Consider the following 57,671-nt stretch of genomic DNA (forward strand, 5'->3'; position numbering starts at 1 on the left):
AACACCATCGGCAACTTCAATAAATGCACCGTAATCTGCGATTACAACTACTTTACCTTTTACCTTGTCTCCAACCTTAAGGTTTTCGTCAAGAGCTTCCCATGGGTGTTTGCTTAATTGCTTAAGACCAAGTTGGATTCTTGTTTTAGCTTCATCAAAGTCAAGAATTACCACGTTTAGTTTTTGATCAAGTTCAACGATCTCATTTGGATGGTTGATACGAGACCAGCTAAGGTCGGTAATGTGAACAAGTCCGTCAACTCCTCCAAGGTCAACAAATACTCCGTAAGAAGTGATGTTTTTAACAGTACCTTCAAGTACCTGACCTTTTTCAAGCTGACCGATAATTTCTTTCTTCTGTTCTTCGATATCGGCTTCAATAAGCGCTTTGTGAGAAACCACAACGTTTTTGAATTCGTGGTTGATTTTCACAACTTTGAATTCCATTGTTTTTCCAACATAAGCATCGTAATCACGGATAGGCTTCACGTCTATTTGAGAACCTGGCAAGAATGCCTCAATTCCAAATACATCTACGATCATACCACCTTTAGTTCTGCACTTAACAAAACCGTTTACGATAAGACTTTCGTCGTGAGCTTTGTTCACACGATCCCAGGCCTGAATTACACGAGCTTTACGGTGAGAAAGGATTAATTGTCCTGTTGAATCTTCACGAACGTCGATCAAAACCTCAACGTCGTCTCCAACTTTAAGATCTGGATTGTAACGAAATTCGTTAAGGGAAATAACGCCTTCACTTTTTGCGTTAATGTCTATAATTGCATCACGATCTGTAATATTAATTACTTTTCCTGTTACAACTTCGTCATTTAAAGTGTCTACGAAATTCTCTGCAACTAATTTCTCAAATTCTTCTAACTTCTCATCATCAATAGGGTCAATTCCCTCTTCATAATTGTGCCAGTTAAATTCTTCAAGAAATTTCTCAGGGTTTTCCTGTTGCTCAGAAGGAGCAGGTTGCGATGAAGTAGCCATTCCAGCTACCGGTTGAACTTCAAGATTTTCGTCCTGAACGTCCTGGTTTTTTTTGTCTTCAGCCATTGCTGATAAAAAATTTGTATCCTGTATTCTTCGGAAAAATTAAGCAAATAAAACACAGAAGTAGTTATGGTTTTGATTTCCAGCCCCTTTTGAATTTCCGATTCTTCGCCAAAAAGGGCTGCAAAAATACAACTTATTTTTCTTTTCTCAAACCCTAATTAGTTTTAAAACAGAATGCTTAATCTTCAATTTTATCTTTGGCCAGTTTTAATACTTTTTCAAACTGTTCGTCCAGATTCATATCTGAATTATCAATCTCTATAGCATCTTCAGCTTTTACTAAAGGAGAGTCTTCGCGGGTGGTATCCAGGTAATCACGTTCTTTAACGTTAGCAAGTACATCTTCATATTTAACCTCATCTCCACGGCCCTTCAATTCGTCATACCTGCGTTCTGCACGTTTTTCGGTAGAAGCGGTCATAAATAACTTCAAATCGGCGTCAGGAAAAACAACGGTTCCAATATCACGGCCATCCATCACTACTGCTTTATTTTTGCCAATTTCCTGCTGAATTTTAACCAACATTTTTCTTACTTCTGGAATTGCAGCAACTTTACTTACCTGTTGGGAAACTTCCATCAACCTGATTTCCTTTTCAACATTCTCATTATTTAAATGAACTTCTCCATAACCTACCTCTTCATTAAAAACAAAACTGATATTAATAAATGGTAAATGTCTTAAGATGGCCTCCTCGTCAAAATGTGTATCACTAACCAACATTTTACGCATTAGGTATAAAGTCACTGCACGATACATCGCACCGGTATCTACATAAACATAGCCTAGCTCGGCTGCAAGTTGTTTAGCCACTGTACTTTTTCCGGTGGAAGAATACCCGTCTATAGCAATCGTTATTTTCTTACTCATAATTAATTTTCTGTATGGATGGCAAAATTAGGCAAAGCTTTACTTTCCCTGAAACTTTGGCTGTAAATTAAAAAAAGCTGTCTAAAAAGCCTTTTGTTGGACGTCATTCTGTCCCGAAGCTTCAGGATTATTTCAGAATCTAAGAAAATGAGAATTAATCTCATGTTAGAACCTGAAACCAGTTCAGGTTGACGACAACTGGACTTTCCAGACAGCTTCTATATTGATTAAAGCGTCTTGGCGTTTTTCACCTTTTGCTTGGTGATCGCAATATCTATAACCTCACTCATTTCATTTACATAATGAAAGGTAAGTCCTTTTACATAATCTGATTTTATTTCTTTTATATCACGCTCATTCTCTTTACAAAGAATAATCTCTTTGATACGAGCACGTTTAGCGGCAAGAATTTTTTCTTTGATTCCGCCAACTGGAAGCACTTTACCTCTTAAGGTAATTTCTCCAGTCATCGCGATGCTTTTCTTTACTTTGCGTTGCGTAAATAAAGAAACTAAAGAAGTAAGCATTGTAATACCCGCACTAGGACCATCCTTTGGAGTTGCACCTTCCGGCACGTGAATATGAACATTGTATTTTTCAAATATGGAAGGATCTAAACCAAGTTCTTCGGCGTTAGATTTCATATATTCCATCGCAATAGTAGCCGATTCTTTCATTACTTTTCCAAGATTCCCGGTAATATTCAGATTACCTTTTCCTTTAGAAAGTATCGATTCAATAAATAGAATATCTCCTCCAACCTGGGTCCAGGCTAAACCTGTCACCACACCGGCAACTTCATTATTTTCGTATTTATCACGCTCTAATTTAGGACTTCCTAATACTTCAATAATATCTTCATTAGTCACTTTGATATTATATTCTTCTTCCATTGCAATGTTTTTGGCCGCGTGACGCACCATTTTTGCAATTTGTTTTTCCAATCCGCGAACTCCAGATTCTCTTGTATAACCTTCAACAATTTTTTCCAATTGAGGTTTGGCTATTTTTATATGCTCTTTTGTAAGGCCGTGTTCTTTTAATTGCTTAGGAAGCAAGTGCTGCTTCGCAATCTCTACTTTCTCTTCTATGGTATAACCGGTAACGTTTATAATTTCCATACGATCCCTAAGTGCCGGCTGAATGGTACTTAAAGTATTTGCCGTAGCTACAAACATCACTTTAGAAAGGTCAAAGCCCATTTCTAAAAAGTTATCGTGGAACTCACTATTTTGCTCGGGATCCAAAACTTCCAACAATGCTGAAGAAGGATCACCGGCATGCCCCATACTCAATTTATCAATTTCATCTAAAACAAAAACCGGGTTACTAGTCCCTGCTTTTTTAAGCGATTGAATTATTCTACCGGGCATTGCACCGATATAAGTTTTCCTGTGCCCACGTATTTCTGCTTCATCGCGCAATCCCCCAAGAGAAACTCTTACGTATTCACGCCCTAAAGCTTCTGCCATAGATTTACCCAGCGAAGTCTTACCAACCCCAGGGGGTCCATAAAGACAAAGAATTGGAGACTTCATATCATTACGCAGTTTCAATACTGCTAGATATTCTATAATTCGGCGTTTTACATCGTCTAAACCATAGTGGTCACGATCTAAAATTTTCATCGCTCTTTTTAAATCGAATTTATCCTTACTAAATTCATTCCAGGGAAGATCCAGAAATAAATCCAGGTAATTTCGCTGAATAGAATATTCAGCAACCTGAGGGTTCATCCGCTGCATTTTGGAAATTTCCTTATCAAAATGTTTCTGTACTTTTTCGCCCCACTTTTTCTTCTTGGCGCGCAATTTCATTTCTTCTAATTCATCTTCATGAGAAACACCGCCAAGTTCTTCCTGGATGGTTTTCATTTGCTGATGAAGAAAATATTCACGCTGCTGCTGGCTCATATCACTCTGCACCTTACTCTGAATATCGTTTTTAAGTTCCAGTTTCTGAAACTCCATATTCATATGGCGCAAAGTAGCCAGGGCGCGATCTTTAAGATCGTTAGTTTCCAACAATTTCTGCTTGTCTTCTACCGCCAGGTTCATATTAGAAGAAACAAAATTGATAAGAAAAGAAGAGCTTTCTATATTCTTAATAGCAAAAGAAGCTTCACTGGGAATATTAGGACTTCCCTTTATAATTTGTAACGCAAGTTCTTTTATAGAATCTATAATCGCGGGAAATTCTTTATTATCCAATTCTGGTCTGGATTCCGAAACTTCCTTAATACTCGCCGTTAAGTAAGGTTCTTCCTTAACAATCTCATCTATTTCAAATCGTTTTTTCCCCTGAATAATTACTGTAGTATTTCCGTCTGGCATTTTTAGAACCCTAAGAATACGCGCAACAACTCCGGTGGAATAAATATCGTTGGCTGAAGGGTTTTCTACCTCCTCATCTTTTTGAGCAACAACACCAATTATCTTAGAATCATTGTTCGCTTCATTTATCAATTTAATAGAAGTATCTCTTCCAGCAGTAATAGGAATTACTACTCCAGGAAATAATACCGTATTTCTCAAAGGAAGTATAGGCAAAGTTTCGGGCAATTCCTCCCGGTTTATTTCTTCTTCATCTTCAGGGGTCATTAAAGGGATTAAATCGGCATCCTGGTCTATATCCTGCAATGACAAACTGTCAAAACTCGTCAATTTAGTTTTCGTCATAATTTATTTTAAGTCAAACTGTCACAAACAGCTTGAGGTTCTTAATCTTTTCTTTTTCAATAAAGCCTTAAGCCCAGTAATCTAGGCAGCTTTTTGTGCAATTTCATTTAGAAGTAGTCAATTCCTGTGCCACCATCTTTTTCAGATTTTTTTTCTGAAAAGTGTAACAAACCCAAATCAAAGCTATCTTTAGTTATAGAAACAAGATAGTTTTTTATTGACACCAACCATCACACATATTAATGATCTTGTTGCGCGTTGCCGAAAAGGCGATCAGCGTGCACAAATGGAAGTTTACGAACGCTACTATAAAGCAATGTTCAACACTTCCCTACGCATTGTGAACGATACCGCTGAAGCTGAAGACATTATGCAGGAAGCCTTTTTGAAAGCTTTTTCTAAAATAGATAGTTTTCAGGGAACTGCAACTTTTGGCGCGTGGCTAAAAAGAATTGTGGTAAACCTAAGTATTAATGCCTTTAATAAAAAAATAAAATTAAACGAAGTTGCCTATAATGATGAACTAAAAAATGAAGTTGACGAAAGCGAAGGAATTATTCTCGAAGAAGATTCTAAAAACGAAAAAATAAACAAAGTTTTAAAGGCGCTCAATTCACTCAAGGAAAATTACCGGGTTGCCCTAAACCTCCACCTAATTGAAGGTTACGATTACGAAGAGATTAGTGAAATCCTGAATATGTCTTACGCCAATTGTAGAACTACAATTTCAAGAGGTAAAGAAAGTCTAAGAAAAAATTTGCAAAAATTATGAAAAACGATAATATAGACGAGCTTTTTAAAGAGCTGGACTTTGATAATAAAGAGCCCATTGCGGGACACAAAGCCAGGTTTTTAGAAAAATTGGAAAATCAGAATAGGCAAAAGAAAAATAATGGTTTTAGTGGTTATAAAAGAAGTTTATTGGCACCAATGCTTTCGGTAGCTGCCATTCTCGCGATAGCATTTATGGTTTTTGCCGGTTTATTTAACGAGAATTCACGGGAAAACTATGGGGATTTAGCCAGCGTTTCCCCTGAAATGAAAGAAACCCAACAATTTTATACGCAATTAATAAAAACTGAACTAGCATCCCTAAAGGCTGAAGAAACCCCAGAAACCCAGGCAATTGTTGATGATGCACTCTCCCAGCTAGAAAAACTGGAAAGTGAATATGATAAATTGAAAGAAGATCTTAAAAATAGTGGGCAGGATAAAAGAGTTATTTATGCGATGATCTCTAATTTTCAGCAACGAATAGATCTCTTAAACGAAGTGCTTGCTCATATAGAAAATATTAAAACCCTAAAAAATCAAAGCGATGAAAACTATATTTAAAATACTTATTGTCACCCTACTTACCCCCGCCCTAAGTTATTGCCATGGCGATCTGGATGGTAAACATACCAAAGAGAAAAAAGTCACAAAATCTTACAATGTAAGCGCTACAGATATGCTAACTATTGATAACAGTTATGGAAATGTAGATATCTCAACCTGGGATCAAAATAAAGTTGTGATAGAGGTGAATATTAAAACCAATGGTGACGATGAGGAAAAAGTACAACAAAAACTGGACGAAATTCATATTGAATTCAATCAAACTTCTTCTGGAGTAATTGCAAAAACCCATTTTAATAAAGAAGAAAAATCCTGGTGGAGCTCCCTATTTGGAAGTTCCAATAATGTGAATATGCAAATCAACTATGTAATTAAAGCACCAGAAAAACATAGTGTAGATATTGAAAATGATTATGGCGGAGTTTATATAGACCGCCTTCTGGGCAATGCGAAAATAAGTTGCGATTACGGTAAAATTGATATTGGAGAATTACGCGGAAATTCTAACCTGCTTAATTTTGATTACACTAGAAACAGCCATATTGGTTATGTGAAGAATGCTGAAATAAATGCTGACTATAGTAGTTTTGAAATTGAAGAAGCAGAAAAAATCTATTTAAATGCAGACTATTCTGATTCGAAAATTAAAAAAGTTACCGAAATAGAATTCAACACAGATTATGGTAGCATAAACATAGAAAAAGCTAAAAAAATTGTAGGAAATGCTGATTATTTAAGTACTAAAATAGGTCGTGTTTTTGAATCCCTGGAACTTAACCTGGACTACGGTTCAGCCACTATAGATAAAATTATTAAAGGAACCCGAAATGTGAATATTACTACCGATTATGCAGGAGTGAAAATTGGCTATGACCGGGAACATGACTTTAATTTTTCAATAAAAACATCCTATGGAAATGCCAAAGGCATAGATGAATTAGAAATAAAGAAACGCCACGACCAAAATACCAGTAAGTTTTTTGAGGGTTATCATCTTAATCAAAATAGCTCAAACACTATTAATATCAATACCAGTTACGGAAATGTAACTTTTAATAAACAATAAATTATCAATCAATAAACTTTAATCATGAAAAAACTAACACTAATTATCGCTGCATTATTTATCGCTTCAGTTCCTGCACAAGCCCAGTGGTGGGGCAGTAATGAAACTGTAAAGGGAAATGGAGAAATGACTTCAGAGAATAGAAATACGGGGGATTATGACGAAATATCGCTGGTTGGGTCTATGGATGTGGAACTTGTTGCCGGCACCGAAGGCAATCTTATTATTGAAGCCGAAAGTAACCTGCAGGAATACATTACCACAGAAATTAATGGCAAGACTTTAAAAATATCAGTAGAAAAAGGTTACAATCTTAAACCTTCAAGAAATAATGGAATAAAAGTTACTGTTCCATTCAAAGAGCTGGAAGGCGTTCAGGTAACCGGTTCAGGTGATCTTTGGAATTCAGATCCAATAAAAGCCAGGAATTTCAGTACTAAAGTTACCGGGTCTGGTGATATAAAATTAAACCTTGAAGTAGAGAATCTGGAAGGTGCTGTTACAGGGTCTGGTGATACTGAATTAAGAGGAAAAGCCAGGAATTTTGACTGTAAAGTAACCGGTTCTGGCGATTTTAAAGCCTATGACCTAAGAGCTGAAAATGTAGAGGCTACAGTAATGGGCTCTGGAGATATTCAAATTTCAGCTAGTAAAAAGTTGAAAGCCCAGGTTATGGGTTCAGGAGATATAAAATATAAAGGAAATCCAGAAAACCAGGATTTCAAAACTTCGGGATCAGGTTCAATTTCTTCCAATTAAAATTCCGAAGAAATAATAGTGAAAAGGAAAAAATATTAAATCCTGTCTCTAGAGATGGGATTTTTTATGGGTACCCGCATCAATAAAATTACCCCTGCAATAAAAAAGATTACCAAAAATAAGATTGAATTTCTTACGCTTCCGGTTATTTGAGCAACAATACCATAAAGAAACATTCCTATTACAATTCCTATTTTTTCGGCTACATCGTAGAAACTAAAGTAACTCGCAGTGTCTATCGCATTTTTAGGAAGCATTTTAGAATAGGTAGAACGGGATAGTGATTGTATACCCCCCATCACCAATCCTACTGAAGCCGCCGCAACATAAAACTGCTGCGGACTAACGATAAAATAAGCATACCCACATATCGCGATCCAAATTAAGTTTATAAAAATCAAGATTTTGATATTCCCAAATTTTACGGCCAGTCTTGATGTTAATGTTGCTCCTGCAATTGCTACAAGTTGAATTAATAAAATACTTATTATTAAACCGGTAGTAGCATCCTGGTCCCCCCATTCTAATTCTTCTATACCAAAGTAAGTAGCTACCAACATTATGGTTTGCACCGCCATACTATAAACAAAAAAAGCTCCCAGGTAACGTTTTAATTGAATATTGTGCTTTAGCGTGATCCATATTCCACGAAGTTCCCTAAATCCGTTGAAAAGAACATTCCTGGTAAAAGCGGCTTTTTTATTTCCTTTCGGTAAATAAGCATAGGTATATTGGCTAAAACCAATCCACCAAACTCCGGTTAAAACAAATGATAAGCGGGTAGGAAAAGCTTCACTTTCAAAACCAAACATTTCATAATTTAAGATCATTACCAGACAAACAACCAGAAGAATTACACTCCCAATATAACCCAGTGAAAATCCCTGTGCGCTAACTTTATCCTGCTGATCTTGAAAAGCAATATCTGGAAGATAGGAATTATAAAAAACCAAACTCGCCCAAAACCCAACTAAGGCCAGGAAATAACATAATAAACCAAACCATAAATATTCAAGGTTGAACCAAAAAAGTCCGATACAAGAAATTGCACCCAGGTAACAGAAGAATTTCAGGAAATTCTTTTTATTGCCAACATAATCTGCGATTCCAGATAAAAAAGGACTCAAAACTGAAACTACCAAAAAAGCTGATGCAGTGACATAACTTATCAAAGAATCGTTATTTAACCTGAAGCCTAAAAATTCTACGGTATCATCTATAATTTTCCCATCCTCATCTTTTACAATAGTTAAGGCTCCATAAAAAATCGGGAAAATCGCTGAGGCAATTACCAGACTATAAACCGAATTGGCCCAGTCATAAAAAGCCCAGGCATGTAAAAGTTTTTTATGCCCTTTGGGAAGTTTACTCATTGATTAGGGGTATTATTCCAGAGCCCTAAAATAGGAAAAGCTGCCTTAAAAGACAGCTTTTCGATATAATTTAAAAGTTAAGCGTTTTTATTGAAAACTGGTAACTCCATATTTCTTAGCTTCTGCTTTCGCTTCAGGAGCCCATTGCTGCAAGTTATTGATCCTTGTTTGATTTGAAGGGTGAGTACTTAAAAACTCTGGTGGTGCCTGGCCATTACTGGCAGCAGCCATTCTTTCCCATAGTTTAGAAGCTTCATCTGGATCATAACCGGCAATAGCCATTAAAGTTAAGCCAATTCTATCGGCCTCTGTTTCGTGGCTTCGGCTAAATGGTAACATTACCCCCACCTGTGTACCTAATCCATAAGCCTGGGCAAAAATTTGTTGAGTTTCCTGGCTTCTACCACTTACTGCCACAGAACCTGCAACGGCCCCAAGTTGTTGCAACTGTGCAGCACTCATTCTTTGCGCGCCATGATCTGCCAATGCGTGAGCTATTTCGTGAGCCATAACTACTGCCACCCCTGTTTCGCTTTCAGCTACGGGTAAAATACCTGTAAAGAAAACTATTTTTCCACCGGGCATAGCAAAGGCGTTTATTGCTTCATCTTTTACAAGGTTATACTCCCATCTAAAATCCTCTAAAAAACCCTGGTAACCGTTGGCATTTAAATATCTTTCAGCTGCAGTTTCAATTTTATTCCCTGTACGCTGAATCATCTGTGCTTCAGCAGTACCGGTTACTACTTCATTTTGAGATAAAAACTGGTCGTATTGCTGAAAAGACGAAGGAAATAACTGGTCATTTGAAACGAAATTCAAATTCCTTTCCCCTGTAAAAGGATTGGTTTTACAACTCACAATAAGTAGTAAAACGGCAATCACACTAATTGTTTTTTTAAGTTTCATGATTATTGGTTTAGTTTTGTTAAAATTACAAAAGCCGTCAAACCCTGCTCCTTGCTTTAAGCATCATTTAACAATTAATAAGTTTTCAAAAATGATACCATAAAAAATTTTCCATTAATGAGTTTATGCTAAGATTTTCCTACAAAGCATAACACGGGAACATTAATATTGCAGAACTCTTTTTTAGCCATTACTATTTAAATATACCTGTTTAGCATTTCTTTAATTCTTAAATTGCCACTTTTTACCTCACAGAAAATGAATCAACAGCAAAAAGATCAAATCCCGGTACAACGACTTCTTGTACCTAACTATATACGCTATACCGGAAAAGTACTTTCCAAGCTTTCCCCTTTTGTGGCAAGTAGGTTCGCCGCGCAACTCTTCCTTACCCCTTTTAAGTATAAGCTTCCGGAGCGTGAGAAAAATATGGATGAGCTCTCCAAACAGTTTCGCATTAAAATTCCAAAAACCGACAGGGAAATAGTAATTTATGAATTTGGCAAAAGCGAAAAGAAAATTTTGTTGGTTCACGGTTGGAGTGGTCGGGGAACGCAATTAGCTAAAATTGCTGAAGCACTAAAAGAGAAAGGATACAGTACAGTAAGTTTTGACGCTCCTGCCCATGGAAAAGCGCCAGGAAAAAAAAGCATGATGCTTGATTTTATTGATGCTGTACAACTTTTAGATGAAAAATATGGACCATTTGAAGCCGTAATTGGGCATTCGTTAGGTGGGATGGCAACCCTGCGAGTGGTAAAAGAAGGACTAAAGGCAAAGAAACTTGTTATTATAGGCACTGCTAATAGTATTACCCATATTACTCGCGAATTTGCCCGAAACTTAAAAATGAATAGAAAGGTGGCCGATAAGATGAAAGCTCATTTCGATAAGAAATTTGATATTGATTTGGATAGCTATTCCGGGGCGGTTTCAGCCAGGGAGGTGAATATCCCCAGTCTTGTTATCCACGATGAAAATGATGTAGATGTTGAAATTTCTTCGGCATACGATATCCATGAAGCACTGGAAAACAGCGAACTCTACATTACCAAAGGTTTAGGACATCGTCGCATCTTAGGCGACCCTGAAGTAATTAACAAAATCACAACGTTCATCGCGGTATAATCTTTGTACTTTTAAAATAAAAAAGCCCTTTGTGGGTGTTAATTAATTGCATTTTATATTATATAAAATGTTCGATTGAATTCTTAAAGCTATGAAAAAGATAATACCAATTTTACTCGCAGTATTTATAATTAGCTGCCAGGGCAATGCCCAAAAAGATCAGGAAAAACAACAGAAGGATCAGGAGAAGTTTGAAGTATCCAAATCTGATGAAGAATGGAAAGCACAATTAAGCGATGCTGAATATCAGGTATTAAGAAAAGCCGCTACCGAACCTTCGTTTTCGAGCCCCCTGAATGATATTAAAGAACCAGGAACGTTTGTCTGTGCTGCCTGCGGAAATGAATTATACGAAACTGAACACAAATTTATGAGCGGTACGGGCTGGCCAAGTTTTGACCGCGCTATTGAAGGCGGGGTTGCTTATGGAAGTGACAACAAACTTGGTTATGAACGAGGCGAAGTTCACTGTGCAAAATGCGGGGGACATTTAGGTCATGTTTTTGATGACGGCCCCAGGGAAACTACTGGTAAAAGACATTGTATAAATGGCGTTGCTATGGATTTTGAACCCGAAGGAAAATAAGATTTCCGCCTTCGCGGAAATGACAAAAGATTAATTATGAAAAAATACAGTATAGAAAAACCTGAAACCGAATGGAAAGAAAAACTTTCTGAAGAGCAATTTCGGGTTTTAAGAAAGAAAGGGACTGAAGCACCACACACCGGAAAATATAATATGCATTTTGAAGATGGAGAATATTTTTGTGCCGGTTGTGGAGAGAAACTCTTTGATAGCGAAGCCAAATTTGATAGTGGCTGTGGCTGGCCAAGTTTTGATAAAGCCATAGAAGGAAAGGTAGAATATATTCAGGATAAAACCTTTGGTATGATACGAACTGAAATTCTATGTTCTAATTGCGGCGGCCATCTTGGCCACGTTTTTGATGATGGACCTACAGAAACCGGCCAACGCTATTGTGTGAATTCGGCCAGTATAAATTTTAATAAATAACAACCTAACACCTACGATTATGAAAAAATTATTTTCAATTCTATTTATGACTACTTTTTTATTCGCCGCCTGTGAAGGAGATCAAGGCCCACAAGGACCTCCTGGTCAAGATGGTCTTGACGGACTGGATGGACTGGGATATACATTAGAAGATACATTTACTTTTGAATACTTCGAGGATAATAACACCTATTCCACATTTTATACAATTCCTGATGATGTAGCTACTATCAATCCTCAAGCTGATGCTGTTCTTGTTTATCGACTTGAAATTTTAGAAGATAATCAGGGTAACGATATTGACACTTGGAGTTTAATTCCTCAAAACTTTTTCGTTGAAGAAGGAACCATCCAATATGTTTACAACCATACTGCAGCAGATGTTGAATTAATAATTGATGGTAATTTTGATTTAAGTGAGCTAGATCCTTTTTTTACAGATAATCAAACTTTCAGATTTGTAGTAGTGCCTTCAGATTTCGCGGAAACTACAGGCATCGAAGTTTCAAACTTTAACGCTGTGATGAATGCACTTGATTTAAAAGAAAGTGATGTAAAAAAAGCAAAAGCGCTTAAATAATATATCGTCTCTATTAAATTTTATTATACCTCACAGGTTTCAAAAGACTGTGAGGTCTTTTTTTGTTTTCATAAAATTCAGCATAATGTAAATTGATTCAAAATCTTTGCCTTCAATATAGCTGTCATACTCCTAACGAAAACTTTTCAGTTTAAGCTATTATTCCTTAAATTCGCAACTTCACTCGCTAAGCGAGATTTGATTTATTAAGCATAATAAAAAATTCCGAATATGAGTAAATACGATATTATTGTTTTAGGTAGTGGCCCCGGAGGTTACGTAACTGCCATTAGAGCATCGCAATTAGGGTTTAAGGTTGCTATTGTGGAAAAGGAAAGCCTTGGAGGCGTTTGTTTAAACTGGGGGTGTATTCCAACAAAAGCTCTTCTAAAAAGTGCAGAGGTTTTTGATTACCTGAAACATGCAGAAGATTACGGATTAACTCTTGAAAAAGCCGACAAAGATTTTTCAAAAGTCATTAAACGTAGTCGAGATGTGGCCGCGGGGATGAGCAAAGGAGTTCAGTTCCTAATGAAAAAGAATAAAATTGACGTAATTGAAGGCTTCGGAAAATTAAAGTCCGGTAAGAAGGTTGCGGTTACCGATAAAGACGATAAAACAAAAGAATACCAGGCAGACAATATTATTGTGGCTACCGGTGCACGTTCTCGCGAATTACCAAACCTTAAACAGGATGGTAAAAAAGTGATTGGTTACCGTGAGGCAATGACCTTAGACAAACAACCAAAATCTATGATCGTGGTTGGTTCTGGTGCTATTGGGGTTGAATTTGCTCATTTCTATAACGCGATGGGAACTGAAGTGACCGTGGTAGAATATTTACCAAACGTAGTGCCTTTAGAAGACGAAGAAATCTCTAAGCAATTCGAAAGAAGCATTAAAAAAGCCGGAATTAAGGTAATGACCAATGCTTCAGTAGAAAGTGTAGATACTTCAGGAAAGAAAGTAAAAGCCAAGGTGAAGACCAAAAAAGGTGAAGAAACCATTGAGGCAGATATCGTACTTTCAGCAGTTGGAATTAAAACCAATATTGAAAACATAGGCCTTGAAGATCTTAAAATTAAGACCGATAAAGATAAAATTGTTGTTGACGATTTTTATAAAACCAATGTAGACGGGATTTACGCAATTGGAGATGTAGTTCACGGTCCTGCCCTGGCTCACGTTGCTTCTGCGGAAGGTATCCTTTGTGTTGAAAAGATAAAAGGAATGGACGTTGAGCCATTAGATTACGGAAATATACCGGGTTGTACTTATGCAACTCCTGAAATAGCATCGGTTGGAATGACCGAAAAGCAAGCCAAGGATGCAGGATATGAATTGAAAGTTGGGAAATTCCCATTTTCAGCTTCAGGAAAGGCGAAAGCCGCAGGAAAATCTGATGGATTTGTAAAAGTAATCTTTGATGCAAAATACGGGGAATGGCTAGGTTGCCATATGATTGGTGCCGGCGTTACCGATATGATCGCTGAAGCGGTTCTAGGTCGTAAACTTGAAACCACAGGCCACGAAGTATTAAAAACTGTACATCCTCACCCAACGATGAGTGAAGCTGTTATGGAGGCCGTTGCTGCTGCTTATGATGAAGTTATTCATATTTAAAAAGCAAAAAAACATAAAATTAAAATCCCCGAAACAATTCTGCTTCGGGGATTTTTTGTTTTGAGCTTGTTCTAAGAAGTTTTAGATAACCAGGACTGTTAATTAAACCAGGCTTTTTAGGTTCTCATAAGTAAGATTTAATATAAATTATTCTTTCTTAATTGCAACCCTAAAGCATATACACAACCAATAATTACTCCTATAATTAGGGCGCGAGAAACACCTGAAATTTCTTCTACAAAAATTAGAAATAATAATACCCCTATCAATAATACCGAAATTCCAATTATAGTTACTCTTCTCATTTTCGTTTATTCATTATAAATTTCAAAACATTTTCTTCCTACAAGTTATAAAAAACTACACGAAAACCAGAGTTTTGAAAATTACTTTAATAACAAATCACAATACATAAAACTGGTATCCCAGGATTTTTGACCATCAGTAAAGCAATTATCGTCTGAATTTTCTGCAGGTTTATAAGATTTTTCTACCAGCTCTCCTTTTTTAAAGTCGATTGGTTTCTTAAAAATTGGCCCGTCAAAAACAAAAGTGTGAAATTCTCCATTCTCGCCACAGGAATCTACCTCTTCCGGGAGATCATTCAAGAAATCTTTATCTATAATTCTTCCGCAAAAAGATTTATCAAGTTTATCGGTATTTACACAAACCACAATCGCTTTGAATCCGCTTTCAATAAATTCCTTTAATAATTCCTTCGTATTTTGATTCCAAAGCGGAAAAACAGCTTTTAAACCTATTTCCTGTAGTTGTTTTTCGCGATAACTCTTCAAATCTTCTAAAAAGATATCTCCAAAAATACTATGCGTAAAACCCTGTTTTAAAAATTTATTGGTTTCCATCTCCATTATCTCGTTATAATCTTTCATGGAAACTTCGCCGTTTAATTTAATTTGATGCAGCGGTAAATCTAAATATTCCGCTTGTTTTTGAAGTAATTCGATACGTACCCCGTGCATAGAAATTCTATTAAATTCAGTGTTTACAGTAGTAACTAATTTCTCTACCGAATACTCATTAGCCTGTTGAAGCTTATACAAGGCCAAAGCTGCGTCTTTACCACTACTCCAGTTTAGATAGGCTTTTTTCATGTTTTGAATTTAACTTTGTAGTATGAGTACATCAAAGGTTTATAATCAACTTCCTGTACGTTTCCAATTTTGTTTCCAGCATCTTGCTGTTTTCATTATTTTTTATTTAAAAAACTCTGAATTGCCAGATCATATCCCATAAGTCCAAACCCAAGGATTACGCCTTTAGCATTAGGTGCGATATACGATTTATGCCTAAATTTTTCGCGGGCATGTGTATTTGAGATATGCACTTCTACTACCGGGGTTTTTATACCTTTTACGGCATCTGATAAACCAATTGAGGTATGGGTATAAGCCGCGGCATTAAGCACAACCCCGTCAAATTCCTTATCTGCTTCGTGAAGTTTATTAATAAGTTCACCTTCTATGTTACTTTGAAAATAAGAAAGCTCGGTGTTTTTAAATTGAAACTGAAGTTCAGAGAAGTAGGTTTCAAAACTTTTATTACCGTAAGTATCGGGTTCTCTTGTTCCTAACAAATTTAGGTTAGGACCGTTAATGATCATAATTTTCATTTTTCTTGCTTAGCTGGTTATCCTCGTAAATATAAAAAATTAGCTAAAGCTACCCCATAAAAAACCCTTCAGAAAAAGGAATAGCATTTAACTACTTCAATACTTCTGAAGGATTCTTTTGGTTGGTTAATTAGGATTATAATCCAAATTCTATTCCTACATTCACTGAACCGAAGCTGCCACCATCTACGCTAATTCCGGTATAAGATCCTAAAAGTCCAATTTTCCCGAAATTATATCCAACCTGCGGTCTATAATAAAAACCTCCATCGTTGCCATCGTTTAAACCTACAGCATAACCAAGATCAGTTCCAAAGAAAAAGCCTCTTGCCAAACTTATTCTTCCTGAAGCAGAAATAGGCAGAAAAGCAGGATCGTCTACCTCAAAACCATCTTCATCCATAAAAAAACGAGTATATCCAATTTTAGGACCAACATAAAGCATATCGGCTACCCCTATCATATAAGCAAGATCTGCACCAGCCTGGAAATTACTAACTTCCTCAATATCCCCTACTGGGAGACCTATATTGGCACCAATTCGTAGTCCGCTTTGGGCTTGAGCAGCAGTCACTCCAATTAATGAAAAACACATAATAAGTACTAATCGTTTCATAATTATACATTTTTGGTTACTTACATAAAGATATAATGAACTGCAAACAAACAAGCGTATAACACTGAATTACAGGATTTCAGGTATAAAAAAAGCGGAAGATATACTTCCGCTTTTTATTTTCATAGATATTAATGGGATGTTTAAAACATAAATCCAACGCCTGCCTGGATTCCATTATTTTTTATAGCATCATCATCCCAGTTGTCGCTATCAAATACATCGGTAAATCCTTGAGTATATCTCGCAGATACGAAAAATCCATTGTTGAATTTATAAGAGGCACCAATGGCTCCCCCAAATTCAAAAGTACTACCAGCTTCAGTATCAAATTCAGCATCACCAAAACTACTGTCTAGGTCATACTCTTCTTCGACAAGAAAATTAAACGATGGTCCTACTTCAATAGATAATCCTTCTATCAAATAAATTTTAGCCAAAACCGGCACCTGGATATAATCTAGTTGATATTCTCCATTTACTGATTGACCGGCAAAAGATCTATCAGCTTCAAGTCCCTGAGTAGCATAAAGCACCTCTGGTTGAAGTGAAAAACGTTCACTTAAAGGAATTTCAGAAAGTAAACCAAGATGAAATCCTGTTCTACTTTTTTCATCTTCAAATCCATCTGAAGTCATATTCGTGAAGCTCACCCCACCTTTAGCTCCAAAATAAACAAATTCCTGTGCGCTTGCTGCAGATGTAAAACCTAATACGGCTATTACTGCAATTAAAATCGACTTTTTCATTACTTCTTATTTTTGTGTTACAGGGGCAAATGTAGGAACACACTTCTTAATAAAATGTTACCTAAACCTAAAGTATTACTAAGATTAACGACTAATTGTTTATATCTTTAACGCATGAAATGGGCTTCTGCATTACAGGATTACTGCAACTATCTTCGCTTAGAACGCGGACTTTCAGAAAACTCCATCACTAATTATAGACTGGACATTCTAAAACTTATTAACTTTTTAGAAGTTAAAAAACACAAAGTCTCTCCTATTCAAATTTCCGAAGAAACTGTTCAACAATTTATCTATGAAATCGCAAAAGAAGTAAACGCACGTTCGCAATCGAGAATAATTTCTGGTTTAAGAGGATTTTTTAATTACCTGGTTTTTGAGGATTACCGAAAAAACAATCCTTTAGATCTTATAGAATCTCCCAAAATTGGCAGGAAACTGCCCGACACCATTTCTACCGAAGAAATAGACCTTCTTATAGCAAGTGTTGACCTGAGCAAAGCTGAAGGCGAACGTAACCGTGCGATTCTTGAAACTTTATATGGTTGTGGATTACGTGTAAGTGAGCTTACTGAACTAAAAATTTCTGATCTGTTTTTCCGGGAAGGTTTTATTAAAGTAACCGGAAAAGGCAATAAACAGCGTTTTGTACCCATTTCAGATTACACCCAAAAATTCATCAATATCTATAAAGATGAAGTAAGAATTCATCAAAAGATCAATAAAGAATATTCTGACACTTTATTTCTAAATCGAAGGGGAAACCAGCTAACGCGCGCAATGATCTTCACTATTATTAAGCGCCTGGCCGAAAAGGCAGGAATTAAGAAAAAAATAAGTCCGCACACCTTTCGGCATTCTTTCGCTACACATTTGTTAGAAAATGGCGCCGATTTAAGAGCTATTCAGCAAATGTTAGGTCACGAAAGCATTACCACTACTGAAGTATATATGCACGTAGACCGCAAACATCTAAGGGAAGTAATGGAGCAATTTCATCCACGACGATAATGCTATTAAATTTGGGTTAAACCTGGATAAATTGTTCTAAAAGCCCTTATTTATTAGTAATTTCAAGCTGAACATTTTTTTAGAAAAATTGCTACGGAAACCGTGTTTCCTTAAAAAAACAAGACGTATATGAAAACATTAAAATTTAAGAACGGCGATGAAATGCCGGCTATAGGATTAGGTACCTGGAAATCTGGAAAAGAAGAAGTAAAGAAAGCGGTTAAAATCGCCTTAAATAATGGTTACAAGCATATTGATTGCGCTGCTACTTATGGAAATGAAGATGCAGTAGGTGAGGCTTTTTCTGAAGTTTTTGCTGAAGGAAAAATAAAACGTGACGAAGTTTGGATTACCTCTAAATTATGGAACAATGCCCATAAAAAAGAAGACGTTATTCCTGCATTAAAAAAGACATTAAAAGATCTACAGCTGGATTATTTAGACCTTTATCTTATTCACTGGCCGGTAGCTTTTAAACCTAATGTGAGTTTCCCTGAAAATGATGAAGAATATTTATCTCTTGAAGAAGTTCCAATAATTGAGACCTGGAATATGATGGTAGAAGCGAAAAAACAAGGGCTGGTAAAGCATATTGGTGTTTCCAATTTTAGCAGTATGAAGCTTGAAGAGTTAATGGAAGAAACTGCTGAACATCCAGAAATGAATCAGGTAGAACTTCATCCTTATTTGCAACAAAATGACCTACTGGAATTTTGTAGCACTCATAACATTCATGTAACAGGATTTTCACCACTGGGAAGCGGCGACCGTCCTGATGGAATGAAAGCAAAAAATGAACCTTCTTTATTAGAAAATCCCGTTATAAAAAAGATTGCAAAAAAACACGGGGCCAGTGCAGGCCAGGTTCTTATAAAATGGAGCGAAATGCGCGGAACAGCAGTAATTCCAAAATCTACTAATGAAGAACGTATTATAGAAAATCTTCAAAGTACAGGTGTAAATTTAGAAGAATCAGACCTTCAACAAATCGCTGAATTAGACGAACATTTTAGATACGTTACCGGAGAGTTTTTTGTCACCAAAGGAAATTCTTACGAGAACATTTATGATGATGACGACTATAAAACTTAATAACTGAAAACAAAAAGGGTGCTAAGAATTTTCGCGAAGGCAGCCTTAATTTGTTTTAGGGACTAATAACATAGATTCTAAAACAAGTTTAAAATAACAAGTTTTTTAATATAAAAAATACATCAATTAAAAATGCCTTAGAAGATTTCTAAGGCATTTTTTGTTAAATTACTTCTATTGGACTTATGAGGTTACTTAGCAATATTTACCGCTCTTGTTTCCCGAATTACGGTTACTTTAACCTGACCTGGATAAGTCATATCTGTTTGGATCTTTTGAGAAATTTCAAAAGAAAGGTTATTCGCCTTTTCATCATTTACCTTCTCACTTTCCACAATTACTCGTAGTTCACGTCCTGCCTGGATGGCATAAGCTTTTTTCACACCTCCAAATCCGAAAGCAATATCTTCAAGATCTTTTAAACGTTGAATATAAGAATCCAACACCTGTCTTCTTGCTCCAGGTCTTGCTCCGCTAATCGCATCACAAACCTGAACAATTGGTGATAATAAAGAATTCATCTCAATCTCGTCGTGGTGAGCTCCAATGGCGTTACAAACCTCAGGTTTTTCACCATGCTTCTCTGCCCACTGCATCCCAAGGATCGCGTGAGGGACTTCTGTTTCTGTTTCTGGTACTTTACCAATATCGTGGAGTAATCCCGCACGTTTAGCCAGTTTAGGGTTTATACCAAGCTCTGAGGCCATTACACCACATAGTTTTGCCACTTCCCTAGAGTGTTGTAGCAGGTTTTGACCGTAAGAAGAACGATATTTCATTCGGCCTACCAGTTTGATTAATTCAGGGTTTAAACCGTGAATTCCTAAATCAATAACAGTACGCTTACCTATATCAATAATTTCCTCGTCAATTTGCTTACGGGTTTTCTTAACTACTTCTTCAATTCTGGCCGGGTGAATTCTTCCATCGGTCACTAATTTATGTAGCGATAAACGAGCAACTTCCCTTCTAACCGAATCGAAACAAGAAAGAATAATGGCTTCGGGAGTATCATCTACAATAATTTCTACGCCGGTAGCGGCTTCTAAAGCTCGAATATTCCTACCTTCTCGACCAATAATTCTACCTTTTACATCGTCGCTTTCCAGGTTAAATACCGAAACGCAATTTTCTACAGCTTCCTCAGTTCCTATTCGCTGAATGGTAGTAATAATAATTTTCTTCGCTTCCTGCTGTGCAGTTAACTTAGCTTCCTCTATAGTATCCTGAATCAACGCCATAGCATCTGTCCTCGCACTGTCTTTAAGCGCCTCAGAAAGTTGAGCTTTTGCTTCATCTGCAGAAAGGCCTGAAATTACCTCTAATTGCTGAATTTGGCTATTATGAAGTTTATCAATTTCTTCCTGTTTCTTTTCAAGATATTCTACCCGATGATTATAATCAGCAAGTTTTTCTTCAAATTCTTTATTCAGTTTTTTATTCTTGGAAAGTTCTCCAGAAACCTGTGATTCCTTATCCCTGATGCGTTTTTCAGCATCATTCATCTTTTTATCCCGGTTAAGGATCACCTTTTCGTGCTCCGATTTTAACTCGATAAATTTCTCTTTAGCCTGAAGGATTTTATCTTTCTTGATACTTTCTCCTTCAGATTTTGCTTCTTTAAGAATATTGGCTGCCGTTTTCTTGGCATTTTTAATAGTTTGCGAAGCTCTCTTTCGCTCTAATTGTTTGGCAATAGCAAATCCTATTACTGCGCCAATAACCCCAATAACTATATTTAATAATATCTCCATATTTAAAATTTATGTATAAAAAAAGCCTGTATTAGATAGGTTTTTGGATTAAACTCCTTAAAAACAAGTTTAGGGCTAACAAGCTGATCAAGAATCCGCTCATCCCGAAAAATCGGGAGCGGCGCGCTTTTACAACTTAGACTCACCCTCTTTAAAGAATCTCTGTTGAGTTTATCAAAATATCACTAATACAGGCAGTAACCTTTATTTATTTAAAGAACGTTTATGATACCAAATGCTTTTGAAGCAAATCGTTAAGCGATTTAAGTTTATCTTCTGCTTTAAGCGTATCGGTAGATCTATCTATATCTTTTTGCTCGGTTTGGGCTGCAAATTGTAAAGCACACATTGCTAATACATCCTGCTTATCCCTTACGGCATAACTTTGCTCAAATTGCTTGATCATAGCCTCAATTTTCTTCGCTGCCTTGCGCAAACCTTCTTCCTGTTGTGGATTTATGGTTAAAGGATACACACGATCTGCAATAGAAAGTTTTATTTTAAGTTTATCGGCCATATTTATTATTCAGATAATTGAACAATGCATTGATCAATTTCTCTTATTAAGCTATTTAATTTAAGCTTAGTTTCTGTTTTAAATTCGGTACTGCCCAGCATTGCATTGGCGGCTTTAAGATTTTGAACTTCTTGATTAGACCCTTCAATCTTTTGGGTTAATCTTTGATTTTCTTCCTTAACAGTGTTCATTTCTTCCTCTAAAGAACTATGAATCTGCTTTAAATTTTCGTATTTATGAAGCAGTTTGCTAATCCTATTTTCAAGGCTATCAACGATTTCTGTCAATTCACTCATAAAAGCCAAATGTAATGCTTATCCCCACAAAGTTAACATTCGCGCTCTAATATGCCAATTGTTTTTTCGTCTATTTTTAAAAATAGGCAAGACTATTGCTAAGTTTCTAAGCACTAAGGCTTTAATTTTTGGTTAAACTTTAATTAACTTTACCGCCTGCTTAGGCCTCAAATAAAAAATTTATATGAAATCTATTTTAAGTGCTTTTCTTTTCTTTTTTACCAGCTTAATGCTTGCACAGCCTCAGGTTCCGCAAGATTATTTCCAAAATCCATTAGATGTACCCCTGGTATTATCGGGCACATTCGGTGAGCTGCGTTCCAATCATTTTCACAGTGGTTTAGACATTAAAACCCAGCAAAGACAGGGATTAAATGTAGTCGCCTCTGCAAAAGGATATGTTAGCCGAATTAATATTCAGCATTACGGCTACGGAAAAGCGCTTTATGTGCAGCACCCTAACGGCTACACTACAGTTTACGCCCATTTAAAAGAATTTTCTCCCGAAATTGAAGCTTACGTAAAAAAGCGACAATATGCCAACGAAACTTATGAAATAGAACTTTTTCCAGAAGCAGGAGAATTACCGGTGGAAGCAAATGAGCTTATAGCATTTAGTGGAAATACCGGTGGCAGCGGTGGCCCTCACCTGCATTTTGAAATTCGCGATGGCAGTCAACGACCTATGAACCCAAAACTTTTCGGAATAAAAATTAAGGATTCCCGCGCACCAATTATAGATGGATTATATGCTTACCCTTTAGATGCCGAAGCACATATCAATAACTCCCGTGAAAGACAGAAAATAAATCTTACCCCGCTAGAAGATGGTAGTTATATTGCAAGTGAAATTAATGCCTGCGGAAATATTGGTTTCGGAATAAGCTCAGTAGATCAGCAAGACGGTGCACCTAACCGTAATGGAGTCTATCAAATTGAGGCCGAATTAAATGGTGACCGCATATTAACCTTACCCTTTAAACAATTCTCATTTGCTGAAACGCGGCATTTAAATCAGCTTATAGATTATGAATATTACAGCAAGAACAAAAAACGTGTTCAAAAACTTTTTGTTGAAGACGGCAATCCGCTGAGTCTTTATGAGAATGTTTTGAATAAAGGAGAATTAAATATTCAGGATAGTCTTAATTATAATTATACGATTAAAGTGAGCGACTTTGCCGGAAACCAGCGAATAATAAGAGTTCCTATCCAGGGGATACAGCGCAACGATATTCCACCTAAAAAAGATGAAAAAACCGATTATTTCGCACAGGTAAATCAGCCATTCGCTGCTGAAGCCAACGGAATGGACATTTATATTCCAAAAGGAAGTCTTTACAAAGACACTTACCTTGATATTGAGTTTAGCGAGGACAAAGTTAAAGTTCATAACGACCACACCCCACTCCATACAAATATTACTATAGGCTTTGATGTAAGCGCTTATTCGCCAGAAGAAAAAGAAAAACTTTTCATTGCAAGATTGGGCTACGGCAACAGGCCAAACTATTCCACGACTTATAAAAAAGCAAATCGTTTTACAACAGGTACAAGAACTTTTGGGGAATATACCTTAGCTTCAGATGTTACGCCGCCTAAAATATGGCCTACAAATTTTAACGATGGCCAATGGATCTCTAGTAACAACACTTTACAGGTTAAAATAAGCGATGATCTTTCAGGGATTAAAAGTTATCGTGCAACGGTAAATGGAAAGTTTATCCTTATGGAATATGAATATAAAAACAATTCTTTAACTCACGATTTCAGCGATGGAGTAGTCACTGAAACCGAAAATGAGTTAAAAATTATTGTAACCGATAATGTAGGAAATAGTAATACCTATGAAGCAACATTTTTTAGGAAGGATTCTTAAGTAAAAACTGGAACAGCTTTTTACTTAAAAATAATAAAAGGTTATTTGAAAAATCTTCAGAATGTCACCCTGAATTTATTTTCAGGGTATAAGTTGTTTCAAATTGCAAGGTGTTAGAAGCTGAAACAAGTTCAGCTTGACGGAAACTGGATATTTCAAATAATCTTTTGGAAAGTGATGTTAAAAACTAACCTCTTCTCCACTTACTCGTTTCCTCAAAAACGTGCTCCAGGATTTTTTTATCTTCTTCTGAAAATTGAATATTTCGGCGTTTCATAACGATTTCAGCAACTTCAAAAGCTTTTTCGGTTTTGTAAACCGTCACACCGGCGCTGCCACCCCAACTGAAGCTAGGCACAAAATTTCGTGGAAATCCGGCACCAAAAATATTGGCACTTACACCAACTACCGTCCCGGTATTAAACATCGTATTTATTCCGCATTTACTATGGTCACCCATCATTAAGCCGCAAAATTGCAATCCGGTTTTAGCAAAACCTTCGGTTTCATAATCCCAAATACGCACTTCAGCATAATTATTTTTTAGATTAGAATTATTGGTATCGGCACCAAGATTACACCACTCCCCTAAAACTGAATTTCCCAAATACCCGTCGTGTCCTTTATTAGAATTGGCAAAAAGCACGGCATTATTTATTTCACCACCACCGCGGCTTCCGGGGCCTAAAGTAGTTGGACCATAAATTTTAGCACCCATCTTTACCAAAGCACCTTCGCAAACCGCCAAAGCGCCTTTTATAAGACTGCCTTCAAGAACTTTTGCGTCTTTTCCTATATAGATTGGGCCGGTGGAAGCGTTAAGCGAACAGTTTTCGACTTCAGCTCCTTCTTCCAGGAAAATTCTTTCCGGATTTTTCACATAATTAGATTCGTGAATAGGCTGGGATTTTCTGTCTTTGGTAAGCAACTCAAAATCGGCTTCTATAGCTTCTCCATTTTTTGAGAAAATATCCCAGGAATTATTTATTTGAATTACACCTTCAGCCAATTCAATTTGCTCATAATCATCTAAAGCTACTTCCTCACCTTCATAAGCGTGAAAAGCCACAATATCTTCCTGATAAAAGAGCGCCTGATTAGGTTTCAGATTTTTCACCTGCTCTAAAAATTCAGCATTTGGTAAAAAGGAAGCATTGATCATCACATTTTCTTCCAATTCCACCATCGGCCATTTTTCGGCTAAATAATCTTCGGTAATTGTAGAGGTAGTAGATTTTAAAAGCAGTTCCCATTTCTCCCGAATTGTTAGAATTCCAACTCGAATATCGGCAACAGGCCGCGTAAAGGTAAAGGGAAGTAAGCGGTTCCTGGCAGAACCGTCAAATAATATATAATTCATCCGCACAAATTTAGAGCTCAAAAATACAAATAAACTGCCTTGGAGCAAGTTTAGAGTACTTTAAGTTCACCTATTCCAGATATTTTCAGTCTGTTTAGTAGAATCAATGCAATACCTTTAAGCAGATTTTTAAAAATTTACGCACAAAAAAAGTCGTCTTAAAAGAGACGACTTTCTGAAATTATATATAACAAAAAACTTATTTCTTAAATTTCTTGTACTTGTTCTTAAACTTGTCAATACGCCCGGCGCTATCAACCAATTTGGTTTGCCCGGTGTAATATGGGTGAGAAGTTCTGGAGATTTCCAACTTGATAAGTGGATATTCTGTACCTTCAACTTCAATAGTTTCTTTAGTGTTCGCGGTAGATTTAGTAATGAATACATCTTCGTTAGACATATCTTTAAATGCTACTAATCTATAATTTTCCGGATGGATTCCCTGCTTCATCGCTTTAGTTCTTTTAATTTTCGAGGTGCAAATTTAAGTAATTCAATTATAAAAACAAGGGATAGACAAAATTATTTTTAATTCTTATGCAATGTAACGTTTTATTATATTTGCTTACTAACCGGTTGTAACTAAACAATCTCAAAATTATGGAAAAAACTTTAAAATCTGTAGCAGTACCTTATGGGGTATACGCCGGTCTAGCTTTAAGTATTGTTACTGTAATAGCTTATGCTTTCAGTCTTGAATTATTTACAAAATGGTGGCTGGGAGTAAGTAATTTTTTAATTGTTTTAGTGCTCGCAATTTTTGCAGTACTGGCAGCTAAAAAAATTAAAACCAATGATTATTTCTCTTTCAAAAAAGCATTTACCGCTTATTTTATAGTACCAGCTATTGGTTTATTAATAGCTGTTTTGGTAAGTATTCTAATTTTTAATGTAGTAGACCCTGATGCTGCTCTAACAGTTACCGAAATGACAGCTGAAACGACACGAAATATGATGGAAAATTTTAATGTCCCACAGGCAGATATTGACAAAGCTATTGCAGATATACAATCTTCAAATCAATTTTCCTTTTTAAATCAATTGAAGGCTTATGTTTTTCAACTAGCATTTTTCTCTGCTATTGGCTTAATCGTAGCTTTAATTTTTAGAGAAAAAAATCCAAACGCTTAATACATGCAGATTTCCGTCGTTATTCCTCTTTTAAACGAAGAGCAATCTTTAACTGAATTGTATAATTGGATCGCAAAAGTATTGCGGTCCAATTCCTTTTCATACGAGATCATTTTTATTGACGATGGCAGTACTGACGATTCCTGGCGAATTATTGAAGCCCTTCAGGAAAACGATAAGGCGGTTAAAGGAATAAAATTTAACAGAAATTACGGAAAATCCCAGGCGCTTCACGCCGGTTTTCTTAGAGCGCAGGGCGAGGTGATCATCACCATGGATGCCGATCTACAGGACAATCCTGAAGAAATCCCCGAACTCTACAGCATGATTACCGAAGAAGGCTACGACCTGGTTTCGGGATGGAAAAAGAAACGCTACGATTCGGTAGTTTCCAAAAATATTCCTTCAAAAATTTTTAATGCAGCAGCAAGAAAAACTTCAGGAGTAAAACTTCACGACTTCAATTGCGGGCTTAAAGCTTACCGCAAAGCAGTAGTAAAAAACATAGATGTTTACGGCGAAATGCATCGCTACATTCCTGTTTTAGCCAAAAATTCGGGTTTTACTAAAATTACCGAGAAAGAAGTTCAGCACCAGGCTCGAAAATACGGTAAAACAAAATTTGGCGCCGAAAGATTTATTAACGGCTTCCTGGATCTTATAAGCATTTGGTTTCTTTCCAAATTCGGCCGCAGGCCTATGCATCTTTTTGGAGCTTTAGGGGTTTTGATGTTTATTTTCGGTTTTATTTCTGCCGGATGGATTGGGATCTCAAAACTTTATAAACTTTATCACGGTTTACCTAATGTTTTGGTCACCTCAAATCCCTGGTTCTATATTGCCCTGGCGGTAATGATAATTGGCACGCAATTGTTTCTTGCCGGTTTTCTGGGAGAGCTCATTTTGCGCTCCAAACGCGAAAAAGAACGTTATCTTATCAATAAAACCACCTCAATTTTATAATGCCATTAAGGCATTAATCCTTATTTTTGTTTTATAAACTTATTCCGATGACTAAAATTAAACCAGAAATTTTAGCAAAGGCTCAAGCCTGGCTAACCGATATATTCGACGAAGACACCAAAAATAAAGTCAACAAATTAATAGATTCCAATTCGGCAGAATTAGAAGAATCTTTCTATAAGAATGCCGCTTTTGGTACTGGTGGAATGCGCGGAATTATGGGTGTTGGCACCAATAGGATCAATAAATATACCCTCGGAAAAAACACCCAGGGACTTTCTAATTTGCTGAAAGATGAATTTAAAGATGAAAAAATAAAAGTTGCCATCGCCTACGATTGTAGAAATAACTCTAAAGAATTGGCGCAAATGGTGGCCGAAGTATTTTCAGCTAACGAAATTGAGGTTTATCTATTTTCAGAATTAAGGCCAACTCCGGAACTTTCTTTCGCAGTGAAGCATTTAGATTGTCACGCCGGGATTGTTCTTACCGCAAGCCATAATCCTCCGGAATATAACGGTTACAAAGTATATTGGCAGGATGGCGGCCAATTAGTTCCGCCGCAAGACACAAAACTGGTAGACATAATTAATAATTTGGAATATGACGAAATTAATTTTAAAGCCCAGCCAGCGCTAATTCACAGTATAGACAAGAAAGTAGATGAAGCTTTTCAGGAAGCTTCAGTTAAAAATGGAAGTTTTGATACTCCAAATTCAGCCAAAGACAATTTAAAAATCGTTTTCACCTCTTTACACGGAACGGCTTGTAAAACCAATCCGCAGATTTTAGAAAAGGCAGGTTATAAAAATGTTTTCCTGGTTGAAGAGCAAAAAGAGCCTAATGGAAATTTTCCGACAGTTAAATCTCCAAATCCTGAAGAGCCGGAAGCCTTAAAAATGGCCCTGGATCTTGCAGAAGAAAAAAACGCAGATATTGTAATTGGTACCGATCCAGATGGTGACCGTTTAGGAGTTGCCATGCGCGATCTAAATGGAAAAATGATTCTCCTTAACGGAAATCAAACCATGTTGGTAATGACCTGGTTTTTACTGGACCAACATAAAAAACAGGGGAAACTATCTGATAATTCTTTTGTGGCGTCTACTATTGTCTCTACGCCAATGCTCAAAAACATTACCGAAGATTTTGGCGCTCAATACCACGAAGTCTTAACAGGATTTAAATGGATCGCTAAATTAATAAAAGACAACCCTTCATTAGATTTTGTAGGTGGTGGTGAAGAAAGTTTCGGGTATATGGTTGGTGATTTTGTACGCGATAAAGATGCTGCAACCGCTACCCTACTCGCTTGTGAGATCGCTGCAAAAATGAAAGAAAAAGGAAGCTCTTTCTACGAGCAACTTTTAAAACTTTATACAGAATACGGTCTTTACCGCGAAGAATTAATTTCTTTAGTAAAAAAAGGTATTGAAGGCGAGGCTGAAATCAAGCAAATGCTCATTGATTTAAGAGAAAACCCATGGAAAGAGATTGATGGTGAAAAGGTGGTTCTTGTAGAAGACTATCATACTTCTAAAGCGAAAAACCTTCAGGAGCAAATTGAAGAAGAAATCAAAATTCCAAAATCCAACGTACTTATCTATTATACTGAAAATGGAACAAAGATCGCTGCAAGACCAAGTGGTACAGAGCCAAAGATCAAGTTTTACATCAGTGTAAATTCTCAATTAGATAAGATTGAAAATTTTGATGCTGAAAACACTAAACTTGCTGAAAAGGTAAAGCGTATTAAAAATGAATTACAACTGGGCTAAAAGCTCAAATTTATGACGTATTTAAAGAAGATTCTTCTGTTTGCAAAACCATATAAGCGGTTTGCAATTCTCAATATTATTAGTAATATTTTTTACGCCCTTTTTAGTACCCTGGCGTTTATCTCTTTTATACCAATGCTTAGGGTGCTTTTTCAGGAAGAAAAGCCTATTAGCACTAAGCCAGTATGGAATGGAGAATTTAGCGGGTTAAAAGATTTCGCTAACGACTATTCTAACTTTTTTCTAAATCAGCAGGTAGAAGAACACGGTCAAATCGCGGCCCTGGTAACTATTTGTATCACGGTAATTGTGCTTTTCTTTTTAAAGAACTTTTTTAATTATTTGGCACTTTATTTTATAGCCAGTCTTAGAAACGGGATGCTAAAAGATATAAGAAACCGTATATATGATAAGATTGTAGATTTGCCGATTTCTTTTTTTTCTGAAAAACGAAAAGGAGACTTTATCTCAAGGATCACAAGTGATGTACAGGAAATCCAGACTTCATTCTTAAGCATGCTGGAGCTTTTTGTTAAAGAACCGCTTACCTTGATTTTCACTTTGTTAGCAATGATAGCGCTTAGTCCAAAATTAACGCTTTTTGTCCTGGTATTTTTGCCACTCTCAGGCTTATTGATCTCTTCTATAGGAAAGAAACTGAAATCGCAATCTACCCAAGCGCAACAGGAGAACGCTAATTTTCTAACTATAGTTGAAGAATCGCTTTCAAGCTTAAAAATTATTAAAGGCTTTAATGCTGAAGATAAATTCAAAAGAAAATTTTATAGCAGTACAGGCCGTTTAAATCAAATTTTAAACACGCTTTTGCATCGCCAGAACCTGGCTTCTCCAATGAGTGAATTTTTAGGGGTTGTGGTAATTACTATAATTTTATGGTTTGGTGGAAGAATGGTGCTTATTGATAACACCATGGACGCCTCTACTTTTATTGGCTTTCTGGTTCTAACTTATAATATTTTAACTCCGGCAAAAGCCATTTCAAAAGCTACCTACTCTATTCAAAAAGGAAATGCCAGTGCTGAGCGTATTTTAGAAATCCTGGAAACAGAATCTACTATTCAGGATGATAAAAATGCTATAAAAAAGGACTCATTTGATGAGACTATTGAAGTAGAAAACATCAACTTTAGGTATGAAAAAGAGAATGTACTGAAGAATTTTTCAATGCAAGTGGAAAAAGGAAAAATGATCGCGCTTGTGGGCCAGTCCGGAAGTGGTAAATCTACCATTGCCAACCTAATCACCCGTTTTTATGATGTAAATGAAGGCAGTATAAAATTAGATGGCCATAATATTACAGGAATTACTAAAAAATCTCTCAGAAATTTAATGGGACTGGTAACCCAGGACTCTATACTTTTTAACGATACGGTTAAAAACAATATCGCACTGGGAAAAGATAATGCTAGCGATGAAGAAATTATTGAAGCATTAAAAGTAGCCAATGCCTGGGAGTTTGTAAAAGACCTTCCTCTTGGCCTGGAAACCAATATAGGCGATAGCGGTAATAAATTGAGCGGCGGGCAAAAACAGCGACTTTCTATCGCGCGTGCGGTACTAAAAAATCCGCCCATTATGATTCTCGACGAAGCAACTTCTGCCCTGGATACCGAAAGCGAAAAGCTGGTACAGAACGCCCTGGAAAACATGATGAAGAACAGGACTTCTATAGTGATCGCCCATAGACTTTCTACCATCCAGAATGCCGATAAGATTATTGTAATGCACCGAGGAGAGATCGTGGAGCAGGGAAAACATTTAGAATTGTTGGGTAAAAAAGGTACCTATCAAAAATTGGTAGAAATGCAGTCTTTTGAATAGATAACTTCAGGTCAAAAATAATGCATAAAAAAAGGATGAAGAAAACTCCATCCTTTTTTAAAATTATTCTCATTTTGGGGCAAATAAGAATAAAAGATTTAATTCGTTTTCGTTTGGGGCAAAAAAAGACTAAATCATTTTTAATACTGTAAATGTAAGATAGTAATTCCAATGAACCAAACAAAAAGTGCTTTTTATCTACTTTTTATGCATTTAATCGATGAAATGCACTTTTTAGTATCACTCAAAATCCTTCTGAATTCTTTTAGAGACTGACTTTAAGAAGAATAAAGTTTTAACTACCTTTGGCTTCCGTTAGCCGGGATTCAACTAAAAATTAAGACTCGCATCCCTTTGAAAACGTCCGAAGATCTACTTATTAAACGTTTACAGGATAAAAAAACTTCTTCAGAAGCTTTTAAAGAACTGTTATCTTTATACAAAGAGCGTTTATATTGGCACATACGTAACATGGTAAAAGACCATGAGGATGCTCATGATGTGCTTCAAAATACTTTTATTAAAATTTTTAAAAATATTAATAACTTTAAAGGAGAAAGTAAGTTGTTTTCCTGGATGTATCGCATAGCCACTAACGAATCTATTAGTTTTTTAAACAAAAGGGCTAAACGCAATCAAATCACTTCAGAAGATCTTCAGCAACAACTTATTTCTAACTTAGAAAGTGATGTTTATTTTGAGGGAGATGAAATTCAATTAAAATTGCAAAAAGCAATTGCCAGTCTTCCCACAAAACAACAACAGGTATTTAATATGAAATACTTTCAGGAATTAAAATACCGGGAAATGTCAGAAATTCTAGAAACCAGTGAAGGAGCGTTAAAAGCGTCCTACCACCACGCTGCCAAGAAAATAGAGGATTACTTAAAAACCAATTAAACCTTTTGTGCTTTTTATAGTCAAATAAGCAAATGAAGAAAAAGAATTTATCATATAATCCAAAGTCAGGTTTTAAAACCCCAGCAAATTATTTTGAGGGCTTAGAAGATGAACTATTGGATGCGGTGAAGCTTTCAGACACGTTTGGAGAAAAGAAATCTGCTGGTTTCACTACACCTGATGGATATTTTGATGAGCTGGAAGATAAGCTGTTTGAAAGAGTAATTAGAAAGGAAACAAAAGTTAGAACCTTATTTACCAAAGAGGTTTTACTTTATGCAGCAAGTATAGCAGCACTAATTATTGCTTTTGCCAGCACGAATTATTTTAACCCAGAATCTCAAACCAGTTGGGAGACGCTGGAGCTTTCGGTTATGGAAAGCTATATAGACGATAATAACATAAATTTCTCTACCGGAGAAATTTCAAATTATATTTTTCAAAAAGGCTATGTTATTGATGATGCCGATTTAAATAACGTAGATTCAGAAGCAATGATGAATTATCTTGATGAGAATATGGATGAACCCCTTTATATTTTAGACGAGGATTAATATGAAATACCTAATACTTATATTACTTATTTTTTCTGGTTTGTGGCAATTGCAATCACAGGAACGCGATGATTCGCATCGCAAAAAGATCAAGGAATTAAAAACCGCTTTTTTTACTCAGGAATTAAATTTAGATAAGAAAAAAGCGCAACAATTCTGGCCCATTTATAATGAATACGAATCCAGCCTGCACGAATTAAGAAAACGTGAGCATAGAGATATTCCAAATTTGGAATGCATAAATGAGGATGAAGCCAAGGAGATGCTGGAAGAATATGTTGCTATTGAAAAGCAGGATTACCTTTTAAAACAGGCGCTTTTCAATGATTTGAAGGAAATAATGACCGCGCAGGAAATTATTAAACTTCACCAACTTGAAGATAGATTTCACAAGAAATTAATTAAAGAATATCGGGCTCGAAAAGAGCGTGAACAGGAGGAAGAAGAATAAAATGCCCTCAAAGCATTTAAATCTCGATTACCGAGTAAAGTTTAGTTTTTTGGTTAGTTAGTAGTTAGTATCCCGGTTGGTTTAAGCTTTCCGGGATTCTTTTTATTTAAAAGTTAGTTTTGCAATTCGGCCTTTTCCAGCAGCATAAGCAACCGAATCATTTTTAAACCTCAGCGTATAAAAACCTTCCTCAGAAATTTGTTTCCAGGTATTTCCCGAATCTTTAGAGACCGAAATCCCGCTAAATCCGGTTGCAATTATTTTTTCTCCACCACTGTTTGGGATAAATCGCACACTACTTTTATAGCCCGGCTCCTTCCCTTCTGCTATCAATTCCCAGGCTTTCCCTCCATCTTTAGTAATCGCCTTATTCCCGGTATTTCCATCTGGATTAGTGTAATCACCTCCTAGAATAATTCCAAGGTTTTCATCATAAAAATCCATGGAATATCCGCCGGTAGTTGGCTTTCCTTCAATTAAAGGAGTATCAAAAACTTCCCAGGTTTCACCTTTATCGGGAGAAAAATAAATTCGGGATTTCATTCCGCCGGTAAGAATCCAGGTTTTATCTCCTTCAATAGCAATATTAGAATTGCTCGCGGCAAAAGCAGCTTCCCCATCAATAACTTCAGGAAGAATATCGCAACTTAATTTCTGCCAGGTTTTTCCTTCATCACGGGTTATTATTATAGAAATACAATTATTGGTAGGATCCCCCATAGCAATTCCTTCCCGGTTATTCCAAAAAGCCATCGCGTCGTAAAAAGCTTTTTCGTGTTCTTCTTTATAAACCAATTCCATTGCCCCGGAATCACCTGTTTTGTATAATAAAGCAGGACTTCCCACACTTAGCATAAAAAAATCTGTATCTGTAGACGCTACCGCTCTATATTCCGGTATTATTGTGTCGAATTTCTGAACGTTAGTTCGCCAGGTTTTGTCAGTATTATTATACATTCCAAAAGTCCCATTATTGGCAGCAAAGGCGATATTATTTCCTATTAATTCAAGTGCACGAATACTCAAAGAATCATCTTCCAAAATAGGTTCTATTTTTACTGAAGAATATTCGATTTCAGTTTTGTGGTGTTTTCCGTTTTCAGCTTCCTTTTCATTCTTGCACCCACTAAATATTATAAACAGGCAAAAAACTACGAGTCTTTTCATACATTAAATTTTAATCGATTTTTAAATCCTGCCAAAGGTAAATTTTTCCGAAGCAAAATACCTAGTACTAAGCATCCAAAGCATTAAAAGAAATTATAGAGGTGATTTTCGTTCCTGCCTAATAATTTTTGGAACCAAGTATTTAAAACTCAATTATCCGCTAAAAAACTTACCTTTGCAAATTCAAAATTTAATTATGCGCTTACACAGGAATTTGGTTTTCGCGACCATGGATGCCTTAAATGAAATTTTTAATAATGGTAAATATGCCGATAAGGTTATTGAGCAAACTTTAAAACGCGATAAGCGTTGGGGCTCAAGAGATCGCAGTTTTATTGCTGAAACCGTTTACGATATTGTTCGCTGGAAAAGACTTTATGCTGAAATTGCTGAAGTTAAAGAGCCATTTGATCGTGAAAATTTGTTTCGATTATTTACCGTTTGGGCAACCTTGCGAGGAATTGTGCTACCAGACTGGCCACAATTTGAAGGCACTCCTACCCGCAGGATTAAAGGAAAATTTGATAGTCTAAGTAAGATTAGAAAATACCGCGAATCTATTCCAGATTGGATGGATGAACTTGGAGTAAAAGAACTTGGTGAAAAAGTTTGGGAAAAAGAGATTGCAGCGCTAAACTTGCAAGCGCCGGTAATCTTGAGAGCCAACACACTTAAAACTACCAAAGACAAATTACGCAGTGCTCTTAAGGATGAAGAAATAATTTCTGAACCTTTAAAAGGATATAAAAGCGCTTTAAAACTGGAAGAACGTGGAAACGTTTTTAGAACCCAGGCTTTTAAAAACGGCTTTTTTGAAGTTCAGGACGCATCTTCCCAACTGGTAGCTGAATTTCTTGAAGTAGAACCCGGAATGCGCGTGGTTGATACTTGTGCCGGTGCCGGCGGGAAAACGCTTCACCTGGCTGCTTTAATGGAAAACAAAGGCCAGATTATCGCTACTGATATCTACGGAAATAAACTTAAAGAACTTAAACGCCGTGCAAAACGTGCCGGTGCTCATAATATAGATCCGCGTGCAATTGATAGCACAAAAGTAATTAAGAAACTTTATGGAACTGCAGATCGCGTTTTAATAGACTCCCCTTGTAGCGGTCTTGGAGTTCTAAGCCGAAATCCAGATGCTAAATGGAAATTGCAACCTGAATTTATAGACAGGCTTATAAAAACCCAGGCCGAAATAATTGAAACTTATTCGCGCATTGTAAAACCAGGCGGAAAAATGGTTTACGCAACCTGTTCGGTTTTACCTTCTGAAAACGAGAAGCAAGTAGAAAATTTCTTAAAGAATACCGAAGAAGGAAAAAATTTCAAATTGATTAAAGAACAAAAGATACTTTCTTCTGAAACCGGGTTTGACGGTTTCTATATGGCACTTTTAGAGAAAAAGGCTTAAGGGTTTATACCCAAATTTTTTGATTGAATCAATTTCAGGTGAAATCCTTTTATTTTCCCTGAAATTGATTCCTGATGAAAAAATATTACTTAATATTCCTTTCTTTACTTATTTATTCCTGTGCAGAAGATGATGCTTCAATTCCCGAAGAACTTCCGCCAGAAAATAATTTTTCTACTGAAATCTTCTTTTCAGAATATATTGAGGGCACTTCCTTCAATAAAGCATTGGAAATTGTAAATCTTACTGGAGAAGATGTTGATCTGGAAGCTGAAGCCTATTCTATTAAAAAACAATCGAATGGCGCAGGCGATTGGATGGGAGAGGTTATACTTCAAGGTGATATCGCTCATAATTCAACTTTCGTTATTGCCCATGAATCCGCCATTTCTGAAATCACTTTAAAATCCAATCAATTAAAATTTGGGGCACCACTGGATTTTAACGGTAATGATCCAGTTGGACTTTTTAAAAACGGGGAATTAATCGATGTAATTGGAGAAATGGACAATCCTGAAGATTTTGCATTAGACCAAACTTTAAGAAGAAAAAAATCTATAACAGAACCTTCTCTTGAGTATAATCCAGAAGATTGGGAATTCTTTGAAATGAATACTGTAGATGGTCTGGGTAGTTATTAAAATTATTTTGTCCTTTTTCTAACAGGTTTTTGGTTATCAGAAGGAAATCAGGATATTTTCTTGAAAAACTTGCCACGAATACACGAATATTTTATTGGTGCATTTTTCCTGCAAGGTCTTTTTTTGACCTTATAGATTTAATTTTAATTTTTCTAACCCAGAAGATTTTGAGAACCTTGGAGGAAGTAAGTCCACATTTATACTGGCCTTCCTCTCAAAAAACAATGGAAACAAGTATCAAAACAGGTTAGAAAATAGTTGTGATTTCGTAGTAAAACTAAACCTTTTAAAAATGAAAGAATAATTTCATTGCGAACGAGGAGCGAGTGCGGCAATCTATTAACGTACGCACCTAACTTAATAGAAATTCCGTTTTTTACGCTTTACAGATTGCTCAGTCGCCTAAAAAGTCTCCTTCGCAATGACATTCATTGCGCAAAACAGCTATAAATTAAGAAATACGATTCGTTAATTCGAGGCAAAACCCCTTTTAATATTTTCTGCATTAACTTCTTAAAATATTTCCTTTAAAAAACCTAAATTTGTGCTTTCTCGAACAACACAAAACAACATAGAATGATCCTTTTCTTTGGAGACCAGGCCACCAAGGTTTTTGCGGTAGAAACGCATACCAATCTTACGGCTCAAGACATCACAAAATTAAACTGGCTTTTTGGCAATACACAACAAATCAACAAATCTGCTCTGGCAGATTTTTTTGTTGGGCCCCGTGCCGCAATGATCACGCCCTGGAGCACCAACGCGGTAGAAATTACCGAGAATATGGGCATCCACGGAATTATTAGAATTGAGGAATTCTTGCGAATTGATAAGAATTATCACGATTTTGATCCTATGCTTTCGCAGAAATATGAAGGTTTAGATCAGGATATTTTTGATATTCATATTAATCCCGAACCGATCATTGAAATTGATGATATCGCAGCTTATAATCAACAGGAAGGTCTCGCCCTCAATGTAGAAGAAGTTGCTTATTTACAGGGATTAGCCGATAAATTAGGCCGAAAACTTACTGATTCTGAAGTCTTTGGTTTCTCCCAGGTAAATTCTGAACATTGCCGGCACAAAATTTTCAACGGTACTTTTGTGATTGATGGAGAAGAAAAACCTAGCTCATTGTTTAAAATGATCAGGAAAACTTCGGAAGAAAATCCGAACGAGATCGTTTCAGCATATAAAGACAATGTGGCCTTTATTAATGGACCACGAGTGCAACAATTTGCGCCAAAACTACCAGACGTTCCTGAATTTTACGAAAACAAAGATTTTGATTCGGTTATTTCCATAAAAGCCGAAACCCATAATTTCCCAACAACAGTAGAACCTTTTAACGGCGCTGCAACCGGAAGTGGCGGAGAAATTCGCGACCGGCTTGCCGGTGGAAAAGGTTCTTTGCCATTAGCCGGAACGGCAGTTTATATGACCTCTTATTCCCGACTTGATAAAGACCGAAAATGGGAAAATGGGATGAAAGAACGCGATTGGCTTTATCAAACCCCAATGGATATTTTGATCAAAGCTTCTAATGGAGCTTCAGATTTTGGAAATAAGTTCGGGCAACCTTTAATTTCAGGTTCTGTATTGACTTTTGAGCATTCAGAGCATCAACGAAATCTAGGTTACGATAAAGTAATTATGCTTGCCGGCGGAATTGGCTATGGAAAAGCCAACCAGGCCCAAAAAGATATTCCTAAGAAAGGAGATAAGATCGTGATTCTTGGTGGTGAAAATTACCGAATTGGTATGGGAGGCGCAGCGGTTTCTTCCGCAGATACCGGAGAATTAGGTAGCGGAATTGAACTAAACGCTATCCAAAGAGCCAACCCAGAAATGCAAAAACGAGCTTCTAACGCGGTGCGTGGAATGGTAGAAAGCGAAGAAAATCCAATAGTTTCTATCCACGATCACGGTGCCGGCGGACATTTAAACTGCCTTAGCGAACTCGTAGAAGAAACCGGAGGAAAAATTGATTTGGATAAATTACCGGTTGGCGATCCTACCCTTTCAGCAAAAGAAATTATAGGAAACGAATCCCAGGAAAGAATGGGATTGGTTATTGGTGGTAAAAGCTATGAAATTTTACGCAGGGTTTCAGAACGTGAACGCTCGCCTATTTACCAGGTTGGTGATGTTACCGGAGATTACAGGTTTACTTTTGAAGGTTCAGAATCCAAACAAAAACCGATGGATCTGGCACTTTCAGATATGTTTGGAAGTTCGCCAAAGACGGTGATGACCGATAAAAGTGTATCAAGAAATTATGACGATGTAGTTTATTCATCAGAAAATATAAAAGATTATTTAACGCAGGTACTTCAATTGGAAGCCGTTGCCTGTAAAGATTGGTTGACCAACAAAGTAGACCGCTGTGTAACCGGGCGTGTAGCTAAACAGCAAACCGCAGGACCATTGCAGCTTCCGCTAAACAATTGCGGGGTGATGGCCCTGGATTATAATGGAAAAGAAGGCGTGGCGACCTCAATTGGCCACTCCCCTGTTTCGGCGTTGGTAGATCCTGTTGCGGGTTCTAAAAATTCTATTGGTGAGGCACTTTCCAATATCATTTGGGCGCCGTTGGAAAAAGGATTAAAATCTGTTTCGCTTTCGGCAAACTGGATGTGGCCTTGTAATAACGAAGGCGAAGATGCCAGGCTTTATGAGGCTGTGCAAGGGGTTTCAGATTTTGCGATCTCCCTTGGAATAAACGTTCCTACCGGAAAAGATTCGCTTTCCATGAAGCAGCGCTATAAAGACGGCGAGGTTCTTTCTCCGGGAACGGTGATCATATCTGCAGCCGGGCATTGTGATGATATTACGAAAGTAGTAGAACCTGTTTTACAAAAAAATGGCGGCGATATTTATTACATCAATTTATCACAGGACAATTTTAAACTTGGAGGATCTTCTTTTGCGCAAATACTTAATAAGGTTGGAAAAGAAGTACCAACGATAAAAGATGACAAGAAATTTGCCGATGCTTTTTATAACATTCAGGGCTTAATTAAGCAAGATCTAATTCTTGCCGGGCACGATGTGGCTTCCGGCGGATTAATCACCACACTTCTTGAAATGTGTTTTGCTGACAATAATCTTGGCGCTGATCTAGATCTTTCAGCTTTAAATGAAAAAGACAGCGTTAAGCTCCTTTTTAATGAAAACTGCGGAATTGTTTTCCAGGCAAAAGACGATACAGCCGAAAAGGTACTTAGCGATAATAAGATTGAATTCTTTAAAATAGGAAAAGTTACTGAAGGAAAAGAACTGAAAATTAAAAACGGTTCAGAAGACCTGGGTTTTAATATTCCGGAATTACGCGATGTTTGGTATAAAACTTCTTTCCTTTTAGATCAAAAACAAAGTGGTGTAGACAAAGCTACCGAGCGATTTAATAATTATAAGAATCAGCCGCTGGAATTTAGATTTCCGGAGAATTTTACAGGACTTCTCGACTCCTCTCGAAGTGACAAGAAACGTATCAAAGCAGCAATTATTAGGGAAAAAGGCTCTAATTCTGAACGTGAAATGGCAAGGGCTATGCACTTAGCAGGTTTCGATGTGAAAGATGTGCATATGACCGATTTAATAACTGGTCGTGAAACTCTGGAAGACATCAAATTTATCGCCGCTGTTGGTGGCTTTTCAAATTCTGATGTTCTGGGAAGTGCCAAAGGTTGGGCCGGGGCATTTTTATATAATGAAAAAGCCAAAACCGCGCTGGATAATTTCTTTAAAAAAGAAGATACTTTATCGCTAGGCGTATGTAATGGTTGTCAGCTTTTTGTAGAATTAGGATTAATAAATCCCGATCACGAAAAGAAACCTAAAATGCTTCATAATGCTTCGCATAAGTTTGAGTGTAACTTTACTTCTATAGAAATTATGGAAAACAATTCTGTAATGCTTGGCTCACTTGCCGGTAGCAAACTCGGTATTTGGGCTGCACATGGAGAAGGGAAATTCAGCTTCCCGTATAAAAAGGAGCATTATAATATTGTTGGAGAATATGGCTATGATAAATACCCGGCTAATCCAAATGGCTCAAATCACAACACCGCGATGTTAACCGATGATTCTGGAAGACATTTGGTAATGATGCCACATCTAGAACGCTCTACTTTCCCCTGGAACTGGGCATATTATCCAAAAGATAGGAAGGAAGATAAAGTAAGCCCCTGGATTGAAGCTTTTGTAAATGCCAGAAAGTGGCTGGAGAAAAAATAAATTTTCAACATTTTAATTTAAAAACGCCCGATAATATTTATTGTCGGGCGTTTTTCATTTGTGAATTAATACAATGATAATCAATTAAATAAATCATTATTAATAACATTTCTCTTATAAAAACTCATAATTGTTATCATTAAACAATTTATAGTCTTGCTAATATATCTATGCTTATTTTAATATTTCAATTTGAAATAGGCTATAAATTTGCTATTTTGCAAAGTATATAATAATTAGACACCCTAATGGATAAACCAACAAGACTATTTGACTTTCCATATTACCAATTGGAAAAACACGCTTTAGAAAAAGCGCTAGTCACTAAATATAATGGAACCTGGAAAGCCATTTCTACTCAGGAATATATAGATAAGGCAAATGCCATAAGCCGCGGATTATTAAGACTTGGAATAAAACCAAATGATAAAATCGCCATAATTTCTACCAGTAATAGAACTGAATGGAATATTATGGATATAGGAGTTTTGCAAACCGGTGCTCAAACAGTACCAATTTATCCTACCATCTCTGAAGAAGATTATCAATATGTTTTAGATCACAGTGAGGCCATTTTTTGTTTTGTCTCTGATAAGGAAGTGTTGGATAAGCTAAATGCTATAAAGCATGAAACCAAACTTAAAGAAGTTTATAGTTTCGATGAAATAGAGAATTCAAAAAACTGGACTGAGGTTCTTAAACTTGGAAAAGATAAAAGTAATCAGGATGAAGTTGAGCAATTAAAGAAAGCTGTTAAACCAGATGATGTAGCTACCTTAATATATACATCGGGAACCACTGGGAGACCAAAAGGAGTTATGCTTTCGCATAATAATCTTGTAAGTAATGTACTAGATAGCGCAGAGCGAGTTCCTTTTGAACGAGGTACCTATGTAGCACTTAGCTTTTTACCGGTTTGTCACGTTTTTGAAAGAATGATCCTTTATTTATATCAGTATTATTCAGTTTCCATTCATTTCGCCGAATCTATAGAGAAAATTAGCGACAACCTTAAAGAAGTAAAACCACACGTAATTACTGCGGTACCGCGCCTTTTGGAAAAGGTTTATGATAAAATAATCGCTAAAGGTTCTACTGTTGGCGGTATCAAACAAAAACTATTTTTCTGGGCTGTAGAACTTGGCCTGGAATACGAACCATACGGAGCAAATGGATGGTGGTATGAAAAGCGCCTTTCCTTAGCCAGAAAACTTATATTTTCTAAATGGAAAGAAGGATTAGGTGGTAATATTGAATTAATCGTTTCTGGATCTGCTGCGCTTCAACCGCGATTAGCTCGTGTATTTGCTGCAGCTGATATTCCGGTAATGGAAGGTTATGGATTAACTGAAACTTCCCCCGTAATCGCTGTTAACGACCAAAGAGATAAAGGTTTCAGAATTGGTACAGTGGGTAGACCTATAGACAGAGTGACCGTTAAAATTGCTGAAGACGGGGAAATTCTGGCAAAAGGACCAAACGTGATGCTTGGTTATTATAAGGAACCTGAAAAAACAAAAGAAGTTTTAAATGGAGATCACTTTTTCCATACCGGCGATATTGGGGAATTAGATAAAGATGGTTTCTTAAAGATTACCGATCGTAAAAAAGAGATGTTTAAAACATCAGGAGGAAAATATGTCGCTCCGCAAATTATTGAAAACACGATGAAACAATCGCGTTTCATCGAACAAATTATGGTAATTGGTGATGGCGAAAAAATGCCGGCCGCTTTAATCCAGCCAAACTTTGAATTTATCCAGGAATGGGCTAAGCGTAAAAACATCGATATCGGTGACGCATCTGAAAAAGAAATTGCCAATAATGAGCAGGTTAAAAACCGTATACAGGAAGAAGTTGATTTTTACAACGAAAAGTTTGGAAAATGGGAACGTATAAAAGTAATAGAACTTACGGGTGAAGTTTGGGGAATTGAGGAAGGGCACCTCACTCCTACTATGAAACTTAAACGTAGAAATATAAAAGACAGGTATAAGAAATTATATGATAAGATCTACAAACCTATGTAATTAGATAAATTTAATATTAAAGTTAAAACCCTTCCCAGAGAAGGGTTTTTTTATGCATTTCTCATAAATTTAAGTAATAAATATGCAAGCCTAAGTATTTATCCAATTTTATTATGCGTGCATAATATATTTTTCTTAACTTTGAGAGTCAACAATTAAAAATGAAGGAAAAAACAATAGATTATGTATTGCGGGCCACCTGGATGGCGGTTTCAAAAATGTATAATGAAGAAGCCGGGAAAGCAGGAAGCACAATGTCTACCGGTTTTGCCCTGTTAAGTATAGACCCAGAAAATGGAACTCCTTCTACCTCCCTTGGCCCCAAAATGGGAATGGAAGCCACGAGCTTATCACGAATTCTTAAAACTATGGAAGATAAAGGATTAATTCTTCGGAAGAAAAACCCAAAAGATGGCCGAAGCGTCCTTATATATTTAACCGATTTTGGTCGGGAAATGCGGGAGTATTCAAAAAAAGTGGTATTGCGATTTGATGAAGCTGTGAAAGAAAATGTATCAGAAGAAGATTTAAAAACTTTTATCGAAGTAGCCAACACCATTTTATCACTTATTTCTGAAAAGAAAATTTATAAAGAAGAGATAAAAATAGAATAAATGAATTAAACATCATTACGAACCCGATTAAGAATCGGGAGAAGTAATCTCAAAGTCGACTACTAATACTTTGCAGATTGCTTCGTACCTCGCAATGACAGATTTTAAAATAAAAATTTATTAATAACCGAAAACCTTATAGTAAAACCAGATAAAAATTATGAAGAGAAGAATTAATAAAGTAGCGGTAATCGGCTCCGGAATTATGGGAAGCGGTATTGCCTGCCACTTCGCCAATATTGGCGTAGAAGTTCTCTTGCTGGATATCGTCCCGCGGGAACTCAATGAGAAAGAAAAGAAAAAAGGGCTCACTTTAGAAGATAAGGAAGTAAGAGACCGCCTGGTAAATGAATCTTTACAAGCTTCTTTAAAATCTAAGCCCTCTCCTATTTACCATAAAGATTTTGCCAATCGTATAGAAACCGGAAATATGGAAGATGATATTTCTAAAGTTTCTGAAGCCGATTGGATTATTGAGGTAGTAGTAGAACGCCTTGATATTAAGCAGCAGGTGTTTGAAAAACTGGAAAAACATCGTAAAAAAGGAACACTTATAACTTCCAATACTTCGGGAATTCCTATTCAGCAAATGAATGAAGGAAGAAGCGAAGATTTTCAGCAGCATTTCTGCGGAACGCATTTCTTTAATCCGCCGCGTTACCTGAAATTATTTGAAATTATCCCGGGACCAGATACAAAACCGGAAGTTCTGGATTTCCTAAACGAATACGGGGAAAAATACCTTGGGAAGAAATCGGTATTAGCTAAAGACACTCCTGCTTTTATTGGAAATAGAATTGGTATTTTTAGTATTATGAGCCTTTTCCATATGGTTAAAGATATGGATATGACCATAGAGGAGGTAGACAAACTTACCGGGCCGGTAATTGGCCGTCAAAAATCGGCTACTTTCCGTACGGTAGATGTAGTTGGTTTAGATACTTTGGTACACGTAGCCAACGGGCTTCATAAAGGTGTTCCAAACGATGAAGCTAACGATCTTTTTGCCTTACCAGATTTTATCAAGACTATGATGGATAACGAATGGTTAGGAAGTAAAACTAATAATACCGGATTTTATAAGAAAATTAAAAAAGAGGATGGTTCGAGTGAGATCAAGTCTTTAGACTTGGATAAAATGGAATATCGCGATAGAAAAAGCGCGAAATTCGATGTGCTGGAACAAACCAAAACTATAGATAAGCTTGAAGACCGCTATGAGGTTTTAGTAGGTGATAAAGGAAAAGCCGGTGAATTTTACCGTAAAAACTTTGCAGCTTTATTCGCTTATGTTTCTAATAGAATTCCAGAAATTTCAGACGAACTTTATAAAATTGATGATGGTGTAAAAGCCGGATTTGGTTGGGAGCACGGCCCATTTCAAATGTGGGATGCCCTTGGCGTAAAGAAAGGTGTTGAGATGATGAAAGCCGAAGGTAAAGAACCGGCGGCCTGGGTGAATGAGATGTTGGAAAATGGTAAAAACTCATTTTACACCGTAAAAGAAGGTAATACCTATTATTACGATATTCAGAAAAAGGATTACACGAAAATTCCTGGTCAGGATGCGTTTATCATTTTAGATAACATTCGCGAATCAAAAGAAGTTTTCAGCAACAGCGGCGTTGTGGTTGAAGATCTTGGCGACGGGATTTTGAATGTGGAATTCCGAAGTAAAATGAACGCCATTGGTGGTGATGTTTTAGACGGCATCAATAAAGCCATAGATATGGCCGAAAAAGATTACCAGGGATTAGTTGTCGCAAATAACGGGAAGAACTTTTCTGTTGGAGCAAACATTGGGATGATCTTTATGATGGCTGTAGAGCAGGAATATGAAGAGCTGAATATGGCGATTAAATATTTCCAGGATACGATGATGCGTATGCGCTACTCTTCTATTCCAACCGTAGCCGCACCACACTCTATGACTTTGGGTGGTGGATGTGAACTTTCACTTCATGCCGATAAAGTTGTAGCAGCGGCCGAAACTTATATGGGTCTGGTTGAATTTGGCGTTGGGGTAATTCCCGGCGGTGGAGGTTCTAAAGAAATGACCGTTCGCGCCGCAGATACTTTTGAAAAAGATGATGTGGAATTAAACCGATTAAGAGAGCATTTCTTAACCATAGGAATGGCAAAAGTTTCTACCTCAGCCCACGAAGCTTTCGATTTAAATATTCTTCAGAAAGGAAAAGATATCGTAGTAGTAAACCAGGAAAGACAACTCACTATCGCTAAGAAACATGCCCTACTGATGGCTGAGAATGGATACACTAAACCAATTGCTCGAAAAGATATTAAAGTTCTTGGGAAACAAGCTTTAGGAGCTTTCTTAGTAGGAACCGACCAAATGAATGCCGGAAAATATATTAGTGACCACGATAAAAAAATCGCGAACAAACTAGCCTATGTAATGGCCGGTGGTGATTTATCTGAACCACAAATGGTAAGCGAACAATACTTGTTAGATCTGGAAAGAGAAGCTTTCCTTTCCCTAACCGGAGAGCGCAAAACCCTGGAAAGACTTCAGCATATGTTGAAGAAAGGTAAACCACTAAGAAATTAAGAATTATAAATGTTGAATTTTGAATGAATAATCATTCGAAATTTAAAATTCAAAATTTAGAATAATGAATAAGACAGCATACATAGTAAAAGCATACAGAACGGCCGTGGGGAAAGCTTCCCGTGGTGTGTTCAGGTTTAAGCGGCCAGATGATCTCGCGGCTGAAACCATCGATTATATGATGAACCAATTACCCGATTTTGATAAAACCAGGATCGATGATGTAATTGTTGGAAACGCAATGCCCGAAGCCGAACAGGGCTTAAATGTTGGTCGTTTAATCTCGTTAATGGGACTTAAAACCGACAAAGTACCAGGGATGACGGTTAACCGTTATTGCGCTTCAGGATTAGAAACCATCGCGATCGCTTCGGCTAAAATACAAAGCGGAATGGCCGATTGTATTATCGCCGGCGGTGCCGAAAGTATGAGTTACATCCCAATGGGCGGTTATAAACCGGTTCCTAATTACAAAACTGCCAAAGAAGGTAACGAAGATTATTATTGGGGAATGGGACTTACTGCGGAAGCAGTAGCCGAGAAATACAAAGTTTCCCGTGAAGATCAGGATGAATTTGCCTTTAATTCACATCAAAAAGCTTTAAAAGCACAGGAAGAAAACCGTTTCCAGGACCAGATAGCTCCTATTGATATTGAAGAAACATTTGTAGGAAAAGATGGAAAAAAGCAAACCAAAAATTATACCGTAACCAAAGATGAAGGTCCACGTGCCGATACTTCTAAAGAAGCCCTGGGCAAACTACGCCCTGTTTTTGCTGAAGGTGGAAGCGTTACCGCTGGTAATTCTTCACAAACCAGTGATGGTGCCGCTTTTGTAATGGTTATGAGCGAAGAAATGGTAAAAGAATTAAATCTTGAACCAATAGCCAGAATGGTGAGTTATGCACCAGTAGGTGTAGATCCTAGAATTATGGGAATTGGGCCGGTTCATGCTATTCCAAAAGCTTTAAAACAAGCAGGATTAAAACAGGATGATATGCAGCTTATAGAATTAAATGAAGCTTTCGCCTCTCAATCTTTAGCGGTAATCAGGGAACTGGGATTAAATCCTGAAACTTTGAATCCTAATGGCGGCGCTATTTCTATGGGGCACCCACTGGGTTGTACAGGAGCAAAACTTTCGGTGCAAATCTTTGATGAAATGCGTAAACGCAATCTAAAAGATAAATACGCCATGGTTACCATGTGTGTAGGAACCGGACAGGGAGCTGCGGGAATCTATGAAGTATTTTAAATGATGAATGTTGAATTTTAAATGAATAAAATTGAAAAGTGAGAATATCATAGTAGATAAAACCTTTAAGTTTTCTCTTAATATCATCTCGCTTTTCAAAAAACTTCAAGAGGAAAGAGAGTTTATAATTTCCAGGCAATTATTAAAATCTGCAACAAGTATTGGTGCTAACGTAGAAGAAGCAACTGCTGCACAATCAAAAAGAGATTTTATAAGTAAAATGTCAATCGCTTCCAAAGAAGCCAGAGAGACGAAATACTGGCTGCGACTTTTAGAAGATTCAGAACTAACAAAAATTGAAGTTTCAAATCATTTAAATGAAATCACACATATAATAAACATCATAACTAAAATCATCATTACAGCTCAAAAAAACATTAATAACACTGAATTATAAAAAATAAATCATTTAAAATTTATAATTCAAAATTTAGAATAATAGCATGGAAACAACAGAAAATAAAAAAGAACTTCTTCGCGGTGGGCAATTCCTGGTAAAGGAAACCAAGGCAGAAGATATATTTACTCCTGAAGATTTTACTGAGGAGCAAAAAATGATGCGTGATTCGGTTAAAGAATTTGTAGACAGAGAGATCTGGCCGAAAAAAGAAGAATTTGAAAAGAAAAATTATGCGCTTACCGAAGAGGTAATGAGAAAAGCCGGGGAACTTGGTTTTCTTGGTGTAGCAATTCCGGAAGAATATGAAGGGCTGGGAATGGGCTTCGTTTCCACCATGCTGGTTTGTGATTACATTTCGGGAGCGACGGGCTCTATTGCAACTGCTTTTGGAGCACATACTGGAATTGGTACTTTGCCAATTTTACTTTATGGAAATGAGGAGCAACGCAAAAAGTATATTCCGAAGTTAGCAACGGGAGAATGGTTCGGCGCTTATTGCCTTACTGAACCAGGAGCTGGAAGTGATGCGAATTCAGGAAAAACAAAAGCTGAGCTTACCGAAGACGGAAAAAGTTATAAAATAAACGGACAAAAAATGTGGATCTCCAATGCGGGATTTGCAAGTGTTTTTATCGTTTTTGCCCGTATTCAGGATGATAAAAATATCACTGGATTTATTGTAGAATATGATAAAGAGAATCCGAACGGAATTACTTTTGGGGAAGAAGAGAAAAAGCTGGGAATCCACGCCTCCTCTACCCGCCAGGTATTTTTTAATGACACTGTAGTTTCTGCTGAAAATATGCTTTCAGAAAGAGGAAACGGATTTAAGATCGCGATGAATGCGTTAAACGTGGGCCGAATTAAACTGGCTGCAGCATCTTTAGAAGCACAAAGACGAGTAACCGATGTGGCCGTAAAATATGCTAATGACAGGGTTCAGTTTAAAACACCAATTGCAAAGTTTGGTGCTATAAAATCTAAACTTGCTGAAATGGCTACTTCAGCTTATGTTGGAGAAGCGGCGTGTTACCGAGCTGCAAAAAATATAGATGATCGAATTAATCTTCGTTTGGAAGCTGGAGAATCGCATTCTAATGCCGAATTAAAGACTTTTGAAGAATACGCGATAGAATGTTCTATTTTGAAAGTTGCCTGCTCTGAGGATGTTCAGAATTGTAGTGATGAAGGTATTCAGGTTTTAGGTGGAATGGGATTCTCTGCCGACACTCCTATGGAATCTGCCTGGAGAGATGCCAGAATTGCCAGAATTTATGAAGGTACCAATGAGATCAACAGAATGTTAGCCGTTGGAATGCTTATTAAGAAAGCGATGAAAGGTCACGTAGATCTTTTAGGTCCGGCGCAAGCTGTTGGCGAAGAACTTACCGGAATCCCTTCTATGGACAAGCCAGATTTTAATGAATTATTCGCTGAAGAAAAGGATATGATCAAAAAATTGAAAAAAGTTTTCTTGATGGTAGCCGGTAGCGCAGTTCAAAAATTTGGTCAGGATCTGGAAGAGCACCAACAATTGCTTCTTGCTGCTTCAGATATTTTGATTGAAGCTTATATGGCTGAATCTGGAATTCTAAGAGCTGAAAAGAATGTAAAACGTTTTGGTGAAGATGCTCAAAAAGAGCAAATCGCAATGGCTAAATTATATCTATATCACGCTGTAGATACCGTAACCCAGAAAGCCAAAGAGGGAATTGCTTCTTTTGCTGAAGGGGATGAGCAACGTATGATGTTAATGGGACTTAAGCGTTTCACCAAATATGACAGAATGCCAAATGTGGTAGAGTTAAGAAATACTATTGCTGAAAAATTGACTTCAGAAAATAAATATTGTTTCTAAAAATGTTAAAAACATTTTCAAAAAAGACCATCAATTTAAGGTGGTCTTTTTTTATTCCTTAATTTTAAAATTATTCCAATCAATAAATTTAAAACAGGCTTCAATAATTAGGTATGAACAACCAAATGAGATTGTTATTTCTTAGTTTCAGCATATTTTTGCTACCCATTTCGATTTTTGCTTTTCAGCAAGATTCATTAAGCACTGAAAATACGCTTCCTTCAGAAGAAAAAATAGATAATTCTAATGAGTCCAATTACCTCCCAAATAGTTTAAAAGAGTATAACAAAGCTTATTATGAGCTAACCCGGTTAAACAATCCTCTGGGATTGGCACCCAATAAATTCAACTTACAAACGCCTCAGTCTACGCTGGAACATTTTGTTATTAGTAGTAGAAATAAAAATTTTAAAGAAGCCGCTTATGCCTTGAATCTTAACCTAATGCCCAACACCTTAACTGAAAAGGAGGCTATAGATATTGCACAGAAGCTATATTTTGTGATGGACCAAAGGGTTGCTATTAATTGGGATGCCTTACCAGACCGTCCCGATGGGCAGGTAGATATAAGAACCACGACAAACCAGGCAGTAGCAGGCCAGCCACGACGTAGTGTGGTTTTCGGGGAGACTCAAATAGAAAACCGGGATATTATTTTCAGGCTGCAGCGTGTTAAATATAAAGATTATGGAGCTTTCTGGTTAATTTCGGCAAATACGGTAGAAAATACCGAAGAGCTTTATCAGCTATATGGACCAACATTCTTAGACCGACATATGCCCACCTGGTCCCAGGCAAAAATTGGTACCGTGCCCTTATGGAAACCGGTGCTAACATTTTTACTGCTTATAGTTTCCTATATTCTAGGGAAAGTAGTAATTCTTTTAGTAAGGAGGATTGCTCAATCATTTGACAAACCAATTATTGTAGCTTTATCTAAACGGTTAGGAATTCCCGCTGCTTTAGCCTCTGGGGTTTTGTTTTTCTATATTAGTCTTAACGAGCTTATTTCTTATTCCGGCGCTTTTTCAAGTACTATTTATGCAATTTTACTTGCTATTGTAATCGCATCTGCCACCTGGTTTTTTATGCGGATCTTAGATTTTGCCATGCGTTATGTTGCTGAAAATAAAATTGGTGATGTAACTTCTGAAAACAGCCACGAATCCCGACAATTATTTACATATTTATCTGTAGCCAGAAGAATTCTAACCTTTACCGTGGTAATTGTAGGTACGTCTATTATTCTTTCCCAGTTTAGATCTATGGAGAAACTTGGTGTTTCTATGCTGGCTTCAGCAGGATTGGCCACGATAATTTTGGGTATTGCAGCACAAAGTACCCTGGGCAATATTATAGCAGGAGTACAAATAGCGCTTACCAAACCGGCCAGAATTGGTGATACCGTTATTATTGACGATCGCTGGGGTTATGTTGAAGATATTAGGTTTACCTATATGATTGTAAGAACCTGGGATCTTCGAAGATTAATTGTTCCCTTAAAAACGGTGATTTCTGATACTTTTGAAAATCTTTCCATTACTAGCCCGCATTCTTTAAATGAAATTGAACTTTATGTAGATTACCGTGTAGATGTGGATAAACTTAGAGCCAAATTTAAAGAATTGCTTGAAAACTCTGAAGAGTGGGACGAAGAGCACCCTCCTATTATGCAGGTAACTGAAATGACTGAAAAATCACTAAAAGTAAGAGCAATTTGCAGTGCCAGTACCGGGGTTATTGCCTGGGACCTTCATTGTAAATTAAGAGAGCAAATGGTAGCCTATATCAATGAATTGGAAGAAGGAATTTACTTTACACGCTCACGTGTGGAATTAAAAGAACCACATTTTAACTCCGATAATCGTAAAAAGAAAGATAAATAGACTGTTTATGACATCAGACCCTTTATTATTCAGGTATATGCTTATAGGTTTAATTAGCCTTCTTTTTTGCTTCCTTATCGCTTTTTATATCCTGAAAAAAATAGGTAAAGACCCAAAAAATATTTTACCTGCTAATTTCGCACAAAGGGTTTGGGTTCCGCTTCTAATTTTCATTGCAGCATTAATATTAAAAGTAGCCCTGCTTAGTAAGATCTTTATATATGAGTATACTTATGACATTCTTCAACCCATAAGTACCCTGGGAATAATATTTAGTGCCACCTGGTTAATTATTCTTACTCTTAAAATTTTAAAGAATAGAATGCTTAAAAGGTATGATGTAAATACTTCAGATAATTTAAAAGCCCGGAAAATTTACACTCAGTTTAATATTTTAGAAAATATCATCATCTTTATTTTAGTAATTCTAGCCCTTGGAATTGCATTAATGAGTTTTGAAAGTATCCGCTCTATAGGGGTGAGTGTTTTAACTTCAGCAGGAATTGCTGGAATTATTATAGGCTTTTCGGCCCAAAAAGCTATTGGAACCCTACTGGCCGGAATCCAAATTGCTTTTACACAACCTATTAGACTCCAGGATGCCGTAATTGTGGAAGGCGAATGGGGCTGGATTGAAGAAATTACCCTTACTTATGTAGTGATAAAAGTATGGGATAAAAGACGGCTGGTAGTCCCTTCAACCTATTTCATTGAAACTCCCTTTCAAAACTGGACCAAGAATTCCGCAGATCTTTTAGGCACCGTATTTCTTTATACTGATTATACCGTACCTGTAGATAAAATTAGGGAAGAACTGGACAGATTACTTGAAATTACGCCACTTTGGGATAAACAAGCCAAAGTAGTTCAGGTTACCGATGCTACAGATAGATCTATGGAAATAAGGATTTTGGTGAGTGCTAAAGACTCTCCCACGGCTTTTGATCTACGCGTATTTATTAGGGAGAAACTCATAGATTTTCTCAAAGAGAATTACCCGGAGAGCCTCCCTAAAAGTCGCGTAGTTATTAATAAACAAGAATCTGAAAAAACATCTAAAAATCGCTAAGCCAGGTTTCTTCTGATGTGGTACCAATACTAAAATTAGCTGCAGTTTCTATTAACGCCAAATGAGAATATGCCTGAGGGAAATTACCCAACAATCTTTTGGTTTCAAAGTCAATATCTTCACTGAATAAACCTAAATGATTACTATACGAAAGCAATTGGTCGAACATTTGTTTTGCTTTCTTCTTCTCTCCTATTTTGAATAAACTATCTATTAGCCAAAAAGTACAAATAGTAAAAGAGGAAGTTGGCTCGCCAAAATCGTCTTTATTCTTATAACGATACATTAAACCATCTTTGCACAATTCTCTTTCAGTTGCCTGCACGGTGCTCACAAAACGAGGATCTTTAGCATCTATAAATCCATATTGCTCCATCAACAACGTGGAAGCGTCCAGATCTTTAGATCCGTAAGATTGCGTGTAAGCCTGAACTTCTTCGTTCCAACCGTTTTTATAAATATCATTGTAAATTTCAGCACGTAAAGATTTCCAATGTGTATCGTTAACACCCATTCGTAAAACTTCGCCAATCTTTATCGCACGGTCTATCGCTACCCAACATAGTAATTTGGAAAACACAAAATGTCGATCTTCGGTACGCAATTCCCAAATACCTTTATCTGGTTTCTGCCAATTTTCTTCTACAATACTCACAATACCTCGTACTACGGTCCAAAGTTCTTCAGAATTCTCCAGCGAGGTTTCAAACTGGTTGAATTGCTGATAAATAACCTCCATCAAAATTCCGTAGATATCATTTTGCTTCTGAATATAAGCGGCGTTTCCTGTTCGTACAGGGTGAGAACCCTTATACCCAGATAAATGATCTAAAATATGCTCCGTAAGTTCTTTTTCACCATTGATACCGTACATGATCTGGATCTTCTCATCCTTATCGGGAATAATATCTATAATAAATTGAAGAAAATCCTTAGCCGATTTTATGTGGCCGAGTCCCGCCATTACTTTTATCACCATAGAAGCATCGCGAATCCAGCAAAAACGATAATCCCAATTTCGTTCTTCCCCAATAGTTTCAGGCAAAGAGGTGGTTGCTGCGGCTAAAACCGCACCAGATTTTTTATAACTAAGGCATTTTAAAACCAAAGCACTTCGCATAATTTCATTCTCGTAATGCGTATAACGGGTAGTTTTCGCGCTCCAATTCATCCAATAAGTCTTGGTGCGCTGAAATTTTAAATAAGAACGATCTAAAGATTGGGTAATTAGCTTTTCATGATAACCTACCAGGCAGTATGCGTTTCCGGTTAATTCAATTTCATTCTGCTCTAGAATATCATTAAGATCTAAACTGGAGTAAAAGAAAAGGGAATCGTATTTTCCTTCTTTGGTAAAGCTTTTAATGTAATTACCTTTATGATCGCTATGGGTTTGCTCTCGTGAAAAATCTAAACGAGGATCATATTTTATTCTAAACTTTGGCTTTCCACTAATTAAACGTATAAATCTAATTACATCCGGCGGGGCGTAGTAAGAACCGTCTTCTCGCGGGTAGCGAGGCATAAAATCTATTACCTGGAAGGAATTTTCACCATCATTAAATTCGGTATTTAAAATATTGGTTTCCCAAAGATATTCTTGTGTGATTTTATAAGAATCGTCTACAATAAATTCAAAACTTCCACCGCGTTCTTCATCCAGAATTTTAGCAAAAACTGCTGAGGAAGCAAAATTTGGCAAACAGCACCAATCCAATGATCCAGTTTTTGATATTAATGCAGCACTTTTACAATTTCCTATTATTCCGTAATCTAAATTCTCCATATACTCTTAAAATTCTTTAAAAAGGCTTGTAGTGTAAAATGATTTTCGGAAATTTAAGAAAAATCAATTTCGCAACAACAGCATTCACATATAATTATGAGTAAAACAATAATAATTTCCAACCGATTACCATTACAAATTAGTTTAGAAGAAAATAACCTGGAAGTCACGCCAAGTGTAGGAGGACTCGCAACCGGCTTAAAATCATTCCATAAGGATGGGGATAGCATTTGGATTGGGTGGAGCGGACTTACAGAAGAGGAAATCCCCGAAAATCTTTTAGAAGATGTTAAAGATAAAGCTCTAAAAGAAGATTGTGTTGCTGTAAATCTCAGCGAAGAAGAAATTGATGGTTTTTATTATGGTTTTAGTAATCGCACTATCTGGCCGCTTTTCCACTATTTTATGGAATATACTGAAGCCGATAAAGATCACTGGGAAACCTATAAAAGTGTCAATAGAAAATATGCAGATGAAGTGCTGAAACATTATGAAGATGGAGATCATATTTGGGTACACGATTATCAATTGCTTTTAGTGCCAAATATGATTAGGGAAAAACAACCCGAAGCAATTATTGGCTTTTTTAATCATATTCCTTTTCCCTCCTACGAGGTTTTTAGAACACTACCCTGGCGGGACGAAGTTTTAGAAGGTGTGCTCGGTGCCGATTTAATTGGTTTTCATACCTACGATTACGAAAGACACTTTTTAAGTTCGGTAAGTCGTATTTTACGTCACCAGGTGAATTTTAATGAAATTACGCTTCCGGAGAGAATTGTAAAAGTAGATTCTTTCCCAATGGGAATAGATTACAACAAATTTGAAGATGCCGCGCTTAATCATTTTAAAAATACCGAAGAACAACGCACTGAATTACAGCGAAGATTAGATCACCACTCCAATGAAACGCCAGAAGCTAAACTTATATTAAGCATTGATCGTTTAGATTACACTAAAGGAATCGCTAACCGAATTCGTGCTTTTGAATATTTCCTTGACAGGCACCCTGAATATATTGAAAAAGTTAGACTGGTAATGCTTGCTGTTCCATCCAGGTCTAATGTTCCACAATATCAACGTTTAAAACGTGAAATAGACGAATTAGTAGGACGAATAAACGGAAAATTCTCTACAGTAAGCTGGACGCCAATCTGGTATTTTTACCGCTCCATGCCCTTTGAAAACCTAATTGATCTTTACACGAGTTGTGATATAGCCCTGCTAACCCCAATTAGGGATGGAATGAACCTGGTTGCAAAAGAGTTTATAGCCACCAGGATAAATCAAACCGGGGTGCTTATTTTGAGTGAGATGGCAGGTGCCGCACACGAAATGAATGAAGCTTTAATTATAAATCCGAATAATTTTGAGCAAATTTCTGAAACCTTAATTCAGGCTATAGAAATGCCGGAAGAAGAACAAAAACAACGCAATAAAACCCTTCAAAAGAGATTAAAGCGCTATAGCGTAGAAAAATGGGCCAGCGATTTTATGCAAGCCCTGAAAAACACCAGCCAGGATCGGGAAGCATTTAAATCTACAAGAGTTTCTTCTAAAGTTTCAGATGAAATTCTGGAAAAATTTAAAAACGCGAAGAATAGAATCTTATTCCTGGATTATGACGGAACGCTGGTGAACTTTACCGACAAACCTGAAAAAGCAAAACCAGACCAGGAATTAATAGATTTGGTGCATACATTAAATCAATCAGTGAACACCGATGTAGTTCTTATAAGCGGTAGAGATAAGGATACCCTGGGTTCCTGGTGGCAAAAAATTCCTGTAGAACTTATTTCTGAACACGGGGTGTGGATGCGAAAAAAGAACAGTGAATGGGAACTTTCAGAAAATGTAAATAACGATTGGATGAGTGCGGTAAGACCGGTAATTGAAACTTTTGTAGATCGCACACCGGGTACCTTTATAGAAGACAAAAATTATTCTCTGGCCTGGCATTATAGAAAAGCCGATCCTGAACTGGGAGAAATTAGAGCCAATGAGCTTTCTAATGTTTTAAAGGAATTAATTTCTAACCGTGGTCTTAGTGTTCTGGAAGGAAATAAGGTGCTGGAAATAAAAAGTAGCGGCGTAAATAAAGGAAAAGCTTCTAACAAAAAATTAGTGGGCAGGGATTACGATTTTATTTTTGCCATTGGTGATGATTGGACCGATGAATATATGTTTGAAGATCTTCCTGAAGAGTCTATTACCGTGAAAGTTGGAATGAAAAAAACCAGCGCACGCTACTATGTAGAAGACACTTCTAAAGTTAGAGACATATTAAACAGATTTGCTGAAAATTCATAGGCTTTTAAATTGTTAAAATCCTTGACATTTTCTCAAAAAGTTTATGCATAACTTAACTTCAAAAATATGGCTGACGCTTGATTATAATCTAATTTTACATCGAACAATAAATACGAACCAAAACTTAAAACTTAGATCGATGAAATCAGGAAAAATGTTATTAGGATTAATATCAGGAGCAGCTGCAGGAGCGGCATTAGGACTATTATTTGCCCCTAAAAAAGGAGCAGATACTAGAAAGGCGATTTCAGACTCAAGCAATGAAGCTATAGAAGGAACAAAAGGAAAATTCAACGAATTTTCTGACTCTTTGAGTCACAAAGTTGATGCTTTAAAGAATAAAACTAAAGCTAGCCTTTCTAGTTCAAAAGCTGACCAAAAAGCGCACGAAGCAAAAGCTGAAATTCATAATATGAAAGCCAGCTAAATTCTTTTTTCTAAAGAATTTTATATAAAATCCCGACATAAAATGTCGGGATTTTTTTGTTTAGATTTTTATCAAATTCTTAATTATTTGTGATATCACAGAAACTTTGGGTATTTTAGAAGTCTAAACCAAACTTTGAATGATTAAGAATATATCTACCCTTGCCCTACTCCTTTTTTCAGGACTAATTTTTCAACAAACAAATGCGCAAACAGATCAGCGTATCTATGAAATCATTGATAATGTATCAGCCGATAGAATAGAAGCCGATATTAGAAAACTTGCCGGTTTTGGTACCCGAAACACTTTTAGTGACACAGTCTCTGATACTCGCGGGATAGGTGCCGCCCGGAGATGGATAAAATCTGAATTTGATAGCATATCCTCCGAATGCAGTAACTGCCTGGATGTTTTTTACCAAAAAGACTTTGTAACTACCGATGATGGTGAACGTATTCCACACGATGCCTGGGTGGTAAATGTTGTGGCCGTTCAAAAAGGAACAAAATATCCAAATAGATACATAATTATGAGTGGCGATATAGATTCCCGCGCCAGTAACACTATGGATTTTGAAACCGATGCTCCGGGAGCTAACGATAATGCCAGCGGCATGGCGGGAGCCATAGAAGCTGCAAGAGTTTTATCTAAATATGAATTTGAAAGTAGTGTGATTTATGTTGGCCTTTCTGGTGAAGAACAGGGTTTGTTCGGTGGAAAAGGACTTGCTGAATATGCCGAAGAAAAAGAATGGGAAATTATTGGAATCCTGAACAACGATATGATTGGGAATATTGAAGGAGTTGATGGCGTAATAGATAACCGCAGCTTTAGGATCTTCTCTGAACCAGTTCCCCCAAATGAATCTGAAAGAGAACGAACAATGCGTAGATTTTATGGTGGCGAAGTAGATGGAATATCCCGTCAGCTTGCTCGTTACGTTCATAAAACCACAGAAACCTATATGCCAGAAATGAACCCTATGATGATCTATCGTTTAGATAGATTTGGTCGCGGTGGGCATCATCGCCCGTTCAATGACCTTGGTTTTCCTGGAATTAGGATTATGGAAGCT

50 protein-coding genes and 1 other RNA gene (2 of these 51 only partly in view) are annotated in these 57,671 nt (G+C 36.8%); 33 read left to right on the forward strand and 18 right to left on the reverse strand.

The features are described 5' to 3' along the window. The 3 genes from rpsA to lon form a co-directional block, all read right to left on the reverse strand. Positions 1 to 1,065: the 5' portion of a 30S ribosomal protein S1 gene (rpsA, locus tag FG27_RS02125; protein ID WP_037314899.1), read on the reverse strand. The gene continues 786 nt to the left of window position 1, outside the view; 1,065 of the gene's 1,851 nt are visible here — the first part of the coding sequence; it begins with the start codon at positions 1,063 to 1,065; its stop codon lies beyond the left edge, outside the window. A 178-nt stretch (positions 1,066 to 1,243) separates the two neighbouring features. Beyond that, on the reverse strand, positions 1,244 to 1,936 hold the full coding sequence (gene cmk / locus FG27_RS02130) for a (d)CMP kinase (protein WP_037314902.1): 693 nt from the start codon (positions 1,934 to 1,936) through the stop codon (positions 1,244 to 1,246). A 227-nt stretch (positions 1,937 to 2,163) separates the two neighbouring features. Continuing rightward, positions 2,164 to 4,614 carry an endopeptidase La gene (gene lon / locus FG27_RS02135; RefSeq protein WP_037314904.1) on the reverse strand — a complete coding sequence of 817 codons (2,451 nt, stop codon included), beginning with the start codon at positions 4,612 to 4,614 and terminating at the stop codon, positions 2,164 to 2,166. Positions 4,615 to 4,831: 217 nt separating this feature from the next. Here lon and FG27_RS02140 point away from each other — a divergent pair, with 217 nt between their 5' ends. Genes FG27_RS02140 through FG27_RS02155 form a run of 4 tightly spaced genes read left to right on the forward strand, consistent with a single transcriptional unit; the run spans position 4,832 to position 7,777 of the window. After that, the gene (locus FG27_RS02140) at positions 4,832 to 5,386 is read left to right on the forward strand and encodes an RNA polymerase sigma factor (protein ID WP_037314907.1); all 555 of its coding nucleotides are present in this window, start codon (positions 4,832 to 4,834) and stop codon (positions 5,384 to 5,386) included. Beyond that, complete coding sequence (locus tag FG27_RS02145) at positions 5,383 to 5,949, forward strand: hypothetical protein (protein WP_037314909.1); 567 nt, start codon at positions 5,383 to 5,385, stop codon at positions 5,947 to 5,949. Before FG27_RS02140 ends, FG27_RS02145 begins: the two co-directional genes overlap by 4 nt. Then, complete coding sequence (locus FG27_RS02150) at positions 5,933 to 7,018, forward strand: hypothetical protein (protein WP_037314912.1); 1,086 nt, start codon at positions 5,933 to 5,935, stop codon at positions 7,016 to 7,018. The genes FG27_RS02145 and FG27_RS02150 overlap by 17 nt, the downstream gene beginning before the upstream one ends. A gap of 24 nt (positions 7,019 to 7,042) precedes the next feature. Then, positions 7,043 to 7,777 carry a head GIN domain-containing protein gene (locus FG27_RS02155; RefSeq protein WP_037314915.1) on the forward strand — a complete coding sequence of 245 codons (735 nt, stop codon included), beginning with the start codon at positions 7,043 to 7,045 and terminating at the stop codon, positions 7,775 to 7,777. Positions 7,778 to 7,812: 35 nt separating this feature from the next. On the opposite strand, the gene FG27_RS02160 is transcribed toward FG27_RS02155, so the two are convergent. Further along, a complete protein-coding gene (locus FG27_RS02160) occupies positions 7,813 to 9,150 on the reverse strand; it encodes an MFS transporter (RefSeq protein ID WP_037314918.1) in 1,338 nt (445 codons plus the stop codon). 87 nt (positions 9,151 to 9,237) lie between these two features. Next, complete coding sequence (locus FG27_RS02165; protein ID WP_037314921.1) at positions 9,238 to 10,059, reverse strand: M48 family metallopeptidase; 822 nt, start codon at positions 10,057 to 10,059, stop codon at positions 9,238 to 9,240. Between the two features lie 258 nt (positions 10,060 to 10,317). On the opposite strand from FG27_RS02165, the gene FG27_RS02170 reads away from it, so the two are divergent. The 5 genes from FG27_RS02170 to lpdA all read left to right on the forward strand — a co-directional run bounded on the left by FG27_RS02170 (position 10,318) and on the right by lpdA (position 14,405). After that, positions 10,318 to 11,187 (forward strand): alpha/beta fold hydrolase, encoded by an 870-nt coding sequence (locus tag FG27_RS02170; protein ID WP_037314924.1) that lies wholly within the window; start codon positions 10,318 to 10,320, stop codon positions 11,185 to 11,187. A gap of 91 nt (positions 11,188 to 11,278) precedes the next feature. Beyond that, positions 11,279 to 11,773, forward strand: a complete 495-nt coding sequence (gene msrB / locus FG27_RS02175; protein WP_037314927.1) for a peptide-methionine (R)-S-oxide reductase MsrB — start codon at positions 11,279 to 11,281, stop codon at positions 11,771 to 11,773. A gap of 36 nt (positions 11,774 to 11,809) precedes the next feature. Continuing rightward, positions 11,810 to 12,202: a peptide-methionine (R)-S-oxide reductase MsrB gene (gene msrB / locus FG27_RS02180; RefSeq protein WP_037314930.1), complete on the forward strand. Its 393-nt coding sequence runs from the start codon at positions 11,810 to 11,812 to the stop codon at positions 12,200 to 12,202. 19 nt (positions 12,203 to 12,221) lie between these two features. After that, on the forward strand, positions 12,222 to 12,782 hold the full coding sequence (locus tag FG27_RS02185; protein WP_037314933.1) for a hypothetical protein: 561 nt from the start codon (positions 12,222 to 12,224) through the stop codon (positions 12,780 to 12,782). Between the two features lie 231 nt (positions 12,783 to 13,013). Beyond that, positions 13,014 to 14,405, forward strand: coding sequence for a dihydrolipoyl dehydrogenase (gene lpdA / locus FG27_RS02190; protein WP_037314935.1), 1,392 nt, complete (start codon positions 13,014 to 13,016; stop codon positions 14,403 to 14,405). A gap of 137 nt (positions 14,406 to 14,542) precedes the next feature. Here the strand turns inward: lpdA and FG27_RS19080 are convergent, their stop codons facing one another. The 5 genes from FG27_RS19080 to FG27_RS02210 form a co-directional block, all read right to left on the reverse strand. Beyond that, a complete protein-coding gene (locus FG27_RS19080; RefSeq protein ID WP_156101180.1) occupies positions 14,543 to 14,710 on the reverse strand; it encodes a hypothetical protein in 168 nt (55 codons plus the stop codon). Positions 14,711 to 14,791: 81 nt separating this feature from the next. Beyond that, the gene (locus FG27_RS02195) at positions 14,792 to 15,517 is read right to left on the reverse strand and encodes a diphthine--ammonia ligase (protein ID WP_037314938.1); all 726 of its coding nucleotides are present in this window, start codon (positions 15,515 to 15,517) and stop codon (positions 14,792 to 14,794) included. A 95-nt stretch (positions 15,518 to 15,612) separates the two neighbouring features. Then, positions 15,613 to 16,035 carry a type II 3-dehydroquinate dehydratase gene (gene aroQ / locus FG27_RS02200; RefSeq protein WP_037314941.1) on the reverse strand — a complete coding sequence of 141 codons (423 nt, stop codon included), beginning with the start codon at positions 16,033 to 16,035 and terminating at the stop codon, positions 15,613 to 15,615. A 136-nt stretch (positions 16,036 to 16,171) separates the two neighbouring features. Continuing rightward, positions 16,172 to 16,651, reverse strand: coding sequence for a hypothetical protein (locus tag FG27_RS02205; protein WP_037314945.1), 480 nt, complete (start codon positions 16,649 to 16,651; stop codon positions 16,172 to 16,174). Between the two features lie 143 nt (positions 16,652 to 16,794). Continuing rightward, positions 16,795 to 17,400, reverse strand: a complete 606-nt coding sequence (locus FG27_RS02210; RefSeq protein WP_037314947.1) for a porin family protein — start codon at positions 17,398 to 17,400, stop codon at positions 16,795 to 16,797. Positions 17,401 to 17,514: 114 nt separating this feature from the next. Between FG27_RS02210 and xerD the strand changes: the two genes are divergently transcribed. Both xerD and FG27_RS02220 read left to right on the forward strand, forming a co-directional pair. Beyond that, positions 17,515 to 18,411 (forward strand): site-specific tyrosine recombinase XerD, encoded by an 897-nt coding sequence (gene xerD, locus FG27_RS02215; protein ID WP_037314950.1) that lies wholly within the window; start codon positions 17,515 to 17,517, stop codon positions 18,409 to 18,411. A 129-nt stretch (positions 18,412 to 18,540) separates the two neighbouring features. After that, positions 18,541 to 19,503, forward strand: coding sequence for an aldo/keto reductase (locus tag FG27_RS02220; protein WP_037314953.1), 963 nt, complete (start codon positions 18,541 to 18,543; stop codon positions 19,501 to 19,503). A gap of 191 nt (positions 19,504 to 19,694) precedes the next feature. Here FG27_RS02220 and rny read toward each other — a convergent pair whose 3' ends face one another. The 4 genes from rny to FG27_RS02235 form a co-directional block, all read right to left on the reverse strand. After that, the gene (gene rny / locus FG27_RS02225; protein WP_037314955.1) at positions 19,695 to 21,257 is read right to left on the reverse strand and encodes a ribonuclease Y; all 1,563 of its coding nucleotides are present in this window, start codon (positions 21,255 to 21,257) and stop codon (positions 19,695 to 19,697) included. Positions 21,258 to 21,307: 50 nt separating this feature from the next. Continuing rightward, positions 21,308 to 21,428: non-coding RNA, 6S RNA (ssrS, locus tag FG27_RS18870), on the reverse strand. Between the two features lie 52 nt (positions 21,429 to 21,480). Next, a complete protein-coding gene (locus tag FG27_RS02230; RefSeq protein WP_037314959.1) occupies positions 21,481 to 21,774 on the reverse strand; it encodes a cell division protein ZapA in 294 nt (97 codons plus the stop codon). A gap of 5 nt (positions 21,775 to 21,779) precedes the next feature. Further along, positions 21,780 to 22,070, reverse strand: a complete 291-nt coding sequence (locus FG27_RS02235; protein ID WP_037314962.1) for a hypothetical protein — start codon at positions 22,068 to 22,070, stop codon at positions 21,780 to 21,782. A 184-nt stretch (positions 22,071 to 22,254) separates the two neighbouring features. On the opposite strand from FG27_RS02235, the gene FG27_RS02240 reads away from it, so the two are divergent. After that, positions 22,255 to 23,949 (forward strand): M23 family metallopeptidase, encoded by a 1,695-nt coding sequence (locus FG27_RS02240; RefSeq protein WP_037314965.1) that lies wholly within the window; start codon positions 22,255 to 22,257, stop codon positions 23,947 to 23,949. Positions 23,950 to 24,136: 187 nt separating this feature from the next. Here FG27_RS02240 and FG27_RS02245 read toward each other — a convergent pair whose 3' ends face one another. Both FG27_RS02245 and FG27_RS02250 read right to left on the reverse strand, forming a co-directional pair. Further along, positions 24,137 to 25,309 (reverse strand): GlmU family protein, encoded by a 1,173-nt coding sequence (locus FG27_RS02245; RefSeq protein WP_037314968.1) that lies wholly within the window; start codon positions 25,307 to 25,309, stop codon positions 24,137 to 24,139. Positions 25,310 to 25,508: 199 nt separating this feature from the next. After that, positions 25,509 to 25,760: a type B 50S ribosomal protein L31 gene (locus tag FG27_RS02250; protein ID WP_037314972.1), complete on the reverse strand. Its 252-nt coding sequence runs from the start codon at positions 25,758 to 25,760 to the stop codon at positions 25,509 to 25,511. Positions 25,761 to 25,909: 149 nt separating this feature from the next. Between FG27_RS02250 and FG27_RS02255 the strand changes: the two genes are divergently transcribed. From FG27_RS02255 to FG27_RS02285, 7 genes are all read left to right on the forward strand, one after another. After that, entirely contained in the window at positions 25,910 to 26,440 is a 531-nt protein-coding gene (locus tag FG27_RS02255) for a DUF4199 domain-containing protein (RefSeq protein ID WP_037314975.1), read from the forward strand. Between the two features lie 3 nt (positions 26,441 to 26,443). Beyond that, positions 26,444 to 27,403 (forward strand): glycosyltransferase family 2 protein, encoded by a 960-nt coding sequence (locus tag FG27_RS02260; protein WP_037314977.1) that lies wholly within the window; start codon positions 26,444 to 26,446, stop codon positions 27,401 to 27,403. A 47-nt stretch (positions 27,404 to 27,450) separates the two neighbouring features. Beyond that, positions 27,451 to 29,181: a phospho-sugar mutase gene (locus FG27_RS02265; RefSeq protein ID WP_037314978.1), complete on the forward strand. Its 1,731-nt coding sequence runs from the start codon at positions 27,451 to 27,453 to the stop codon at positions 29,179 to 29,181. 12 nt (positions 29,182 to 29,193) lie between these two features. Further along, a complete protein-coding gene (locus tag FG27_RS02270) occupies positions 29,194 to 31,023 on the forward strand; it encodes an ABC transporter ATP-binding protein (RefSeq protein ID WP_037314979.1) in 1,830 nt (609 codons plus the stop codon). Positions 31,024 to 31,377: 354 nt separating this feature from the next. Further along, the gene (locus FG27_RS02275) at positions 31,378 to 31,923 is read left to right on the forward strand and encodes an RNA polymerase sigma factor (protein ID WP_037314982.1); all 546 of its coding nucleotides are present in this window, start codon (positions 31,378 to 31,380) and stop codon (positions 31,921 to 31,923) included. A 32-nt stretch (positions 31,924 to 31,955) separates the two neighbouring features. After that, positions 31,956 to 32,477, forward strand: a complete 522-nt coding sequence (locus FG27_RS02280) for a hypothetical protein (RefSeq protein ID WP_037314984.1) — start codon at positions 31,956 to 31,958, stop codon at positions 32,475 to 32,477. A 1-nt stretch (position 32,478) separates the two neighbouring features. Next, positions 32,479 to 32,928, forward strand: a complete 450-nt coding sequence (locus FG27_RS02285) for a hypothetical protein (RefSeq protein WP_037314986.1) — start codon at positions 32,479 to 32,481, stop codon at positions 32,926 to 32,928. 102 nt (positions 32,929 to 33,030) lie between these two features. Here the strand turns inward: FG27_RS02285 and FG27_RS02290 are convergent, their stop codons facing one another. Then, positions 33,031 to 34,095, reverse strand: coding sequence for an oxidoreductase (locus FG27_RS02290; protein ID WP_037314990.1), 1,065 nt, complete (start codon positions 34,093 to 34,095; stop codon positions 33,031 to 33,033). A gap of 196 nt (positions 34,096 to 34,291) precedes the next feature. Here FG27_RS02290 and FG27_RS02295 point away from each other — a divergent pair, with 196 nt between their 5' ends. The 11 genes from FG27_RS02295 (at position 34,292) to FG27_RS02350 (ending at position 52,073) form a co-directional block, all read left to right on the forward strand. Further along, positions 34,292 to 35,509, forward strand: a complete 1,218-nt coding sequence (locus FG27_RS02295) for an RsmB/NOP family class I SAM-dependent RNA methyltransferase (RefSeq protein WP_037314993.1) — start codon at positions 34,292 to 34,294, stop codon at positions 35,507 to 35,509. 74 nt (positions 35,510 to 35,583) lie between these two features. Continuing rightward, positions 35,584 to 36,150 (forward strand): hypothetical protein, encoded by a 567-nt coding sequence (locus tag FG27_RS02300; RefSeq protein WP_037314994.1) that lies wholly within the window; start codon positions 35,584 to 35,586, stop codon positions 36,148 to 36,150. Between the two features lie 576 nt (positions 36,151 to 36,726). After that, on the forward strand, positions 36,727 to 40,392 hold the full coding sequence (gene purL / locus FG27_RS02310; RefSeq protein WP_037315002.1) for a phosphoribosylformylglycinamidine synthase: 3,666 nt from the start codon (positions 36,727 to 36,729) through the stop codon (positions 40,390 to 40,392). 248 nt (positions 40,393 to 40,640) lie between these two features. Continuing rightward, on the forward strand, positions 40,641 to 42,422 hold the full coding sequence (locus FG27_RS02315) for a long-chain fatty acid--CoA ligase (RefSeq protein WP_037315004.1): 1,782 nt from the start codon (positions 40,641 to 40,643) through the stop codon (positions 42,420 to 42,422). 161 nt (positions 42,423 to 42,583) lie between these two features. Next, positions 42,584 to 43,036 (forward strand): MarR family winged helix-turn-helix transcriptional regulator, encoded by a 453-nt coding sequence (locus tag FG27_RS02320; RefSeq protein WP_037315005.1) that lies wholly within the window; start codon positions 42,584 to 42,586, stop codon positions 43,034 to 43,036. A 160-nt stretch (positions 43,037 to 43,196) separates the two neighbouring features. Continuing rightward, complete coding sequence (locus tag FG27_RS02325; protein WP_037315008.1) at positions 43,197 to 45,605, forward strand: 3-hydroxyacyl-CoA dehydrogenase/enoyl-CoA hydratase family protein; 2,409 nt, start codon at positions 43,197 to 43,199, stop codon at positions 45,603 to 45,605. Positions 45,606 to 45,669: 64 nt separating this feature from the next. Then, a complete protein-coding gene (locus tag FG27_RS02330; protein WP_037315012.1) occupies positions 45,670 to 46,860 on the forward strand; it encodes an acetyl-CoA C-acyltransferase in 1,191 nt (396 codons plus the stop codon). Positions 46,861 to 46,891: 31 nt separating this feature from the next. Next, positions 46,892 to 47,257, forward strand: a complete 366-nt coding sequence (locus tag FG27_RS02335; protein ID WP_037315016.1) for a four helix bundle protein — start codon at positions 46,892 to 46,894, stop codon at positions 47,255 to 47,257. Between the two features lie 46 nt (positions 47,258 to 47,303). Further along, positions 47,304 to 49,118, forward strand: a complete 1,815-nt coding sequence (locus FG27_RS02340) for an acyl-CoA dehydrogenase family protein (RefSeq protein ID WP_037315018.1) — start codon at positions 47,304 to 47,306, stop codon at positions 49,116 to 49,118. Positions 49,119 to 49,243: 125 nt separating this feature from the next. Continuing rightward, positions 49,244 to 51,004, forward strand: coding sequence for a mechanosensitive ion channel family protein (locus FG27_RS02345; protein ID WP_156101263.1), 1,761 nt, complete (start codon positions 49,244 to 49,246; stop codon positions 51,002 to 51,004). 7 nt (positions 51,005 to 51,011) lie between these two features. Continuing rightward, entirely contained in the window at positions 51,012 to 52,073 is a 1,062-nt protein-coding gene (locus FG27_RS02350; protein ID WP_037315022.1) for a mechanosensitive ion channel family protein, read from the forward strand. On the opposite strand, the gene FG27_RS02355 is transcribed toward FG27_RS02350, so the two are convergent. Beyond that, positions 52,060 to 53,859 carry a glycoside hydrolase family 15 protein gene (locus tag FG27_RS02355; RefSeq protein ID WP_037315024.1) on the reverse strand — a complete coding sequence of 600 codons (1,800 nt, stop codon included), beginning with the start codon at positions 53,857 to 53,859 and terminating at the stop codon, positions 52,060 to 52,062. The genes FG27_RS02350 and FG27_RS02355 overlap by 14 nt on opposite strands. A 96-nt stretch (positions 53,860 to 53,955) precedes the next feature. Here FG27_RS02355 and FG27_RS02360 point away from each other — a divergent pair, with 96 nt between their 5' ends. From FG27_RS02360 to FG27_RS02370, 3 genes are all read left to right on the forward strand, one after another. Then, on the forward strand, positions 53,956 to 56,169 hold the full coding sequence (locus tag FG27_RS02360) for a bifunctional alpha,alpha-trehalose-phosphate synthase (UDP-forming)/trehalose-phosphatase (protein ID WP_037315025.1): 2,214 nt from the start codon (positions 53,956 to 53,958) through the stop codon (positions 56,167 to 56,169). A 139-nt stretch (positions 56,170 to 56,308) separates the two neighbouring features. Then, positions 56,309 to 56,596, forward strand: coding sequence for a YtxH domain-containing protein (locus FG27_RS02365; protein ID WP_037315028.1), 288 nt, complete (start codon positions 56,309 to 56,311; stop codon positions 56,594 to 56,596). Positions 56,597 to 56,735: 139 nt separating this feature from the next. After that, positions 56,736 to 57,671: the 5' portion of a M28 family metallopeptidase gene (locus tag FG27_RS02370; protein ID WP_037315030.1), read on the forward strand. Its footprint extends 414 nt past the window's final position; only the first 936 of its 1,350 coding nucleotides appear in the window; the start codon lies at positions 56,736 to 56,738; the stop codon falls past the right edge of the window.

It is taken from the genome of Salegentibacter sp. Hel_I_6 (assembly GCF_000745315.1).
Classification (GTDB): domain Bacteria; phylum Bacteroidota; class Bacteroidia; order Flavobacteriales; family Flavobacteriaceae; genus Salegentibacter.

Excerpts from the sequence above, each read along its gene's own strand:
- FG27_RS02360 (WP_037315025.1), top strand. The coding sequence starts at position 53,956 with ATGAGTAAAACAATAATAATTTCCAACCGATTACCATTACAAATTAGT.
- FG27_RS02220 (WP_037314953.1), top strand. The coding sequence starts at position 18,541 with ATGAAAACATTAAAATTTAAGAACGGCGATGAAATGCCGGCTATAGGA.
- FG27_RS02320 (WP_037315005.1), top strand. The coding sequence starts at position 42,584 with ATGAAGGAAAAAACAATAGATTATGTATTGCGGGCCACCTGGATGGCG.
- FG27_RS02165 (WP_037314921.1), bottom strand. The coding sequence starts at position 10,059 with ATGAAACTTAAAAAAACAATTAGTGTGATTGCCGTTTTACTACTTATT.
- FG27_RS02270 (WP_037314979.1), top strand. The coding sequence starts at position 29,194 with ATGACGTATTTAAAGAAGATTCTTCTGTTTGCAAAACCATATAAGCGG.
- FG27_RS02345 (WP_156101263.1), top strand. The coding sequence starts at position 49,244 with ATGAGATTGTTATTTCTTAGTTTCAGCATATTTTTGCTACCCATTTCG.
- msrB (WP_037314927.1), top strand. The coding sequence starts at position 11,279 with ATGAAAAAGATAATACCAATTTTACTCGCAGTATTTATAATTAGCTGC.
- FG27_RS02260 (WP_037314977.1), top strand. The coding sequence starts at position 26,444 with ATGCAGATTTCCGTCGTTATTCCTCTTTTAAACGAAGAGCAATCTTTA.
- FG27_RS02170 (WP_037314924.1), top strand. The coding sequence starts at position 10,318 with ATGAATCAACAGCAAAAAGATCAAATCCCGGTACAACGACTTCTTGTA.
- FG27_RS02155 (WP_037314915.1), top strand. The coding sequence starts at position 7,043 with ATGAAAAAACTAACACTAATTATCGCTGCATTATTTATCGCTTCAGTT.
- rny (WP_037314955.1), bottom strand. The coding sequence starts at position 21,257 with ATGGAGATATTATTAAATATAGTTATTGGGGTTATTGGCGCAGTAATA.
- cmk (WP_037314902.1), bottom strand. The coding sequence starts at position 1,936 with ATGAGTAAGAAAATAACGATTGCTATAGACGGGTATTCTTCCACCGGA.
- lpdA (WP_037314935.1), top strand. The coding sequence starts at position 13,014 with ATGAGTAAATACGATATTATTGTTTTAGGTAGTGGCCCCGGAGGTTAC.
- FG27_RS02325 (WP_037315008.1), top strand. The coding sequence starts at position 43,197 with ATGAAGAGAAGAATTAATAAAGTAGCGGTAATCGGCTCCGGAATTATG.
- FG27_RS02145 (WP_037314909.1), top strand. The coding sequence starts at position 5,383 with ATGAAAAACGATAATATAGACGAGCTTTTTAAAGAGCTGGACTTTGAT.
- FG27_RS02195 (WP_037314938.1), bottom strand. The coding sequence starts at position 15,517 with ATGAAAAAAGCCTATCTAAACTGGAGTAGTGGTAAAGACGCAGCTTTG.
- FG27_RS02365 (WP_037315028.1), top strand. The coding sequence starts at position 56,309 with ATGAAATCAGGAAAAATGTTATTAGGATTAATATCAGGAGCAGCTGCA.
- FG27_RS02160 (WP_037314918.1), bottom strand. The coding sequence starts at position 9,150 with ATGAGTAAACTTCCCAAAGGGCATAAAAAACTTTTACATGCCTGGGCT.
- FG27_RS02230 (WP_037314959.1), bottom strand. The coding sequence starts at position 21,774 with ATGGCCGATAAACTTAAAATAAAACTTTCTATTGCAGATCGTGTGTAT.
- FG27_RS02350 (WP_037315022.1), top strand. The coding sequence starts at position 51,012 with ATGACATCAGACCCTTTATTATTCAGGTATATGCTTATAGGTTTAATT.
- FG27_RS02290 (WP_037314990.1), bottom strand. The coding sequence starts at position 34,095 with ATGAAAAGACTCGTAGTTTTTTGCCTGTTTATAATATTTAGTGGGTGC.
- FG27_RS19080 (WP_156101180.1), bottom strand. The coding sequence starts at position 14,710 with ATGAGAAGAGTAACTATAATTGGAATTTCGGTATTATTGATAGGGGTA.
- FG27_RS02285 (WP_037314986.1), top strand. The coding sequence starts at position 32,479 with ATGAAATACCTAATACTTATATTACTTATTTTTTCTGGTTTGTGGCAA.
- FG27_RS02265 (WP_037314978.1), top strand. The coding sequence starts at position 27,451 with ATGACTAAAATTAAACCAGAAATTTTAGCAAAGGCTCAAGCCTGGCTA.
- FG27_RS02245 (WP_037314968.1), bottom strand. The coding sequence starts at position 25,309 with ATGAATTATATATTATTTGACGGTTCTGCCAGGAACCGCTTACTTCCC.
- FG27_RS02315 (WP_037315004.1), top strand. The coding sequence starts at position 40,641 with ATGGATAAACCAACAAGACTATTTGACTTTCCATATTACCAATTGGAA.
- aroQ (WP_037314941.1), bottom strand. The coding sequence starts at position 16,035 with ATGAAAATTATGATCATTAACGGTCCTAACCTAAATTTGTTAGGAACA.
- FG27_RS02340 (WP_037315018.1), top strand. The coding sequence starts at position 47,304 with ATGGAAACAACAGAAAATAAAAAAGAACTTCTTCGCGGTGGGCAATTC.
- FG27_RS02255 (WP_037314975.1), top strand. The coding sequence starts at position 25,910 with ATGGAAAAAACTTTAAAATCTGTAGCAGTACCTTATGGGGTATACGCC.
- lon (WP_037314904.1), bottom strand. The coding sequence starts at position 4,614 with ATGACGAAAACTAAATTGACGAGTTTTGACAGTTTGTCATTGCAGGAT.
- msrB (WP_037314930.1), top strand. The coding sequence starts at position 11,810 with ATGAAAAAATACAGTATAGAAAAACCTGAAACCGAATGGAAAGAAAAA.
- FG27_RS02240 (WP_037314965.1), top strand. The coding sequence starts at position 22,255 with ATGAAATCTATTTTAAGTGCTTTTCTTTTCTTTTTTACCAGCTTAATG.
- xerD (WP_037314950.1), top strand. The coding sequence starts at position 17,515 with ATGAAATGGGCTTCTGCATTACAGGATTACTGCAACTATCTTCGCTTA.
- purL (WP_037315002.1), top strand. The coding sequence starts at position 36,727 with ATGATCCTTTTCTTTGGAGACCAGGCCACCAAGGTTTTTGCGGTAGAA.
- FG27_RS02185 (WP_037314933.1), top strand. The coding sequence starts at position 12,222 with ATGAAAAAATTATTTTCAATTCTATTTATGACTACTTTTTTATTCGCC.
- FG27_RS02150 (WP_037314912.1), top strand. The coding sequence starts at position 5,933 with ATGAAAACTATATTTAAAATACTTATTGTCACCCTACTTACCCCCGCC.
- FG27_RS02235 (WP_037314962.1), bottom strand. The coding sequence starts at position 22,070 with ATGAGTGAATTGACAGAAATCGTTGATAGCCTTGAAAATAGGATTAGC.
- FG27_RS02355 (WP_037315024.1), bottom strand. The coding sequence starts at position 53,859 with ATGGAGAATTTAGATTACGGAATAATAGGAAATTGTAAAAGTGCTGCA.
- FG27_RS02280 (WP_037314984.1), top strand. The coding sequence starts at position 31,956 with ATGAAGAAAAAGAATTTATCATATAATCCAAAGTCAGGTTTTAAAACC.
- FG27_RS02300 (WP_037314994.1), top strand. The coding sequence starts at position 35,584 with ATGAAAAAATATTACTTAATATTCCTTTCTTTACTTATTTATTCCTGT.
- FG27_RS02330 (WP_037315012.1), top strand. The coding sequence starts at position 45,670 with ATGAATAAGACAGCATACATAGTAAAAGCATACAGAACGGCCGTGGGG.
- FG27_RS02210 (WP_037314947.1), bottom strand. The coding sequence starts at position 17,400 with ATGAAAAAGTCGATTTTAATTGCAGTAATAGCCGTATTAGGTTTTACA.
- FG27_RS02250 (WP_037314972.1), bottom strand. The coding sequence starts at position 25,760 with ATGAAGCAGGGAATCCATCCGGAAAATTATAGATTAGTAGCATTTAAA.
- FG27_RS02295 (WP_037314993.1), top strand. The coding sequence starts at position 34,292 with ATGCGCTTACACAGGAATTTGGTTTTCGCGACCATGGATGCCTTAAAT.
- FG27_RS02205 (WP_037314945.1), bottom strand. The coding sequence starts at position 16,651 with ATGAAACGATTAGTACTTATTATGTGTTTTTCATTAATTGGAGTGACT.